Below are 55,497 nucleotides of genomic sequence, written 5' to 3'. Positions count from 1 at the left end.
GGGGGGGAGGGGTGGGGAGGGGGGGGGGGGGTTGGGGGGGCAAAAAAGGGTGGGAGGGCTAGGGAGACGCGGGCGGGGAGAAAAACTCTGGCCCGGGGGGGGGGGGGGGCCCCCCCCCCCCCCCCCCCCCCCACACCCCGGGCGTCAGCCCTCGTCGGAGGCGTCCGAAGCAGCGGCGACCGTGGTGGTCTTCTTCGCCGCCGACTTCGCGGCGGCCGTCTTGGCCGCCTTCTTGGCCGTGGTCTTCTTGGCTGCCGTCTTCTTGGCCGCGGTCTTCTTCACCGCGGTCTTCTTGGCGGCGGCCTTCTTCGCCGTGGCCTTCTTGGCGGTCTTACGAGCCGCCTTCTTGGCCGGAGCGGTCGCCTCGGCCACCTCCTCGGCCGTCACCTCGCCGGCCGGGGCCTCGGCAGCCGCCTCCGCCGCGGCCGACGGGACGACCACGACGGCCGCCTCCTCGGGCGCGGTCGGCGCGGTGGCCTTGCGCACGGCACGACGGCGCGGGCGGGCCGGGGCGGCGGCCTCGGCGGGCGCCTCCTCGACAGCGACCGGGGCCGGGGCCTCCTCGGCGGGCCGGGCCACCGGCTCCTCGGCCGCGGGCTCGGCCTCGGGCACCGTCACCACGGCCGCCTCGGCTCCCGCCGGGGAACCGGCCGGCGCCGAGACCTTCCGGGTCGCACGACGGCGCGTACGGCCCTTGGGCGCGGCCTCCTCGGCAGCCTCGGCCTGCGGCGCCGCGACCACCTGGTCCTCGACGGCCACAGGCTCGGCCAGGGCCTCCACGGCCGGCTCCGGACGCACCGGGCGCGCCGCCGCCTCCTCGGCGGTGACCTCCTGCGCGGTCGGGGCCTCTGCGGCCACGGCGGCCTCGGTCCTCGGGGCCTTCTGGCGAGGAGCCTCCGCCCTGGGTGCGCCCGCCGGAGCCGAGGCCCGGCGGCTCGCCCGGCGGCGCGTACGGCCACGGGTGGCCGCCGCCTCCGCCTCGGCGACGCTGCTGTACAGCTCCTCGTCCGGCGCGAAGTCGGGGGCCGGCAGGGTGACCGGCTCGGCGACCTCGGCGGCCACCTCGGCGGCGGTCTCCACCTCGGGCTCGACGGCCTCACCGGTCTCCACGGCCACGGCGGCGGTCTCGTGCACGTGCTCCGGCACCTCACCACCACGACCGCGCTTCTTGCGCTTGCCGCCACCGCCGCCGGCGGACACCGGCTGCTCCATGTGCACGATGACACCGCGGCCGTTGCAGTGGACACAGGTCTCGGAGAAGGACTCCAGCAGACCCTGGCCGACCCGCTTACGGGTCATCTGCACCAGACCCAGCGAGGTCACCTCGGCCACCTGGTGCTTGGTCCGGTCCCGGCCCAGGCACTCCAGCAGACGGCGCAGCACCAGGTCGCGGTTGGACTCCAGGACCATGTCGATGAAGTCGATGACGACGATGCCGCCGAGGTCGCGCAGCCGCAGCTGGCGCACGATCTCCTCGGCCGCCTCCAGGTTGTTCCTGGTGACCGTCTCCTCCAGGTTGCCGCCCTGGCCGGTGAACTTGCCGGTGTTGACGTCGATGACGACCATCGCCTCGGTCTTGTCGATCACCAGCGAACCGCCGCTGGGCAGCCACACCTTGCGGTCCAGGGCCTTGGCGAGCTGCTCGTCGATCCGGTAGGTGGCGAAGACGTCGACCTCGGAGGTCCACTTCGACAGCCGGCCCGCCAGATCCGGCGCGACGTGCGAGACGTACCCGTGGATGGTGTCCCAGGCGTCGTCACCGCTGACGATGACCTTGGAGAAGTCCTCGTTGAAGATGTCGCGCACGACCCGGACGGTCATGTCCGGCTCGCCGTACAGCAGCGTCGGGGCGTTGCCGTTCTTCGACTTCTTCTGGATGTCCTCCCACTGCGCCTGCAGCCGCTCGACGTCCCGGCGCAGCTCGTCCTCGCTCGCGCCCTCGGCGGCGGTGCGCACGATGACGCCCGCGTCCTCGGGGACGATCTTCTTGAGGATGGTCTTCAGCCGGGCCCGCTCGGTGTCGGGCAGCTTGCGGCTGATGCCGGTCATCGAGCCCTCGGGGACGTACACGAGGTAACGGCCCGGCAGGGAGACCTGGCTGGTCAGACGCGCGCCCTTGTGCCCGATCGGGTCCTTCGTCACCTGGACGAGGACCGACTGCCCGGACTTCAGGGCGGACTCGATGCGGCGCGGGCCGTTGGCCATGCCCAGCGCCTCGAAGTTGACCTCACCGGCGTACAGGACGGCGTTGCGTCCCTTGCCGATGTCGATGAAGGCGGCCTCCATCGACGGCAGCACGTTCTGGACCTTGCCGAGGTAGACATTGCCGACGTACGAGGTCGCCTGCTCCTTGTTGACGTAGTGCTCGACGAGCACGCCGTCCTCCAGGACGCCGATCTGCGTGCGCTCGCCGTGCTGGCGCACGACCATCACGCGCTCGACGGCCTCGCGGCGGGCCAGGAACTCGGCCTCGGTGATGATCGGGACACGGCGACGCCCCTGCTCACGGCCTTCCCGGCGGCGCTGCTTCTTGGCCTCCAGACGGGTCGAGCCCTTGATGGACTGCACCTCGTCCGACGGCTCGGCGGGCTTGCGGGGCTCGCGGACCTTGACGACCGTACGCTCCGGGTCGCCCTCGCCGGGCTCGGTGTCGACGGTGGTGTCACCGGCACGGCGACGACGGCGACGGCGGCGACGGCTGCTGGAGCTGGAGACACCGGCCTCGTCGCGGGCCTCCTCGGCGTCCTCTTCCTCCTGCTCGGCGGTGTCCTCGGCGTCCTGCGCGGCCTGCTCGGCGGCCAGCTCCTCGGCCTCCGCTTCCACGCCCTCGCCGGCCTCACCGCGACGGCGACGCCGGCCGCCACGACGGCGACGGCGGCGCGCACCGGACTCCTCGAAGCCCTCGGCGCCCTCCGTCTCCTCGGCCTCCTCCTCCTCGGCCTCCTCCTCGGCTTCGGCGACGGCCTCGGCGGCCTCCGGCTCCTCCTCGGCGGCGGCCTCGACGGCCGGGGCCTCCTCGGCGGCGCCCCGGCGGCGACGGCGGCGGCGCGTGCCGGTCTCGGCGCGCTCCTCCGTGTACTCCTCGGGCTCCTCCGCCTCGGCGGCCTCGGCGGCGGCCTCGGCGGCGGCGCGCTCCGGGGTCTGGAACTTCGGCTCGGTGAACACCGGAGGCTGGAAGACGGCGACGGCCGGGCGGGCCGGGCGGCGCGGGGCCTCGGCCTCGGGGGTCTCCGCCTCGGGAGTCTCCGCCTCGGCGGCCGGCGCGGGCTGCGCGGGCTCGGAGAACCCGAACACGGGGCGCACGACCCGGCGCCGGGAACGACGCGGGGCGGCCTCCTCGGCGGGGGCCTCCTCGGCAGGGGCCTGCGACGCGGGAGCCTGCGGCGCCTGGGCGGCGGAGGCGGGCTCGGTGGTGTGCGTGGTGACGGGGACCTCCGGGGTCTGGGCACCGGCGCCGGTCTCGTCGGCCTTGGCCTCCGCGGACTCGGTGGTGTCGGTGGCGGGCGCGGACGCCCGGCGGGTGGACCGGCGACGGGTACGGCGCGGGGCCGTCTCCTCGGCGACCGGCTCCTGGACGGCTTCCGCGGTCTCCTCCGCTTCGTGAACGGCCTGGGCGGGGACGGCTCCGGCGGCGGGAGCCTCCTCGGCGGCCTGCGGCGCGCCGACGGGTGCGGAGGCGCGGCGGGCGACCCGGCGACGCGGACGACCGGCAGCGGCGGCCTCCTCGCCGACGCCGCTCACCTCGGCGGCCGCGGCAGCCTCGGGAGTTTCGGCAGCGGGAGCCTCGGGGGCAGCGGACTCGGCCGCCTTCGGCGCACCGGCGGGAGCGGACGCTCGGCGGGTCGCACGACGGCGCGGACGCGCGGCGGGCGCCTCCTCCGCGGCGGCGGGCGCCTCGACGGCGGGCTGCTCAGCGGCCCTGTCGGCCTCGGCGGCAGCGGCCGTACCCGACGCGGCGGTGGCCGGGACGACGGTCTCGGCGGCCTCGGCGGCGGTCGGGGACCCGGCGGGCGCGGACGCACGGCGGGCGACCCGGCGACGCGGACGACCGGCCGGAGCGGCCTCTTCGGCGGCGGGCGCCTCGACGACCGCCGTCTCTTCCTGAGACTTGCCGGCGTCGGACGCGGCAGCGGCCGGAACCACCGTCTCGACGGCCTCGGCGGCCGCCGGGGCACCGGCAGGAGCGGACGCGCGGCGCGCGGCACGGCGGCGCGGACGAGCGGCGGGCGCGGCCTCTTCCGGGGCAGCGGCAGCGGGGGTGGTGGCCTCCGCGGCGAGCGGCGCCTCCAGGGCCTCCTCCGTCGCAGGGGCCTCATCGGCACCGGAAGCGACGGCGGTCGGCGCGGAGACGCTGCGCGTGGCGCGGCGGCGGACGCGGCGGGGCGCGGCCTCCTCGCCGGAGACGACCTCGCCGCCCTCGGCGACGGCGGCCGGGGTCTCGGTCTCGGTGGCGGACGCGGTCGCAACGACCGTCTCTACGGCCTCGGCGGACGCCGGTGCCCCGGCGGGCGCGGACGCGCGACGCGTGGCACGGCGGCGCGGACGGCCCGCAGGCGCGGCCTCCTCGGCAGCGGGTGCCGGGACGGCCTCGACCGCTTCCACCTGCGCCTCAGCGCTCAGCGCACCGGCTTCTTCGGCCTCGATCGCCTCTACGGCTTCTGCCGCTTCTTCAGTTGCAGCAGCCTCGGCGGCCTCAAGGACCTCGGCGACGTCGTCGGACTCGGCGGCCGGTATGGCCGGCACGGTCACCTCGACGGGAGCCTCGGCCGCGGCCGGCGGTCCAGCCGGGCGGGAGGCGGCACGGCGACGCCTGCGCGGCGGCAGGGTGTCGCTGGGAGTGTTCAGTTCAGAACCCTCGTTGGGTTCGGTCGGCTCGAGCATGCGGGCGTTTCTCCCGTCAGGCCCCCGGGCGCCGCGCCTGGTCCGGTGTCGGTCTCGAGGGACCGTCCGCCGTTGACGTCCGCGGCCCGCGTCGTACGCGAAGGCCGCCGTCCGGGGCGCGGGCGCCGCACGGGAGCACTCTGTGTCCTGTCTCGCCGGTTCCGTACGCCTTGTCGGTACGGCCTGGCGAAAGTCTTCTGGTCGGTGCGCTGCCCGACCCAGGTGGCTCCCGAGTACAAGGGCGGCGCTACGACGTCCGTCCCTACGCGGGACCTTCCGGCGCCGTCGCGGCGGCGGCCGGTGCGGCCGTCAGGGCCTCGGCTGCCTCGCGGTCGGGCGCGAGCGGGTCGGTCACCGTGCCGGTCTCTTCATCGAACAGCCCCTGCGCCAGCCTGGTCACCGCTGCGGGGACCGGCGGCGCCAGGTCGGCCACGGCGCGGAGACCGGACAGGACGTCGTCGGGTCGTACGGCAGGCGTCACGTGCCGAACAACCAGCCGCAGTATCGCACAGGGCTGGTCGCTAGGCCTATCGGCCGGTGAACCGTGCGTTTCCAGGCTCACCACGGCCGGGCGGGCGTCGAAGGTGCGGACACCGTTCTTGGTCATCCGCTGGACCTCGACGGTGCCGGCCCGGTTGAACGCGTCGACCGCGCGCTCGGCGTCGGCCGGGTCGACGCCGTCCAGCCGCAGCTCCCAGACGGAGGCCGTCAGCCGGTCGGCGAGGCCCGAAGTCCGCGCCTCGACCGCCTCGATCACGTCGAGCCCGGCGGGCAGCGACTCGTCGAGGAGGACGCGCAGGGTCTCCGGGTCGCGCGCTGCGGTGAGCGCGATCTCCAGGTACTCCGCCTCACTGCCCGTGCCGGTGGGTGCGGCATTGGCGTACGACACCTTCGGGTGCGGCGTGAACCCGGCCGAGTACGCCATGGGCACCTCGGCGCGGCGCAGCGCACGCTCGAAGGCGCGCTGGAAGTCTCGGTGGCTGGTGAACCTCAGGCGGCCGCGCTTGGTGTAGCGCAGTCGGATGCGCTGCACCGCGGGTGCGGGCGGCGGGCCTTCGGGCTGTCGCTTGCCCAGTGTCCTAGTCCTTCGTGAGTGCGGTCGTACTGCTACCAAGAGTACGTGTCGCGGGCCCCTGGGGTTCCCGCCGGTCCACCGCGGCCGGCCGCCGGGGCTCGCCGAACAGCATCCGCCGGAAGTCGGCGCGGGCCTGCCGTACCGTTTCGCGGGCGCTCGTCAGGGCCTCGCGGACGGCCCGGCCCACCACACGCGCGCCCTCGGCGGCGGGGCGCAGGACGGCGTCCCGGACGAGGTGGCCGACCGGGGTGAGGACGGTCCGGTACACCCAGCGCAGGGGCTCCACGAAGCTCCACCGGAAGAGAGTCCCTAGCGCGCGGCCGACGGCCCGCGAGATCCGTCCGGCGATCCGCCAGGCGTGCCCGAGGGCGTCGCCCACCTCGCGCGCCACGACGGCGAGGAACCGGCCGGCCGGCGAGAGAACCCGGCGCCACAGCACGAGGGCGGGCAGGACGAAGAGGACGCGGAGGGTCCAGTACAGGGCCGCCCCGAGGCCGGTGCCGATCACGCCCAGCAGCCACCCCAGCCCTCGTACACACCAGGCGGCGGCACGTCCGACGGGCGTGAGGACCCGGTCGTACAGCCATCGCGCGGGGACGACGAGCAGATACCGGGCCAGCCAGGCGCCGGCCGTGTACACGCCGGCGCCCACGGCGGCCAGGACCGCGCCGATACCCGTCAGCAGCCAGGTGACCGCTTGCCCGGTCGGGCGCAGCACGCGCGCGTACACCCAGGCGAACCCGGCGCCCACCCCGCGCGCCAGCCAGGCGACGGCGTGCCCGACGGGCGTGAGCAGGCACCGGTGGAACCAGACCGCCGGTACGACGACGAGGACCGTGCCGAGCCGGCCGAGCGCCCTGCCGACGGGGAGCACGGCAGAGCGCCACAGGGCCACGAACGGCCAGACGAACAGGGCCTTTCCGGCCCACAGCAACGCCCGGCCCAGCGGCCTGAGCACGGCGTCCCGCAGAAACCCTCCGGTGACGACGAGGGCGTCCCACGCCATCCGCACCGGCACCACCAGCGCCAGGACGACGATCCGCAGGGGCACGCGGATCGCGACGGTGAGGCACCCTTCCGGCTGCCGTGTCGGGGGAGGCGGCTTGTGCGGTTCCATACCGGGGTAGACGCCGAGGCCCCGCGTTCGGATCCGGCGATCCGGCCCGCCCGGCTAGAGAACCCGCGCCTTGTACGACTCCGGATAGCGCTGGGTGATCTCCACCGCCCACACCAACAGGGCGATGGGGACGACCCAGTTGAACCAGTCGTCCTGGGACGGGAAGCGGATGGCCAGCCAGGTCGAGACCGTCATCAGGGCGAAGGCGGTGCCCCACACGGCCGTCAGCACCCGGTTGATGTGCAGGAAGACCGGTGAGTCCCACACCTCACGGGGAGTCGCGGACCGACGATCTGGTCGAAGAGCCACTGGCGGAACGCCCGTAGCTGCGGAAGAGCCGGGAGGATGAGCAGGCTTTCCTGCTGTGCCGCGGCATCGGCCTCATCGAGGACCCTGCCCAAGATCACCACGCCGGGAGCGGCATCCGCCGGGAACGCCACGGGCAGGGAGAGCGTCGCGCTGTCGGGGGTCTCCTGCTCCACCGCCGCCGTCATGGACGCGCAGATCACGTTGCTGACGTCCTGAGCGACATAGCGGTGCTCCGGCCGCACGCCGGTCCGGCAGCCGGTGAATTTCGCGAGAAGCAGCTCGCGAGCAGCCCCTCCCCCTGCTGTTGCGCCGCCCAGTACAGGGCGTACGGCACATCGTTCAGCGTCACGGTCACGGTCCGGCCGGACGGCGCCACGGTCTCCCACGCGGAGGACGGCGGCGCCGGCGCCTCGGGCCACGGTTCGAACCAGACCGTCTTGCGGTCCTCGCCGCTGTGGACACCGTGGCTCGTGGCCAGTTCCTCCACCAGGGACAGGCCCCTTCCGGTGCAGGCGTAGGGATGGCGGTCATGCGGCACCAGCCCGCGGTCCGGTCGCTGGTCACTGATCCGCACATGTGGCCGGCCTTCGACGCCCCAGGCCCGCACCTCGGCCTCGGTGCGCGCGTGGATCAGCGCATTGGTCACCAGCTCACCGGTCAGCAGCTCGGCGGTGTCCACCAGATCGGGTGCGACGCCGTCCAGCACCGAGCGTACGAAGCGCCGGGCCACGGCGACGTTCTCCGGCGCCGGAGACAGGCGTCGCGACGGCACCCCGGGAGGAATGGGGCTGCCCACACCGGCAGGGCGCCCAGAAACACCCACCCGAAAAGGACGGGGCACGTCCCAGGCGTCCACCCGTACCAGCATGGCGCCGGCTCCGCTCTGAGGCGTCTGGCGCAAGATCCGGAAAGTCACTACCATGCGCACGATCCGGCCACCGTCGGGTCGGTCAAGCGATCTTCCCTGGCAGAGCGGGAGCACACTCCACTGCGAGAGCCCCCGTTCACCCCTAGGAGGGAATGATGTCGCAGTCCCATAGGCTCTCAATTGCCCTCACTGGCTTGTTCCCCTCAACTACCCACTACAGTGCGTTGCCGAGCCGGTTGAGCACCGTTGATCCCTCGGAGGGAAGCAGTTCGCACTGCGGCAGGGAGATCCAGTGAAAGACGTCGGGGCGGTGCGCACTGCCACACTCCGGGAAGACGAGTCCAATCCCGGCGCCTTCCAGGCCAGCGCGAGCATCGTGCAAGCGGGATTCTTCTGCTGGGAGATCGCCACAGGCGAGGTGAGCTGCGACCCGCTCACCCTCGCGCTGCACGGCATGCCCGAGAACGGCCCGTCGGACATTTCGAGCTTCCTGGCCGCAGTACACGAGTCCGATCTGGCCGATGTGCGCGATGCCCTGGGACTGATAGCGGAGTCCTGCGGCAACTACCAGATCGAGTACCGCGTCGCTGTCGACGACGGCCGACACAGGTCCCTGGAAGCCCGGGGCCGCGTCCTGCCCGGCCCCGACGGACTGCCGGCCCGCATGGTCGGAGTGGTCATGGACACCACGGCAGTCCATGAACGCCACGAGGCGGAGAGGCGGCGGTTGTACCAGCGCGCCACCCGTGACCGTTGGATGCAGGAGCTGACCGCGGCTCTGGCCGCCGCGGTGACGGTCAAGGACATCATGGCCGCCGCACAGGCAGGACTGCGTACCTTCGGAGCCGACGCGCTGGCGGTGATCGCCCCGGAGGGAAACCGGTTGACCGTCGTCGCCTCGTGCGCCGAAGACGAGCATGGCGAGGACTCCCTGCGAGTCCTCGACGCCACGGCCCGCACCCTCGTGGAGGAGTCACTCGACCGTAGGGCGCCTGTTCTCATCGGCTCCGCGGACGCACTGATCAACGGTTGTCCGCACCTGACACCGCTCGACCAGCCGGCCCCGCGGGCGTGGGCGGCCCTGCCGCTCACGGACTCGCGCGGCCGCGTCAGTTCCTGCCTCGTCAGTTTTCCCGAGCCGCAGGAGTTTCTGCCCGAGGAGCGGGCCCTCCTGGTCGCCGCCATGGGGCTGCTCGCCCAGTCACTGGAGCGAGCCGGCATGTACGAGTCGGAACACGCACTCGCCACCGAGCTCCAGCGTGGCATGCTGCCCCGCGGGCCGCTCACGGTGCCGGGCGTGACCATCGCCGCCCGCTACCAGGCCGCCACCTCCGGCATGTGGATCGGTGGCGACTGGTACGACGCCATCAGCCTGCCCGACGGCAGCGTGGCTCTGGTCATAGGAGACGTGCAGGGACACAGCGTTCACGCCGCGTCTCTCATGGGGCGGCTGCGTACCGCCGTGCATGCCTACGCGAACGAAGGACACCCGCCCGCGGCCGTCCTGGAACGCACCAACCGCTTGCTGACCGAGTTGAACACCGACCCGGACCGGGCCCTGTTCGCCACATGCTGTTACATAGCGCTCAATCCCTTCGACGGAACGCTCCGGGTGTGCCGGGCGGGTCATCCGGCCCCGGCGCTGATCACGCCCCGCAAGCCGCCGCGCCTCCTGGAGGTCCCTGGCGGCCTCCCGCTGGGGATCGACCGGGAGCAGCGGTACCCGACCACCCGCCTGCGCATCGCTCCGGGCAGCGTGCTCGCGCTGACCACCGACGGCCTGCTCGAGGCCGTGAACAAGGACATCGACCAGGGCACCGAGAGGTTTCTCCAGGGTCTGCGCGGCGCTCCCACGGCGGACCTGGAGACCATGGTCGACAACCTCATCGCCGGGACGCAGAAGGCTCAGGGCCTGGGCGACGACGTCGCTCTGCTCCTGGCTCGTCTGAACCGGCCCGATCCCCGCAGCTGACCCGGTCCTGACCCGCCCCGTTCACAACAGGCCTGGATCCCCGGGAACTTGTATCAACGGCCAGCCGAATGCACTCGTCTGTGTGTTGCCGTACGCAGGGCAATGAGTGCCAAAGAAACGATACCTCTGTCGAACACCGCCAACAGGCAGGGTAATTTACGTCGGTGGCTGGGACTGCCTGCTCATGCTCCATGCGGGCATCGGGCGCGCCGCATCGGCAATGTCGCTGGATGTCGCGAATGGCAGAGATTACCGAGAAGCGAGCTGACGTATGGACAATTTCCGGATTCCAGACCTCCACATACCCGTACCGGCAGCGCTCAATCCGGAACTCCAGGAGGCCACGGCGGCCGCTGAGGCATGGCTGGACGAGTTCGGTCTGGTGCCCACCGAGGAGGCACGTCGGCATGTGCAGCGCACTCGTGTGGACCGGCTCACCGCATGGCTGTGCCCGAACGCCTCACCTGAGGCACTGACGCTGATCACCCAGTGGAACGCATGGCTGTTCCAGTTGGACGACCAGTTCGACGACAACCCGGTGCGCGGTTACCAGCCCGAGCGGTGGCGCGAGGCGTTCGGACCGTTGTTCGCCGTCTTCGACGGAACCGTTACGGCTGGGCGACTGGCGCGTTCCCTGGCCGACCTGTGGCGCCGTACGACGGCTGTCCGTTCTTCCGCATGGCAGCGCAGATTTGTCCCGCACCTGCTGTGGTACTTCGACAGCTACCGGACCGACATGATTCATCGGGAGGAAGGGCGCGTACCCGGCCTGCAGCAGTATCTCGCTCACCGCCGCGCCTCGTTCGCGTTCGACGCCGTCCTGGACCTGATGGAAATCGGTGCCGGTGTGGACCTGCCTGACCAACTGCACGCCAACCCGGCCTTTGCGGACATGCGAGAGGCGGTGATCTACGCGAATGCCTGCATCAACGACCTCTATTCGCTGCCCAAAGAACTCGCGCATGATTATGCGTTCAACGCCGTCACGGTGATCTGCCACCATCACCGCTGCAGCCTCCAGGAGGCGGCGGAGCGAGTGGCCGTGATGCAGGCCGGATACGTCCAGCGCATCCTCGATCTCGAACAGGTCCTGCCCGGGCGGCTGACACGTTCCGGCTTCGCCGCCGACGCCGTCGACGACGCATTGCGTTGTGTCAGGGACTTCCACGCGCTCACCGCCGGGAACGTCGCTTGGTCGCAGGAGACCGGGCGCTATGCGGAGATAGAGGCCGAACCGACCTATCTGACAGACCTGTTCATTCCGTAGGAACCCTCGGCCATCACCCGAGCAGGGGATCTCGCAGCAACGCGAGCCGCCTCCATCACCCGATCGAGTGCCTCGCTCGGAATCCTCCGCTCTGGCGCGGCCGACCAGCACACACCCACAGGACCGTGTCTGAGGGCCCGACAAGCAATGCAGCCACGCTCGCCACACACATGAGTACGGATACTCAGTCGCCGTGGCGACTGACGCCGATGCGCTACGGCAATCTCCCGGGCTACCGTGTGAGCCGATCACCGCATTGCGGTACTGCGGACACGGGGGAGGAAACACGCATGGCGTGGGACGAGTGGGAGCAGCTCAAAACAGCCGCGGCCAACAGACACGGCGCCCACATGCAGTTGAACCACGTGCCGTCGGACCCGGGAGGATCCGGCACTCTGGTGTCGAACAAGCCGGCCTGGTCCAAGGCAGGCCAAGCCGTCGGCTCGCTCACCGGCTCCATCACCACGGCGCTGGGAAAGCTGACGGACGGGCAGAAGGGCCTTGGCGCGGAGACCGGCTGCCAGACGTCCGGGGCTCAGAAGGAAGTCCACGACTCGTGGGATCGCTACGTCAAGGCTGTGAGCGGGCGCTGCACAAGGCTCTCGGAACTGCTGGAAAAAGTCGGCAACGACCTGTTGAAGACCGATGAGTCCGTCAAGGCCGAGATCGGCAACCTCAAGGTGGACTACGCGGATACGCCGGCGGTCGGCGGCCAGGACAAGGGGCGGTAACCAGAAGTCATGGACCTCGCAACCCTGAAGGCGCTCGACCCCAAAGAGTTTCTGGACGCGGCCGACGGATACCGCAGCACCAGTGACATGGCCGGCGCGGCCAAGGACCGCATCGAGAACGAGATCGCCGCGGCCATGAGGAAGTCCCTCAACAGCGAGGCCGCGACCGCGGCGATCGGCCAACTGTCTGAGCTGGGGAAGGACTTCCACTACATCCAGATCGAATGCGGACTGGTCAGTACGGCTCTCGAGGCGTTCTCGTACGAGATCGAAGCGGCCAAGAAGAAGCTGCAAGCAGCCATCGACGGCGCGCAGGCGGCGAAGCTCACCGTGAACGCCGACGGCTCGGTCACCTATCCGGCGGGCGGGGAGAAGGGCACGGACGGAAAGGTTCCCGGGGGCGGCACGGTCAGCGGCACAGCGGGCAGCCTGTCCCAGGACATAGCCGCGGCGGTGAGCCGTCAGTCAGCCAACGTCGACCCCAACCCCAACCACCGCCTCGCCCTGGATTACGCGGATGAGATCGCCGGCGCCCTCAAGGAGGCGACGGAGTCCGACGAGAAGTGGGCGCCGAAGCTGCGGGCGCTGAAGGCGGACGACGATCTCACCGTCTCCGACAAGGACCTTGCCGACGCGTCCTCGGACACGAGCGGTGTGCGTGACGCGGGCAAGGAGTACCTCGACTCGCTGCCGCAGCCGCCCAAGGACGGCAAACCGACGGACAACGCGAAGTGGTGGAAGGGGCTCAGCCCGGAGCAGCAGGCCGCGTGGATTTCCATGCGTCCCGACTCGGTCGGCGCGCTCGACGGACTCCCGGCGACGGTTCGGGATGAGGCCAACCGGACAGTGCTCTCCGAGGCGCACGGCGTCGCACAGGTCAAATACGACGCCTGGTTGCAGGATCACCCTGAACCCCCGCGGTACCAGGACCATATCAACCTGCATACCGGGGTGAAGCAGGGCAAGGAGGAAAACCCGGCGTGGAAGGAATGGGAAGCCGAACGGGAGAAGATGCACAAAGGGCTCGACGGCATGAAAGCGATACAGGACCGTTTCGACGCGACGGGCACCAAAGGGCTGCCCGAGGCGTACCTACTGGGCTTCAGCGCCGAAGGAGACGGCCGCGCGATCATCGCCAACGGGAACCCGGACACCGCGGATCACCAGGCGGTCTACGTGCCGGGTACGACCTCCGATTTGGACAACATCAAGGGGAACATGGATCGGATGGTCACTGTCTGGCATGCAGCCCACGGCATACCCGGTGCACAATCTGTCTCCACCATCACCTGGCTCGGCTACGACGCACCTAACGACGTCGTAAAAGACGCGACTTTCACCCACTATGCATACGACGGCGCACCGGCCTTCAATAAATTCCTCGATGGACTCGACGCATCACATTCCGGCGATTCGGCACCGCACCGTACCGTGATCGGCCACTCGTACGGATCGAGCCTCGTGGGCGCCGCGGCCCAGACCGGGGATCTCCACGCCAACGACATCGTCTTCGCGGGCAGTCCCGGCGTGGAGGTTCCCCGCGCCGATCAGCTGGATGTTCCGAAGGGGCACGTGTGGAACGAGTACGCCGACGGGGACCCGGTTCCAGAGCTCGGCCGCATGATCCATGGCGGAGGCTTCGGGCGTGAAATTCCTGCCGATTCGAGCTTCGGCGCCAACCAGATGGCCACCGACACCGAGGGTCATAGTGGCTACTGGGACGATGGCTCCCTGAGCGTAAAAAACCAGGCCATGGTAGTGGTCGGGCAATATGACAACGTGAAGGCGGCGCCGGAGCCGACGAGGCCATATACACCGCACACCGTGTGGGAAAAATAGTACTCCCGATGTGCAGGCGCCGGCATGTAGACGGACGCAATGACCGGCTAATAGTCCAGCCCGACGAAATAAGGCCCCGCCATGAAGGACAAGCTGAGCACCATCGTGCTCGCCGCACCCCTTGCACTCATCACCCTCACGGGATGTGGTATGGAATCCGAAGAAACCCCGGTGGTCGGCACCAGCACGTCATTGGATGCCGCCGACGCCATAGAAAAGATTTCCAGCGGTATTTACGACATGATCGGCGTCAAGGGAAAAGCATCCGACGGTTCCACTGGGGTCCAGGAATGCCCAGGAAAGGATCCAGATAAATACTTCAAGGTCTTTCACCCGTGGAGTTTCGTCCCAGCTTCGGCAAGCGATACCGAAAAGGCGATGAAGAATCTCAAGGCGGAACTCCCGAAGCATGGCTGGAAGATTGTCGAATACGGTCCGGACACCAGCAAGAACAAGAACATCAACCTGACCGCAGACAATGACGAGAAGAAGGTCGGAGTAAACATCGTTCAGATGCTCAAGAACGACCCGCCGGGGCTGAGCCTGACCGTCGTGTCCGGCTGCTACAAGGTCCCGGACGGTCAGAAGGTCCAACACTTCTGAGCGCGGCTGGTACGAGCGCCTCAATGATCCGGTCGGCGCCGGGGACGTCCGGGTTTGCCGGCCACGGACGGGATGCCATCGACCACAGCCAGGGTCTGGGTGACGCCGTTGACGTCGGCAGCGGTGATGACCACCTTGAACGGCGTACCTCTACCGTCGCTTACTGCCCGTCTTCCAGCGGTCGACCGGGGACGGGCCGGTGGCCCCCCGCAGCGTAGAAACCCGCTGTCCAAGATCAAGGGAGAACTTCATGCCAGCTGGCGATCCCGACTCACATCGGATCGCGGCCGGCGGCGACGCGCACGGATCCAAAGGCGGCATGCCCCGCGGGCCTCGGCCTTACTCCAGGGTCTTCGCAGCGTTGCGGATGACCTCGAGGACAGCGTTGGGCTGGGAGAGCATCGGGACGTGGCTGCTGTCGAGGCTGACGGTCGTGGCCTTCATCCGCTCGGCGGAAGCGCGCTCCCGGTCCGGGTTCACCGTGCGGTCCTGGGTGCCCACGATGTACCAGCTCGGCTTCGCTCGCCAGGCATTGCCGGGTACCTGCTGGTCGAAGAGGTCCGCGATCGGCGGGTTAGCGGTCGCCAGCACGAGCTTTTGTTCCTCCAGCGGCAGGTCGCCGCAGAAGTCGCCGATGCCCGACTCCTTGAGGTAGATGCGGTTGTCGGTGACCTCAAGGTGCTCGAAAACCGGCGAGCTGGGAAACGCGGCCAGGTGCTGCTGCGAGGTCTCGTCGTCGTCCGGGGCAAGCGCGCAGATGTACACCAGGGCGCCCACCCGGTCGTGCACGCCCGCCTTGGTGATCAGTGTGCCGCCGTAGGAGTGGCCCACGAGCACGACCGGGCCGGGCACGTGGTTGATCGCGCGGGTTACGCAGTCGACGTCGCCTGCGAGCGAGTCAAGCCCATGCTGCGACGCGAAGACCTCGCGACCCTCGGCCTGTAGTGCGGGGATGAGCTTTGCGAAGCACGAGCCATCGGCCCACAAGCCGTGGGCCAGCACGATGCTGGCTTTTCCGGCCATGAGTGCCTCCTTTGTCGCGACGTCGCTACCTGTAGCGGAGATCCACTTCGTTTGATCCTCTTTGTTCAACCCTAGGTGGGAACTACAGGTGCCGCTCGTCGTTCGTACAGTGGCGCGCTCCACCTGGACGCCAGGAACCACGCCCGCTCCACGGTGTGGGTCGGGCCGCGTCTGCTCGGCTCTGCCTGGGTCGATGGTGTGTGGGATGGGAGCCCCCAGCATCCGCCACAACGGACCCGCAGTCGGCGACGGCGCCCCCTCCATCCCGGTGCCGGCCGATCCCCCGCCGGAGGCACTGAGGTCTTTCAGCGTGGCCACTGATCGAATGTCGTCAATCTCCGCGGCCGTCCTCACTCTGGAGCGGCAGCGCTGAAAGAACTCCCTGGCTTTCACCGCCTGTCCTTCACCGCTCGGCGGCCGTATCCCGTGACTCGGAAAAAGAATCCAAATCGAATTCGTCGCCGTCGGTCGGACGGGGAAACCGAAGGCACCGGGATAAAGTGGCGTCGAGGCCGGCGACCTCGCGGGAATTCGGCGACGAATCTTTGCCCACCACAGCCCACCGCAGTGATGTCGCGAGATTTTGAGTTCACTCGAATGGCCCCTGCGTCAGGACGAGCCGTCAGGTGCCATCGAATATGGAATCCCGGGCGTCGTCCGACGTCCCCGCACCGAAGGACCGGCATGCGAATATCCCGCGAGTCCCTCCGTATCGTGCACACGGCCCGTTGGGCTGCGGCTCTTCTGGCCGTATCGGGAATCACCTCCGCACTGACAGTCGAAACGGCGCAGGCCGGTGGTCCGGGCGGCGATCCCGGCCGGGAGAAGCCCACCATCGTGCTCGTGCACGGCGCCTTCGCCGACGCGTCCAGCTGGAACGAGGTCGTGCAGCGGCTCCAGCAGAACGGCTACACCGTGGACGCGCCGGCCAACCCGCTCCGCGGCATTCCCCAGGACTCGGCCTACCTCGCAAGTTTCCTGAAGTCCGTCAAGGGACCGATCGTCCTGGTCGGCCACTCCTACGGCGGAGAGGTGATCTCCCAGGCCGCCACCGGAAACGACAACGTCAAGGCCCTCGTCTACATCAACGCGATCATGCCGGACACGGGAGAGTCCTTCTCCAGCCTCTCCGCGAAGTTCCCGGCCGCCCCGCTCACCAAGGCCCTAAAGCAGGTGCCCTTCAGCAACGGTGACAGCACCACCGGCACGGACGTCTACGTACAGCCGGACAAACTGCACCAGGTCTTCGCCGCCGACCTGCCCACCAGCCAGACCAACCTCATGGGAGTCACCCAGCGCCCGATCGCGCTGTCGGCGTTCGCGGCCAAGCTCACCGGCGCGGCCTGGCGGAACAAGCCCGTGTACGTCCTCGTCGGCAGACAGGACCAGGCGATCAACCCGGCCTTGGAGCTGTTCGAGGCGAAGCGCGCGAACGCCCGTAAGACAGTGGAGATCAACTCCTCGCACGTGTCCCTCGTTTCCCACCCGCAGGCGGTCAAGAACCTGATCGTCGACGCCGCCGAGGACTATATGCGGAAGAAGTGAAATGACCTCCAGTTCTTCCACGTCGACGGCGTGTACCACAAGGAAGTAGCGGTCCGGACCGTTGCCTGGAGGCGTTGCCGGACCGAGGTACCTTTTGTAGCCGGCGTCGTTGGCCAGTGTCACCGCGCCACCGGGCAGATCCCTGCCGTCCTCCGCCCCGGCCGGAAGGCCGGTCACCGGACCTGCTCGCGGGCCAGCTGCTCGCCGTTGGCCACGGAATCAGAGGTCAACGGGAAGGTCCTGATCGGCGGTATGAAATCGTAGGGGCCATAGGATTTGATCGTGGCAATCCTCCGAAATATTCTGCTGACTGGGCCACGCGCATCCTATTTTTCGGCGCCGGAATTCCATTATCGTTTTGACGCTCACATAAGACACGCGTAAACCAATCGGTCGCAAGTTGCAGTTTCCGAGTTTTCTGCTCACGCTTGTTAGGTAAGTCTCAAACTGGCCATACTGCGCCCTCCCCGGGTGGCATCTTCTAGAGGAGCATCCCATGGCCAAGATCTTGTGCGTGATGACCGGCGCAAGCTATTGGACCTTGAAGGACGGGCATCGGCACCCCACCGGCTACTGGGCCGAGGAGTTCGTGGCGCCTTACACCGTGTTCACCGATGCCGGACACGAGGTCACCGTGGCAACTCCGCGGGGCGTCATTCCCGTTGTGGACACGATGAGCCTGCGCCCCGGTATGGCAGGTGGCGAGGAAAACTCCCTCCGGGAGGAAGCCGTCATCGAGAAGGCCGAGGAGCTGCGGCACCCCATCTCCCTCAAGGACGTGCGTCTCGATGGCTACGACGCGGTCTACTACCCCGGAGGCCACGGCCCGATGGAAGACCTTTCGGTCGACCCGGATTCTGGGGCGCTCCTGCGGGAGGCACTTGCCTCCGGCAAACCCCTCGGCGTCGTGTGTCATGCCCCGGCCGCTTTCCTTGCGACCCGTGACGCGAACGGCGACACGCCCTTCGCGAACTACCGGGTGACGGGTTTCTGCAACGAGGAGGAGGCCGGTGTCGGTTTTGCCGACAAGGCAAAGTGGCTGTTGGAGGACGAGCTGAAGAAGCTGCCTACCGACTATTCGCGGGGCCCTGCCTGGGAGCCCTACACGGTCGCGGACCGCAACCTCATCACGGGCCAGAACCCGGCGTCCTCGGGGCCTCTCGCCAAGGAACTCGTCAAGGCTCTGTCCTCCTGAAAGTACCTGCTGACTCTCGGTCACAGGAGCCGGGTTCCCGCCGGGTTGAGGCCCGGCAGGGCTGACTGTTCTGATCATGGGGCGTCGGCGGGCGCCTGATTCCCGGATGCCGGACCGTGCTCGCGCCACCCGGGTGACTGCTGTCGGCGGCAGGCGAGCGGATCGCCGACGCCTCAGCAGCCGTGCTGGAACAGCTCACTGTCCTGACCGGCCGCGTACGCGGTGATCGACTCATGGCCACCGGCCCTAGCCCGGCGGAGCGGAGCGCAGCCGGGTGCCTTGAACCCAGTAGAGGGAGTTGTAACTCAGCTGGCTCCTCCCATCAGGAAAGGGGGCTCGGGGCCGAGCAGTCAGGCAAGCCGGTAGGTCCCTCAGACCCACTCCACCTCGGAAACGATGTACGAGGTACTTCCAGGTCCCGGCAACGGCGTCCGAGAGGACGCCAGGGGCGCCGACGGACGAGGGGCCGATGCGCCGGCCGCAGCCAGAGCAGCCGCCACCTCCTCCTCGCTCACCCCCGCCAGCGCCTCCATCACCCGATCGAGTGCCTCGCTCACGTCAGTGCGTGTGACCACTCGAAGCCGGCGTCGGACCAGGGTTCTTGACCGTCAGAGGCAGCAACTTCTTGCCCGTCGGGCCGATTTGTATGGCCGTGTCCATCTGCGGGCAGACGCCGCAGTCGAAGCAGGGTGTCCAGCGGCAGTCCTCGACCTCCGTCTCGTCGAGGGCGTCCTGCCAGTCCTCCCAGAGCCAGTCCTTGTCCAGGCCGGAGTCGAGGTGGTCCCAGGGCAGGACCTCCTCGTAGGTGCGCTCACGGGTGGTGTACCAGTCGACGTCGACGCCGAAGGGCGCGAGAGCCTTGTCGGCGCAGGCCATCCAGCGGTCGTAGGAGAAGTGCTCGCGCCAGCCGTCGAAGCGGCCGCCGTCGTCGTACACCGCGCGGATGACGGCGCCGATACGGCGGTCGCCGCGGGAGAGCAGGCCCTCGACGATGCCCGGCTTGCCGTCGTGGTAGCGGAAGCCGATCGAGCGGCCGTACTTCTTGTCGCCTCGGATCTTGTCCCGGAGCTTCGCGAGCCGGGCGTCCGTCTCCTCCGCGCTCAGCTGCGGGGCCCACTGGAAGGGGGTGTGGGGCTTGGGGACGAAGCCGCCGATCGAGACCGTGCAGCGGATGTCGTTCGAGCCCGAGACCTCGCGGCCCTTCTGGATGACGTGCGTCGCCATGTCGGCGATCTGGAGGACGTCGTCGTCGGTCTCCGTCGGCAGACCGCACATGAAGTACAGCTTCACCTGGCGCCAGCCGTTGCCGTAGGCCGTGGCGACCGTGCGGATCAGGTCGTCCTCGGAGACCATCTTGTTGATGACCTTGCGGATGCGCTCCGAGCCGCCCTCCGGGGCGAAGGTGAGGCCCGAGCGGCGGCCGTTCCTCGTCAGCTCGTTCGCCAGGTCGATGTTGAAGGCGTCCACGCGGGTGGAGGGCAGGGAGAGGCCGATCTTGTCGTCCTCGTAGCGGTCGGCCAGGCCCTTGGCGATGTCGCCGATCTCCGAGTGGTCGGCGGAGGAGAGGGAGAGCAGGCCCACCTCCTCGAAGCCCGTCGCCTTCAGGCCCTTGTCGACCATTTCCCCGATGCCCGTGATCGAGCGCTCGCGCACCGGGCGGGTGATCATGCCGGCCTGGCAGAAGCGGCAGCCGCGGGTGCAGCCGCGGAAGATCTCCACCGACATGCGCTCGTGGACCGTCTCGGCCAGGGGGACGAGGGGCTGCTTGGGGTACGGCCACTCGTCCAGGTCCATGACCGTGTGCTTCGACACGCGCCAGGGGACGCCGCTCTTGTTCGGGACCACGCGGGCGATACGGCCGTCCGGCAGGTACTCGACGTCGTAGAACGCCGGGACGTACACCCCGCCCGTCTTCGCCAGGCGGAACAGGGCCTCCTCGCGGCCGCCGGGGCGGCCCTCGGCCTTCCACTCGCGGATGATCCGGGTCATGTCGAGCACGGCCTGCTCGCCGTCGCCGATGACCGCCGCGTCGATGAAGTCGGCGATCGGCTCGGGGTTGAACGCCGCGTGGCCGCCGGCCAGGACGATCGGGTCGTCGTCCGTGCGGTCCTTGGACTCCAGGGGGATCCCGGCCAGGTCCAGGGCGGCGAGCATGTTGGTGTAGCCCAGCTCCGTGGAGAAGCTGAGGCCGAACACGTCGAAGGCCTTCACCGGGCGGTGGCTGTCGACCGTGAACTGCGGGACGCCGTGCTCGCGCATCAGCGCCTCCAGGTCCGGCCACACGCTGTAGGTGCGCTCGGCGAGGACGCCGTCCTGCTCGTTGAGGACCTCGTAGAGGATCTGGACGCCCTGGTTGGGCAGGCCGACCTCGTACGCGTCCGGGTACATGAGCGCCCAGCGGACATCGCACTCGTCCCAGTCCTTGACGGTGGAGTTGAGCTCTCCGCCGACGTACTGGATCGGCTTCTGCACGTGGGGGAGCAGAGCTTCGAGCTGCGGGAAAACCGACTCGACAGGCATCTCGCGAACCTTCATGAGCTGACAGGGGTGACCATCAAGCCTAACCCGCCCGGCGGGCTCCCCCGAACGCTCAGCCGGTCGCCCCGGAACGGATCTCCTTCCACAGTCCCGGCAGCTCCGCCTCCGCCTGGGCCGCCCGTGCCTCCTCGCGGCCGTACAGCACCCCGTAGGTGAAGGTGCTCTCCCCCGCCGCGTGGGCCACCGCGGACAGCTCGCGCAGGGTCAGCCGGGTCATGACGCTGTCCTGGTGGTCGCCGAGGAGAGTGGTCAGGGACTTCATGGCCTTGGTGAGGGAGCGGGCCGGTTTGCCGAGGGCCGGGCCCGCCGCCTCGGCCGCGTACCGGGTGCGCTTGGCCTTCTTGCGGGCCTCGTGCACGGCCACGTCGCGTTCCTCGCCGGGCGGGACGCCGATCGCCCGCTCGACCAGGGCGGACAGGGTCGCCAGGTCCTTGTCCATGGCCTTGGCGAGCACCTTCTCCGGCTCTTTCCCGGCGGCCTTGCGCAGTGGCGGGTCGGCGAGGAGTGCGTCCAGGGTGTCCAGCAGGGTCAGATAGCGGCGGGAGTCCAGCACGCCGGTCAGATGGGCCTGTGCGCCGCCGCGGCGGGCCTCGGCCCAGGAGGCGAGGCGTTCGGGGACCGGGCCGAGGACCAGGTCGGACGGGAGGGCGTCTGTGGCGGCCGTCAGGCGTTCGGCCATCACCTCCTGGTCGCGGCCCACGCCCAGCTCGCCGGCGAGCCACTTCAGCTCGACCGCGACGGGGTCGGTGACGGCGCGGTCGAGGACGGAGCGGAAGCTGCGCAGGGTGCTGCGGGCGCGGCGGGTGGCGACCCGCATACGGTGCACGGAGTCGGGCACGTCCCGGCGGACGGCGGGGTCGAGTTCGACCAGTACGTCCCGCTGGGCGCGCAGATAGGCGAGCACATGGTCGCCGGCCGTCACGGGCGGCGCGGGCTTGTCCTTCCTACGGCGCTTTCCCCCTGTCTGCTCCAGGGCCCGGGCGAGCTTCGACGGCGACTTGGAGGGCCGCACGCCCGCCCTGCGCAGCCGTTTCTCCACCAGGTCCAGGAAGGCGGGGTCGCCGTCGTCGGCGAGTTCCACCTCGATCTCGGTCCACTGGGCGGCTGCGCCCGTCTGCGCGAGCCGCTCGGCGGTCACGGCGTCGACGCTCGCCTCGGCCAGCAGGGTGCCGTCGGCGTCGACCAGGTGGCGTACATCCCGGGCGGAGCGCAGCCGGACCAGTGGGACCAGTTCGGCGTCCCGGACCCGGGAACGGACCAGGGCGGCGATCTCCTCCGGGACGGTGTCGGAGAGCGGGGCCCGGATCTCGTCCCGCACGCCCGGTTCGACCGGGAACTTCAGATGCCAGCCGGCGTCCGAGCCTCCGGTGCGGCGGCGCAGGGTGAGGGATGCGGCGGCCAGGCGCTCGTCGGCGGTGTCGTAGTAGGTGGCGTCGAGCTCCACCAGGCCCTTGTCCAGGACGGCCGCCACTCCGCCGACGCCGGTCAGGTCCGGCAGCCCGCTGTCGTCGGACTCGTACTTGCGCTCGATCTCGCGTTTCGCATCCGCCATGGATCGAATCTAGTTGTCCGCGGGGTGGTGCGGCAGGGGCAGTCCCGGGTGAATGGCCGGAAAACTCCCGTCACCCACCCGGTGAACGACCCTCAGGGCCGGAGGGCTACGCCGACATGGGTCTCTGGACCTTGATCGACTGCAACAGCCCCACGGCCATCCAGACCGCGAACATCGACGAGCCGCCGTACGACACGAACGGCAGCGGCAGACCGGTGACCGGCATGATGCCGAGGGTCATGCCGATGTTCTCGAAGGACTGGAAGGCGAACCAGGCGACGATCCCGGCGGCCACGATCGTCCCGTACAGCTCGGTGGAGTCGCGGGCGATGCGGCAGGCCCGCCACAGCACCACGCCGAGCAGGAAGATGATGAGGCCGGCACCGAGGAAGCCCAGCTCCTCCCCCGCGACCGTGAAGACGAAGTCCGTCTGCTGCTCGGGCACGAACTGGCCGGTGGTCTGCGAGCCGTGGAAGAGGCCGGCACCGGTCAGGCCGCCGGAGCCGATGGCGATGCGGGCCTGGTTGGTGTTGTAGCCGACGCCCGCCGGGTCCAGGTCCGGGTTGGCGAACGCGGCGAAGCGGTTGATCTGGTACTGGTCCAGGATGTGCAGCTGCCAGATGGCGACACAGCCGATCACACCCATGGTGAGCAGGCCGAAGACCCAGCGGTTGGAGGCACCGGAGGCGAGCAGCACGCCCAGGATGATGGCCACCATGGCGAGCACCGAGCCGAGGTCCGGCATCAGCAGCAGGATCAGGCAGGGTACGGCCGCGAGGCCGAGGGACTGCGCCACGGTCCGGTGGTCCGGGTACGGCTTGTCGCCCGCGTCCACCCGGGCCGCGAGCATCATCGCCATGCCCAGGATGATCGCCACCTTGAGGAACTCGGCGGGCTGGAGCGAGAAGCCGCCGATCACGAGCCAGTTGCGCTGGCCGTTGATGGTGGCGCCGAGCGGGGTCAGGACCACCAGGGCCAGCAGGACCGACACGCCGTAGAGGATCGGCACGGCGTTGCGCAGGGCGCGGTGGCCCAGCCAGAGCGTGCCGATCATCAGGGCGAACCCGATGCCGAGGTTGATCAGGTGCCGTTCCAGGAAGAAGTACGGGTCGCCCTGGTTGATCTCGGTGCGGTTGCGGGTCGCCGAGAACACCAGCGCGGACCCGATCAGGGACAGCGCGACGGCGGCCAGCAGTATCGGCCAGTCGAGCCTGCGGGCCAGCGAGTCCCGGGCGAAGATCCTGGTCCAGCCGGCCCGCTCGGGGCCGTACCCGGAGACGGAGAAGCCGTTCGCGCCGGTCATGAGGGCATCCTCCGGCTTCCCCGCCCGGGGATCCTGCGTGGTCGCCTGCGGGTGTTGCGGTTGCCCGTGGTGGGCGAAGGCGAGGTGGCGGGCTGCTGGTCGCTGCCGTTGCTGGGGTTGTCCTGCTGGGAGGCCTCGGCGTCCTTCGCCGGGTCGCCGTTGATCTTCGGGGCGTCGATCGTGCCGTCGGTGCGGACCTTCGGCAGGCCCTTCTGCGGCTGGGGCAGCAGCGCCTTCTTGTTGTCGATGGAGCCGTCGCCCTGGACGCCGTACAGCGCGCTGTAGATGTTGCGCACGGCCTCACCGGAGGAACCGGAACCCGTACCGGCCTGGGAGATCGTCATGATCACCGAGTAGTCCTTGGAGTACGTGGCCAGCCAGCCGGTGGTCTGCTTGCCGTAGACCTCGGCGGTACCGGTCTTGCCGTGCAGCGGGATCTTGTCCTGCGGCCAGCCGTTGAACTTCCACGCGGCCGTACCGCGGGTGATGACGCCCGCGAAGGCGTCGTCCATGCCCTTGAGGGTGGCCTGGCTGACCGGGAGCTTACGCTGCACCTTGGGCTTGATCTCCTGGACGCTCTTGCCGTCGGCGCTGATGATCGCCTTGCCGATGGTCGGGACGTACTCGGTTCCGCCGTTGGCGACGGCGCCGTAGATCATGGCCTCCTGTATCGGCGTGACGAGGGTGTCGCCCTGGCCGATGGAGTAGTTGATCTCGTCACCCTCGCGCATCTTGTTGCCTTCGAGGCAGTTCTCGTAGGCGATCCTCTCGACGTAGGAGCCGTCCTTCTTGCCGCTCTTGCACCAGGCGTCCTTGTTGGCCTTCCAGTAGTCGAGCTTCCACTGGCGGTCGGGGACGCGGCCGGTGACCTCGTTGGGCAGGTCGATGCCGGTCTCCTTGCCGAGGCCGAACTGGTGGGCGGTCTTGAAGAACCAGTCCTTCGGCTGGCCCTTCTTGGGGTTGATGCCGCCGTCCTTCTTCCACTCCCTGTCGGCGAGGCCGTAGAAGACGGTGTCGCAGGAGACCTCGAGGGCGCGCCCGAGGGAGATGTCGCCGAAGTTCTCGCCCTCGAAGTTCTTGAAGACCTGGCCGCCGACCGAGTACGAGCTGGTGCAGGGGTAGCCGCCGTCCCAGGCGTAGCCGGCCTGGACCGCGGCGGCCGTCGAGACCACCTTGAACGTCGAACCGGGGGCCGCCTGCCCCTGGATGGCCCGATTCAGCAACGGGTAGTCGGAGTCCTTGCCGGTGAGGGCCTTGTAGTCCTTGGCGGAGATGCCGCCCACCCACACGTTCGGGTCGTAGCTCGGGGCCGAGGCCATCGCGACGATCCGGCCGGTCTTGGCCTCCATGACGACGACGGCGCCGGAGTCGGCCTTGTAGTTCTCCTGGGTGATCTTGTCGTACTGCTGGCGGGCGGCCTTCATCGCCTGGTCCAGTTCGTACTCCGCGACGCGCTGGACCCGGGAGTCGATGCTGGTGACCAGGTTCGAGCCGGGCTCGGCGGCGTCGGACTTGGCCTTGCCGATGACCCGGCCGAGGTTGTCCACCTCGTAGCGGGTGACGCCGGCCTTGCCGCGCAGCTCCTTGTCGTACTCCCGCTCCAGGCCGGAGCGGCCGACCATGTCGGAGCGCAGATAAGGCGAGTCGGTGTCCTTGGCCTTCTGGATCTCGGCGTCGGTGACGGGCGAGAGATAGCCGAGCAACTGAGCGGAGTTGGAGCCGCCCGGGCCCGGATAGCGGCGCACGGCCTCGGGCTCGGCGGTGATGCCGGGGAAGTCCTCGGTGCGCTCACGGATCTGCAGGGCCTGCTTGGGCGTGGCCTTGTCGGTGATCGGGATGGGCTGGTACGGCGAGCCGTTCCAGCACGGCTTGGGGGTCTTGGCGTCGCACAGCCGGACTTTCTGGATGACCTCCTCGGGCTTCACGCCGAGGACGCCGGCCAGCTTGGTGAGGACGGCCTTGCCGTCGTCCTTCTGCTTGAGCAGGTCGGTGCGGGAGGCGGAGACGACCAGGCGGGTCTCGTTGTCCGCGAGGGGCACCCCGCGGGCGTCCAGGATGTCGCCGCGCACGGCGGGGTCGACGACCTGCTGGACGTGGTTGCCGGACGCCTCCTTCTGGTACTGGGCGCCCTCACGGATCTGCAGGTACCACAAGCGGCCGCCGAGCGTGCCGAGCAGGGAGAGGACGAGGATCTGGATCACGACGAGCCGGATCTGGACCCGTGGGGTCCGACCGGTCTCGGGGATGTTGGTCACTGCGGTTGCCTCCCCCTCTCAGTGCGCATGTGCGAGAACGCGTACGAATGATGAACGACCAGCCTGTGAACCCGCGTTCCACGAAAGCTGACCCGTTCGGGTGAACTCCGCGAAGTCCCCGACTGCCTGACTCGCCCTCACAGCCGCTTGACCCCCTTGATCCGGCCGACCCGCGTGGAGCGGGTGCGGGCCTTGGCCTTCAGCGCGCCGAGGCCGCCGCGCTGGCTGCCGATGCGCAGGCCGGTGCCCGAGGAGAGCCAGCCGGAGGAGATGTCACCGGCCTTGGCGGCGGGGCCGCTCTCGGTCAGCGGGTCGTTGTCCGCGCGGCGGGCCAGCCACATGACCGCGGGGACCACGAACGGGGCGAGCAGCAGGTCGTACAGGGCCGCGGAGAACAGCAGCCCGGGCAGGCCCACATGGCGGGCGGCGGTGTCGCCGACGAGCGCGCCGACGCCCGCGTACAGCAGCGTGGAGCCGATGGCGGCGGCGACCACGACGGCCATCGGGCCGGTCGCCGACTTCAGGCGGCCGTTCTCCGGTTTGATGAGCCCGGCGAAGTAGCCGGTGACGCAGAGCACGAGGGCGTAGCGGCCGGCCGCGTGGTCGGCGGGCGGGGCCAGGTCGGCGAGCAGGCCGGCGCCGAAGCCGACGAGGGCGCCACCCACATGGCCGTACACCATGGCGAGGCCGAGGACGGTGAGCAGCAGCAGGTCCGGGACGGCGCCCGGCAGATGCAGGCGGGCGAGGACGCTCACCTGGACCACCAGGGCCACGACGACCAGCGCGCTGGAGAGCAGGATCCGGTTGAGGCGCATGGGAAGAGTCAGCTCCTACTGCTGCTGGCCGGTCGAGTCGTTCGCGTTGGCCGACGGGGTCACCGTCACGGTCACCGTGGGGACCGGCTTGGGCTTGGCCGGCAGGACCTCGTCGCGCGGGTCCTTCTTCGGGGCCTGGACGACGACGCCGACGATGTCGAGCTTGGTGAAGCCGACGTACGGGGTGACGTAGATGGTGCGGGTGAGGCCGCCGTTGGAGGGCTCGACGTGGGAGACCACGCCGACCGGCACACCGGGCACGAACGGGCGGTCGGCCTGCGAGCCGAAGGTGACGAGGCGGTCGCCCTTCTTCACCTCCGCCTTGGCGTTGAGCAGTTCCACGCGCAGCGGGCGGTCGCCCTGCCCGGAGGCGAAGCCGAGTTCGTCGCTGCCCTCCATGCGGGTGCCGACGGTGAAGTCGGGGTCGTTGGCGAGCAGCACGGTGGAGGTGTCCGGGCCGACGGTGGTGACGCGGCCGACCAGGCCGTCGCCGTTGAGGACGGTCATGTCGCGCTTGATGCCGTCGTTGGCGCCGGCGTCGATGGTGATGGTCCAGGAGAAGCCCTGGGCCGCTCCTATGGCGATGACCTGGGCGCCCTTGATGCCGTACTGGCCCTCGCCGGCGATCTTCAGCATCTTGTCGAGCTGGTGCAGCCGGCTGCGGTTGCGGTCGTCGCTGCCGAGTTTCGCCTTGAGGGCCGCGTTCTCCTTCTCCAGCCGGGCGAGCCGGTCGTGCCGGCTGCCGGAGGCGCGGATCGCGGAGACGGCGTTGCCGACCGGATCGACCGCTGAGGACAGCCCGTTCTCGACGGGGCCGAACACCGCGGCCGCGGCCTGCCGGGCGCCGTCGACCGGGGAGTTCCGGCCTCCGCGGATGTCCACCGTGATCAGCGCGAACGCGATGGCGATCAGCAGGACCAGGAGCAGCCGGCTCTCTTTCGTGTCCCTCACGTGCGGCGGCCGTGCCCTTCCTCAATAGGAATTCGGGAGCCCCTTGGCGGGCGCGTCACGCGACGGGATACGCGAAAAGCAAACCCGAGGGGCCCAATTGTGGGAGCTTATGCCTCTATATCAACGATCCGCCGCACGAGAGGCGAACGGCTCGTACGGCGGAATCGAAGAGTTACGTCACCTGCGCGGCTGGGCGTCCAGGACCTGCTGCAGCGCCTCGAACTCCTCGACGCACTTGCCGGAACCGAGCGCGACGCTGTCCAGCGGGTCCTCGGCGATGTGGATCGGCATGCCGGTCTCCCGGCGCAGCCGCTCGTCGAGCCCGCGCAGCAGGGCTCCGCCGCCGGTCAGAACGATTCCCCGGTCCATGATGTCGCCGGACAGCTCCGGCGGGCACTTGTCGAGGGTCGTCTTGACCGCGTCCACGATCGCGTTGACCGGCTCCTCGATCGCCTTGCGGACCTCGGCGGCCGAGATGACCACGGTCTTGGGCAGCCCGGACACCAGATCCCGGCCGCGGACTTCGGTGTGCTCGTCGGAGTCGAGGTCGTACGCCGAACCGATCGTGATCTTGATCTGCTCGGCCGTGCGCTCACCCAGCAGAAGGCTGTACTCCTTCTTGATGTACTGGATGATCGCGTTGTCCAGCTCGTCGCCCGCGACCCGGATGGACTGGGCGGTGACGATGCCGCCGAGCGAGATGACCGCGACCTCCGTGGTACCGCCGCCGATGTCCACCACCATGTTGCCCGTGGCCTCGTGGACCGGCAGGCCGGAGCCGATGGCGGCGGCCATGGGCTCCTCGATGATGTGCACCTGGCGCGCACCCGCCTGGGAGGACGCCTCGATCACGGCGCGGCGCTCGACGCCCGTGATGCCCGAGGGCACACAGACGACGACCCGCGGGCGGGCGAGATACCGCCGCTTGTGGATCTTCAGGATGAAGTAGCGGAGCATTCGCTCGGTGATCTCGAAGTCGGCGATCACGCCGTCCTTCAGCGGGCGGACGGCCACGATGTTGCCCGGCGTCCGGCCGATCATCTTCTTCGCTTCGGCGCCGACCGCGAGAATCCCACCCGTGTTGGTGTTGATCGCGACGACGGACGGCTCGTTGAGTACGATTCCGCGACCCCTGACGTACACCAGCGTGTTGGCGGTCCCGAGGTCGACAGCCATGTCACGGCCGATGAACGACATTGAGTTCCCCATCCGGATTCATCTGGCCTTCCCGAGCTTTTGAGGGCATATCAGGTCGGCGAGGCGGGTGCGGTGACGCGAAGGCTTCCATCGTAAACGCGCCTTCGCGAACACTGCGCGAGGGTCTCCGCCATTGTCACCATGTGGCGGCCCGCCCCGCTTGTGGAGACGCTCCATCGGTGGCACGCGTTCCCCCGAACGGCAAGGCATATGCCAAGGGACGGCCGGAAATGTACGGCCGTCCCTGGTCGGGCGCAACCGGACGAAGCTGACGCCCACTCAGAAAAATTACCGAAAACTCAATCGACCGCGGCTCACGCCCGACCCGGGAAGAAGATCTTCACCTCACGCTCGGCGGACTCCTCGGAGTCGGAGGCGTGGATCAGGTTCTCGCGGACGATCACACCGAAGTCGCCGCGGATGGAACCGGGCGCGGCGGCGATCGGGTCGGTCGGGCCGGCGAGCGCGCGCACGCCCTCGATGACCCGCTCGCCCTCGACGATCAGCACCACGACCGGGCCGGAGGACATGAACTCGACCAGCGGCTCGTAGAACGGCTTGCCGACGTGCTCGGCGTAGTGCTGCTCCAGCGTGGCACGGTCCAGGGTGCGCAGCTCCAGCGCGGTGATCTGCCAGCCGGCCTTGCGCTCGATTCGGCTGATGATCTCGCCGGTCAGGCCGCGACGGACGGCGTCGGGCTTGAGGAGGACGAGGGTGCGCTGGCTCACGGGGGGACTCCTTCTGACGGTCGTCTGCGGTGGTGGGACGAGGTTACAGGGCGTGTCGGGCCGCCCGTCACACAGCGTCAGGTGTAGAGGAACCGGACTCCGCCTGGGCAGCGAATCCGGCCTTCGCCGCGTCGACCTTTCTGCCGAAGTGCACCGACGCCCACCACAGCGCCGCGAACACCGCGCCCATGAAGTACATGGTCGGGACGAAGACCCCGGAGGCGATCAGCGCGAGCTGCAGGGCCCAGCCGAGGGCCACCCCGCCGGGCCGGGTCACCATGCCGCACAGCAGCACACACAGCAGCATGGCGATGCCGCTGACCAGCCACACCGTGGAGACGGACAGGCCGGGGTCCTTCATGGCGACGAGCCCGGCGAACCCGATGACGAAGAACTCACCGATCAAGGTCGATGCACAGAGCGTACGCATCTTCGAGTCTCAGCCCTTCCCCAGCAGCAGCCGGGCCTCGCCGACAGTGATCACGGAGCCGGTGACCAGCACACCGCCACCGGCGAACTCGCCCTCCTCCTCGGCCAGCGTGATCGCGGCCTCCAGGGCGTCCGGCAGCCGCGGCTCGACCTGCACCCGCTCCTCGCCGAACACCTCGACGGCGATCGCGGCCAGCTCGTCCGCGTCCATCGCCCGATGGCTGGAGTTCTGCGTGACGACGACCTCCGCGAAGATCGGCTCGAAGGCCTCCAGCAGACCCCGCACGTTCTTGTCGCCGCTCGCGCCCACCACGCCGATCAGCCGGCTGAAGTCGAACGCCTCCTGCACCGCCTCCGCGGTCACCCGGGCGCCCGCCGGGTTGTGCGCGGCGTCCAGCACGACGGTCGGGGAGCGCCGTACGACCTCCAGGCGGCCCGGCGAGGACACGGCCGCGAAGGCCTTGCGGACGGTGTCGATGTCCAGCGGCTCGGCGCGCTGCGCGCCGACGCCGAAGAACGCCTCCACGGCGGCCAGGGCGACGGCCGCGTTGTGCGCCTGGTGGGCACCGTGCAGCGGGAGGTACACCTCGGGGTACTCACCGCCGAGGCCGCGCAGCGTCATCAGCTGCCCGCCGACGGCCACCTGCCGGGCGACGACCCCGAACTCCAGGCCCTCACGGGCCACGGTGGCGTCGACCTCGACGGCCTTCTTCAGCAGCACCTGCGCCGCGTCCACCGGCTGCTGGGCCAGGATCACGGTCGCGTCCTGCTTGATGATCCCGCCCTTCTCACCGGCGATCTCCGCCGGTGTCTCGCCGAGGCGGTCGGTGTGGTCCAGGTCTATGGGGGTGATCACGGCGACGTCGCCGTCGATGACGTTGGTGGCGTCCCAGGAGCCGCCCATGCCGACCTCGACGACGGCGACGTCGACGGGCGCGTCCGCGAAGGCGGCGTACGCCATGCCGGTGAGGACCTCGAAGAACGACAGCCGGTACTCCTGCTGCGCGTCCACCATCTCCACGTACGGCTTGATGTCGTGGTACGTCTCGATGAACCGCTCGGCGGAGATCGGGGCGCCGTCCAGGCTGATGCGCTCGGTGATCGACTGCACATGGGGGCTGGTGTAGCGGCCGGTGCGCAGCTCGAAGGCGCCGAGGAGGGCCTCGATCATGCGGGCGGTGGAGGTCTTGCCGTTGGTGCCCGTGATGTGGATCGAGGGGTACGACCGCTGCGGCTCGCCCAGGACGTCCATCAGCGCGGAGATGCGGCTGACCGAGGGCTCCAGCTTGGTCTCGCCCCAGCGGGTGGCCAGCTCGGCCTCGACCTCGCGCAGGGCCTTGTCGACCTCCGGGTCCTCGGGCCGTGCGGGCACGTCGGCGTACGGCTGCCCGCCCTGGGTGCGCAGGGTGCGGCTGCCGGCCTCGATCACGGCGAGGTCGGGGTCGCGGGTGGTCTCGGCCTCGATGATCTCGTCGAAGCTGTCGAGGGAGTCGGGCTGGTCGGTGCCGTTCGGGTCGCTCACGGTGCCAGTCTACGGAGCGGCACCGACATAGGTGGGCGAAGGCCCCCGGAGCTGATGCAGTTCCGGGGGCCTACACCTCACGTCACACGACTTATGCCTGCGGCAGCTTCTCCAGCTGGGCGGTGATGCGGGCGATGTCCTCGTCCGCCTTGGCGAGGCGCGTGCGGATCTTGTCCACCACGTGGTCCGGCGCCTTCGCCAGGAACGCCTCGTTGCCGAGCTTGGCCGTGGCCTGGGCCTTCTCCTTCTCGGCGGCGGCCAGGTCCTTGGCGAGGCGCTTGCGTTCGGCGGCCACGTCGATCGTGCCGGAGAGGTCGAGCGCGACCTCCGCGCCGGCGACCGGCAGGGTGGCCGTGGCCGTGAAGGAGTCGCCCTCCGGCTGCAGGCGCAGCAGCTGACGGATGGCGGCCTCGTGCGGGGCGAGGGCCGTACCGTCGAGCGTCAGGCGGGCCGGGACGCGCTGGCCCGGCTGCAGACCCTGGTCCGCGCGGAAGCGGCGGACCTCGGTGATGACCGACTGGAGGGTCTCGATCTCCCGCTCGGCATCGGCGTCGCGGAAGCCACTGTCCTCGGGCCAGTCAGCGATCACGACGGACTCGCCGCCCGTCAGCGTCGTCCACAGGGTCTCCGTGACGAACGGGACCACCGGGTGCAGCAGCTTGAGGGTGACGTCGAGGACCTCGCCCAGGACCCGCTTGCTGACCTCGGCCGGCTCGCCGCCCGCCTGGAAGACCGTCTTGGACAGCTCGACGTACCAGTCGAAGACCTCGTCCCACGCGAAGTGGAAGAGGGTGTCCGACAGCTTGGCGAACTGGAAGTCGTCGTAGTAGGCGTCGACTTCGGCCACGACCGAGTTCAGGCGGGAGAGGATCCAGCGGTCGGTCGCCGACATCCTCGCCGGCTCGGGCAGCGGGCCCTCGACCGTCGCGCCGTTCATCAGGGCGAACCGGGTGGCGTTCCAGATCTTGTTGGCGAAGTTGCGGGAGCCCTGGACCCAGTCCTCGCCGATCGGGACGTCGACGCCGGGGTTGGCGCCACGGGCCAGGGTGAACCGGAGCGCGTCGCTGCCGTACTTGTCCATCCAGTCCAGCGGGTTGACCGCGTTGCCGAAGGACTTCGACATCTTCTTGCCGAACTGGTCGCGGACCATGCCGTGCAGGGCGATGGTGTGGAACGGCGGGGTGCCGTCCATCGCGTACAGGCCGAACATCATCATCCGGGCGACCCAGAAGAAGAGGATGTCGTAGCCGGTGACCAGGACGGAGTTCGGGTAGAACTTCGCGAGCGACTCGGTCTGTTCGGGCCAGCCGAGGGTGGAGAAGGGCCACAGGCCGGAGGAGAACCAGGTGTCGAGGACGTCGGTGTCCTGGTGCCAGCCCTCGCCGGTCGGGGGCTCCTCGTCCGGGCCGACGCAGACGACCTCGCCCTCCGGGCCGTACCAGACGGGGATCCGGTGACCCCACCACAACTGCCGCGAGATGCACCAGTCGTGGAGGTTGTCGACCCAGTCGAAGTACCGCTTCTCCATCTCCTGCGGATGGATCTTGACGCGGCCGTCCCGGACGGCGTCGCCGGCTGCCTTCGCCAGCGGGCCGACCTTGACCCACCACTGCATCGACAGACGCGGCTCGATGGTGGTCTTGCAGCGCGAGCAGTGGCCCACCGAGTGGACGTACGGCCGCTTCTCGGCGACGATCCGGCCCTCGGCGCGCAGGGCGGCGACGATGGCGGAGCGGGCCTCGAGTCGGTCCAGGCCCTGGAAGGGACCGTGGGCCGTGATGACGGCGTGCTCGTCCATGATTGTGATGGACGGCAGGTCGTGCCGCTGGCCGATCTCGAAGTCGTTCGGGTCGTGGGCCGGGGTGACCTTGACGGCGCCGGTGCCGAACTCGGGATCGACGTGGGTGTCCGCGACGACCGGGATGGAGCGGTCGGTCAGCGGGAGCCTGATGAGCTTGCCGACGAGGTGCTTGTAGCGCTCGTCGTCGGGGTGGACGGCGACCGCGGTGTCGCCGAGCATCGTCTCGGCACGGGTGGTGGCGACGACGATGGTGTCGTCCCCCTCGCCGTACTTCATGGAGACGAGTTCGCCGTCGTCGTCCTGGTACTCGACCTCGATGTCGGAGATCGCGGTGAGGCACCGGGGACACCAGTTGATGATGCGCTCGGCTCGGTAGATCAGCTCGTCGTCGTACAGGCGCTTGAAGATGGTCTGGACGGCCTGGGACAGGCCCTCGTCCATGGTGAACCGCTCACGCGACCAGGCGACACCGTCACCCAGGCGCCGCATCTGGCCGCTGATCTGCCCGCCGGACTCGGCCTTCCACTGCCAGACCCGCTCGACGAACGCCTCACGGCCGAGGTCGTGCCGGGACTTGCCCTCCTTGCCGAGCTCGCGCTCGACGACGTTCTGCGTGGCGATACCGGCGTGGTCCATGCCGGGCTGCCACAGCGTCTCGTAGCCCTGCATGCGCTTACGGCGGGTCAGCGCGTCGATGAGGGTGTGCTCGAAGGCGTGGCCCAGATGCAGGCTGCCCGTGACGTTCGGCGGCGGGATGACGATCGTGTACGGCGGCTTGTCGCTCTTGGCGTCCGCCTCGAAGTAACCGCGCTCTACCCAGCGCTCGTACAGCGCGCCCTCTACATCGGCCGGCGCGTACTGGGTCGGCAGTTCGGAGTCGGGCGCGGGTGGCTGCTGCTGAGCGTTCTCGGTCACGGGGGTCAGTTTAGAGGTGTTACGGGGTGGTCCCGAAACACGTTTGTTCTGTAACGGTGCGGCCCCCGGTGCCGTGCGTTTCCTGTGCCTGGTCCAGGATGTCAGGAACACATAAGCATCTGGAGGGGAACCCAGAGATGAGCAACAACCAGCCGGGCCCGTACGGCGGGCCGCCCCAGCAGCCGGGTCCGTACGGCCAGCCGGGGCAGCCTGGCCCGTACGGCCAGCCGGGGCCCTACGGCCAGCCGGGCCCGTACGGCCAGCAGCCGCAGGCCCCGCAGCCCGGCTACGGCTACCCCCAGCAGGCGCCTCCGGCCGTCCCGCCGCAGCCGGGGTACGGCTACCCGCAGCAGGGCGGCGTGCCGCAGCAGCCGAACCCGTACGGCCAGCAGCCGGGTCACTACGGCCAGCAGCCGCCTTACGGCATGCCCCAGCCCCCGGCCCCGGCCGGCGGCAAGAAGAAGACGGGCCTGATCATCGGCGCGGTGGCCGTGGTGGCGGCCGTGGCGGTGGGCGCGTACTTGGCGATCGGCGGGGGCAGCGGCGGCAGCGGAAGCGTCGCGGACGACGGGCCGCACAAGCTGATCACGCCCGCGACGGTGATCAACGGGACGTACAAGAAGTCGGACCAGGACTCTGCCGATCAGGGCATGAGCCAGGACGATCTGAAGAAAACGGAGGCGCTGGGCGTCAAAGACCCCAAGGACGTGAGCGCCGGCTACAGCTACGGCTCGGGCGTCACCGGGAAGAGTCTCGGTTTCTCCGGGGTGTACGGCACCATCAACGACCCGGAGAAGGTCGTCGACGGCATGTTCGCGATGATGAAGGAGGAGTCCGCCAAGGACACGTCCGCCTCCAAGGGCAAGCTCGTCGGCAGCCCGCAGAAGATGTCGCCTTCCGGCTTCTCGAACGGCGTCATGAAGTGCCAGTCCATCGAGAGCAAAGAGACGGGCAAGACGATCACGACACCGATCTGCGCGTGGGCCGACCACAGCACCGTCGCATACGTCATCTCGTTCGACTTCGCGGGGATCGCCATGGGCAAGAGTCCGTCCATGGAGGACGCCGCCCAGCTGGCCGCAGATCTCCGCAACGACGTACGGGTGAAGGCCTGATAGGTACCTTAGGGCTTGACATGAGGAGGGGCCCCGGTCGGTCGACCGGGGCCCCTCCTCACGTCCAGGGCACTTACGCCGACTTCTGCTCCCCCGACCCCCGCCCCCGCGCATCCCGCGGAATCAGCGTCGGGTTCACGTTGGAGAGGACCACGTCGGCTGTGATGACCACGCGGGCCACGTCCTTGCGGGACGGGACCTCGTACATGACGCCCTGGAGGACTTCCTCCATGATGGCGCGGAGGCCTCGGGCGCCGGTCTGGCGGAGGATGGCCTGGTCGGCGATGGCCTCCAGGGCCTCGCGCTCGAAGTCCAGCTCCACGCCGTCGAGTTCGAAGAGGCGGTGGTACTGCTTGACCAGGGCGTTGCGGGGTTCTACCAGGATCTTGAGCAGGGCCTCGCGGTCGAGGTTGTGGACGCTCGTGATCACCGGGAGACGGCCGATGAACTCCGGGATCATGCCGAACTTGACCAGGTCCTCCGGCATGACGTCCTCGAAGACGTCCTTCGCCTCCAGCTCGCGCTTGGAGAGGATCGTTGCGCCGAAACCGATGCCCTTCGCCCCGGCACGCGACTCGATGATCTTCTCCAGGCCGGCGAAGGCGCCGCCCACGATGAACAGGACGTTCGTCGTGTCGATCTGGATGAACTCCTGGTGCGGGTGCTTGCGGCCGCCCTGGGGCGGGACCGAGGCCGTGGTGCCTTCCAGGATCTTCAGCAGCGCCTGCTGGACGCCCTCGCCCGAGACGTCACGGGTGATCGAGGGGTTTTCGCTCTTCCTCGCCACCTTGTCGATCTCGTCGATGTAGATGATCCCGGTCTCGGCCTTCTTGACGTCGTAGTCCGCCGCCTGGATCAGCTTCAGGAGGATGTTCTCCACGTCCTCGCCGACGTAGCCGGCCTCCGTGAGCGCGGTGGCGTCGGCGATGGCGAACGGCACGTTCAGCATGCGCGCCAGGGTCTGCGCGAGGAGGGTCTTGCCGGAGCCCGTGGGCCCCAGCAGGAGGATGTTGGACTTCGCCAGCTCGATGGCGTCGTCACGGCCGTTCGCGCCGCCGTTCTCGCCCGCCTGGACCCGCTTGTAGTGGTTGTACACCGCGACCGAGAGGGCCTTCTTCGCGGCCTCCTGGCCGACGACGTACCCCTCCAGGAACTCGTAGATCTCGCGGGGCTTGGGCAGCTCCTCCCAGCGCACCTCGCTGGTCTCCGCGAGCTCCTCCTCGATGATCTCGTTGCAGAGATCGATGCACTCGTCGCAGATGTACACACCGGGCCCTGCGATGAGCTTCTTGACCTGCTTCTGGCTCTTGCCGCAGAACGAGCACTTGAGCAGATCGCCGCCGTCACCGATGCGTGCCACGGTGTGCTTCCCCTTCGCCTGGGAGACGCCCGGACACTTTCGAGTCCAGCGGCTCCTGGTGCTGCCTTATGTCGACGGTACCTTGCCGGGCCCCGTGTTCGGGCCCCCCTTGGCAGGGTTCACTTTGACGTGAATCCTGCCAAGAGGGGCAAAGAGTATGCCGCGCCGCGTCAGCGGACGGCGGCGTTGTTCAGCTTGCGGGTGGAGATGATCTGGTCGACGAGGCCGTACTCCAGCGCCTCCTCGGCCGTGAGGATCTTGTCGCGCTCGATGTCCTCGCGGATCTTCTCGATCGGCTGGTTCGAATGCTTGGCCAGCATCTGTTCGAGCTGGTCACGCATCCGGGTGAACTCGTTCGCGATGATCTCCAGGTCGGAGAGCTGGCCGCGGCCGGTGGAGCCCGCCGGCTGGTGGATCAGGACGCGCGAGTTCGGCAGCGCCATGCGCTTGCCCGGCGTACCGGCGGCGAGCAGGATCGCGGCGGCGGAGGCCGCCTGCCCCATGCAGACCGTCTGGATGTCGGGCTTCACGAACTGCATCGTGTCGTAGATCGCCGTGAGGGCGGTCATGTCGCCACCGGGGCTGTTGATGTAGATCGAGATGTCCCGGTCCGGGTCCATCGACTCCAGGCACAGCAGCTGGGCCATGACGTCGTTGGCGGAGGCGTCGTCGATCTGGACGCCCAGGAAGATCACGCGCTCCTCGAAGAGCTTCGCGTACGGGTCGTACTCGCGGATGCCCTGGGAGGTGCGCTCGACGAAGCGCGGGATGACATAGCGGCTGTCGGGGCGGGGCCCTTCGTACATGCCGCTGGCGGCGCCGGGGAAGTTGCTCATGGGGTTCACCGTCCTGGTGGCGTTCGGGGGGCTGGTGTCTTCGCGGTGCGTGGCGTGGCCGGGCCGGTCAGGCACCGGTGCCGCCGCCTCCCGGAACACCCGAGGCGTGCGTGATGATCTCGTCAATGAGACCGTACTCCTTGGCCTCTTCCGGAGTGAACCAGCGGTCGCGGTCACCGTCGCGGATGATCGTCTCGACCGTCTGGCCGGAGTGGAACGCGGTCAGCTCGGACATGCGCTTCTTGGTGCGCAGCAGGTACTCGGCCTGGATCTTGATGTCCGAGACCGTACCGCCGAGGCCGGCGGAGCCCTGGTGCATCATGATGTCGGCGTGGGGCAGGGCGAAGCGCTTGCCCGCGGAACCGCCGGTCAGCAGGAACTGGCCCATCGAGGCCGCCATGCCCATGGCGATGGTGACCACGTCGTTCGGGATGTACTGCATGGTGTCGTAGATCGCCATGCCGGCGGTCACCGAGCCACCCGGGCTGTTGATGTAGAGGTAGATGTCCTTGTCCGGATCGGCGGCAAGGAGCAGCAGCTGCGCAGTGATCTTGTTGGCGATGTCGTCGTCGACTTGCTGGCCGAGGAAGATGATCCGCTCGCCGAGCAGCCGGTTGTAGACCTGGTCGCCGAGGCCACCACCGATGGAAGGCTCGCCGGCGGCGGAGGGCATCAGATTCGTCACGTATCCACCTGCTCGTCTTACGACGGCGCCGGGCCGTCTCATTGTTCTGCCTTTCATGGACCCTAACGCGAGGGTCCCTTCGGAGAATCCCGGGAATGCGGGTGTTCGCCGGGGGCGTAGCGCTCCGCTGGGGGACGAGTGCGGTTCGTAGGGGGTGGTTCGGTTGTCGTCGGGCCGCTGCCCCCCGGGTACCACAAACGGGCCCCGGGGAAAGTCCCCAGGGCCCGCTGTACGTGCCCTTACCGGCGCCGTAGGGCTGCTCAGCCCTCGGCGTTCTCCTCGGAGGTCTCTGACGCCTCGGCGGCCTCGACCGTCTCGATGGCGGCCTCGGTCTCCTCCTCGTCGTCCAGGTCGACGATCTCGCCGTTGGTGTCCTTCACCGTGGCGGACTCGACCACGACGGCCAGGGCCTTGCCGCGGGCGACCTCGCCGACCAGGAGGGGCACCTGGCCGCCCTCGACGACGGCCTGGGCGAACTGGTCGGGGGACATGCCGGAGGACGCCGCACGCCGCATGAGGTGCTCGGTGAGCTCCTCCTGGTTGACGTTGAGCTGCTCCTTCTTGACCAGCTCGTCCAGGACGAACTGGGTCTTGATGCCCTTGACCGCGGCCTCGCGGGTCTCGGCGTCGAACTCCTCGGCGGTCTTGCCCTGGATCTCCAGGTACTTGTCGAGGGTCAGGCCCATCTGGGCGAGCTGGTGGTGCTCCAGGTTGTGCTTGCGGGTGTTGATCTCGTCCTCGAGCAGCTTCTCGGGGACCGGGACCTCGACCAGCTCGAGGAGCTTCTCCAGGACGCGCTCCTGGGCCTGGGTGGCCTGGTCGAACTGCTTCATGTTCGCGAGGCGCTTGCGGCTGTCGGCCTTGAGCTCGTCCAGGGTGTCGAACTCGGAGGCGAGCTGCGCGAACTCGTCGTCCAGCGCGGGCAGTTCACGGGCGGCGACCTGGGTGACCTTGACGGTGACCTCGGCCTCCCGGCCCGCGGCGGAGCCGCCCTTCAGCTCGGAGGTGAAGGTGGCCTCGCCACCGGCCTCCAGGCCCTTCACGGCGTCGTCGATGCCGTCCAGCAGCTCACCGGAGCCGATGGTGTAGGAGACGCCGTTGGCGATGCCGTCCTCCAGCACCTCGCCGTCGACCTTGGCCTCCAGGTCGATGGTGACGACGTCGCCGTCCTCGGCGGCGCGCTCGACCGGGGAGGTGGAGGCGAAGCGCTCGCGCAGCTGCTCGACCGACTTCTCCACGTCCTCGTCGGTGACCTCGACGGCGTCGACCTCGACCTCGATACCGGAGTAGTCCGGGATCTCCAGGGCCGGGCGGACGTCGACCTCGGCGGTGAAGTTCAGCGTCTCGCCGTCCTTCAGCTCGGTGATGTCGACCTCGGGCTGGCCCAGCGGGCTGAGCTCGGCCTCGTTGACCGCCTCGGTGTAGAACTTCGGAAGCGCGTCGTTGACGGCCTCCTCCAGCACGGCGCCACGGCCGAACCGCTGGTCGATGACCCGGGCGGGGATCTTGCCCTTGCGGAAGCCCTTCACCGTGACCTGCTGGTTGATCTTCTTGTACGCCGCGTCGAGGCTGTCCTTGAGCTCCTCGAAGGGCACCTCGACAGTGAGCCGAACCCGGGTCGGGTTCAGGGTCTCCACGGCGCTCTTCACGGTTCGGTCTCCTTGTGGCTGACTTCTTGGTTTCTGCCGGAGCCAGACAGGTCCGGCGGATTCGCCGCCCGGAGGAGTTCGTAGGCCGAGTGGGCCGGGACACACGGGCGCGCAGCTTGCATAGTAACCGCAGCCGGTCAGCGCCCCAAAAGGCGATCATCACGACGTTGTGAGCAGGTGCGTGAGCAGGTGGTCGGGGTGGCGGGATTTGAACCCACGGCCTTCCGCTCCCAAAGCGGACGCGCTACCAAGCTGCGCCACACCCCGTCTGGTGCGACACGTAGGGTACATGCCCCGGCCGGTTACGTCGGCCGCATTCTTCGAGGCGGCGCGCGCGAGGGCTCCGGGGATCAACTCGTTGGCCTCGACGGCGGGCGACCCGCTACGATGCCTCCAGTGCCGCGGTCACCGACCTGCGGCTCGCTCTTGCGGGCGTAGCTCAATGGTAGAGCCCTAGTCTTCCAAACTAGCTACGCGGGTTCGATTCCCGTCGCCCGCTCTGTACGCCGAAGGCCCGGGCAAGAGGTTGGTTTCCTCTCCCCGGGCCTTCAGCCGTTCCGGGGCCGCTCAGCTCTCCGTGTCCCCCGCGTGGAGGAGAGACGGATGAGCGAGACAAAGCAGGAAGCCGGCCCGGTCGTGCAGGCCGCCGATCGCCATGCACAGGACAGCGCACGCGCCCTTACGGGTTCGCTTCCCGGGGGCCGGCCGGCGTCGCAGCACGATCATGTCCGGGCCGGAGGGGAAGCCCGGTCCGTGTCGCGCAGCGCCGTCGTCCCCGCACGCCCCGTTGGGTGAAGTGGTTCAGCGCGTCCCGGTTCGCCGGCCCCGCTCCGGTCAGAACTTGATCGAGCTGATGGAGTCCGCTATCGAGTTCAGGAAGCGGTCGATGGACGGGGCCATGCCGGTCGAGGCGAGGAAGAAGCCGAAGAGCACCGCGACGATCGCGGGTCCGGCCTTGAGGTTCCCCCCTCTCAGGAGCACCACAAGGATGATCGCCAACAGCAGCACCACAGACAGTGAAATGGCCACAACTGATCACACCCTCGGTCGGTCCGCTCTGCCGGCCCGGAGGTACGGCCCACGCACCCCCGCCAGAACCATCGTGCCACCAACCGGGGCCGCCCATGCGGCCCGTGACACAACGTCGGACACCCGGCCGAGGCGGGCGATACGCCGCAGGGTAATTCGACCGGGCCGTCCGCACCTGACTGCCCCGGGAATTACGCGACTTCGTTTCCGCCTCCACACATCCTGTGCGCAGGTAATTCGAATTGATGACACAGAGGCGCTGTATGCCCCATTTAGTCAGTATGAATCGGGACATCAGGGGTGAACGAACGGCCCCTGTGTGCGCACCATCACGTAGACAAAGACGGTGAGTTCGGTAAATCGGCGGGCATCCGGAGGCGTTAACCAGGAATGGCTGCGGGGGTTTTACGAAATCCCACGGACGACGCTAGGGTGCCTGAGATGTTTGACGCCGCCTCCTCCCCCGGCCAGAACCGCAGGCCGCTCCCCCCGGCAATGCCGCCGGCGGACGGAGTGCCCGGTCCGCGTACCCCGCTGAGTGCGCCGGAGCGGCGGGCGAATGAGGGCAGACCCGGCAAAGAGCACGGCGGCAAGCAGCGCGACTCGTTCTTCGACAACGCCAAGTACCTGGCGATCGTGCTCGTCGCGATGGGTCACTCGTGGGAGCCGCTGAAGGGCGACAGCCGGATCCTGGAGGGCGTGTACACGGTCGTGTACTGCTTCCACATGCCGGCGTTCATCATCATCTCCGGCTTCTTCTCGCGCAGTTTCGACATGCGCCCGGACCGGCTGAAGCGGCTGATCACCGGTGTCGTGGTGCCGTACGTCGTCTTCGAGACGGCGTACCCGACGTTCAAGAACCTGGTCACGGGCTCGCACGTGGAGATCAGCCTCCTCGATCCCTGGTATCTGACCTGGTTCCTGGTCGCGCTGTTCATCTGGCGGCTGACGACGCCGATCTGGAAGCTGGTGCGTTCGCCGTTCGCGGTCGCCCTCGGCATCGCCATGCTGGCGTCCGTCACCCCGAACATCGGTGACGACCTCGATCTGCAGCGCGTCCTGCAGTTCCTGCCGTACTTCGTGCTGGGCCTGTGCATGAAGCCCGAGCACTTCCAGCTGGTGCGCCGGCGTTGGCTGCGGATCGCCGCGGTGCCGGTGTTCGCCGCCGCGCTGGCCGTCGGCTGGTGGGCGGTGCCGCGCATGAACACCGCGTGGTTCTACCACCGGGACTCCGCCCAGGAGCTGGGCGCGCCCTGGTGGTGCGGCCCGGTGATGACGCTCGCGCTGATGGGCTGCTCGCTGCTGCTGACGGCCTGCTTCTTCGCCTGGGTGCCGCGCCGGAGGATGTGGTTCACCGCGCTCGGCGCGGGCACCCTGTACGGCTATCTGCTGCACGGCTTCCTGGTGAAGTTCGCCGACTACCGGGGCTGGTTCGACCACCCGTGGCTGCACCGCCCGCTCGGCGAGATCCTGGTGACCCTCGCCTTCGGGGCCGCCGTCACCCTGCTGTGCACCAGGCCCGTGCAGCGCGTCTTCCGGTTCGCGATGGAGCCGAGGATGGAGTGGGCGTTCAAGCAGGACGCGGCGGAACTCGCCCGCGAGCGGCAGCGCGGGGAACGTGAGCGCGAGAAGGCCGGCGCCTAGGACTCCGACGACTCCCCCAGACCGAGAAGTGCGCGCATCCGGGCGTACTTCTCGGTCAGTCGTCTCCGGGTCGGCTCGTCCAGGACCGCCAGCCGCTCCGGGTCGGCGTTGTGCGCCAGGTCGGCCTCCTTGACCAGCCGTGCGCCGTCCGTGGCGAGGATCCGCCCCGCATACGCCTCCGGCCCCTCCCCCGGCCGCTTGGTGAGGGCGTCCACGATGGCCTTGGTACGTGCGCTCAGGGCCGCCTGTTCCAGCCACTGGCGGGTGAGCGCGTCGTCCTCGACGGAGTCGTGCAGCCAGGCCGCCGCGATCTGTTCGGCGTCCCCGCCCCGGGCGCGCACACCGGCGGCGACGGCGGCGAGATGTTCGGCGTACGGCCGTCCCGCCTTGTCGGTCTGGCCGTCGTGGGCACTGCGGGCGACGGCCTCGACCTCGGCGAGCGTGAGCTGTGTCATCGGCCCAGTGTCGCTCAGGGCGTCGCCCGGCAGGTCACCCGGCATGTCGCTCAGCGGGGCGTCGCCGTCGCCTGGCGGCAGATCAACAGCAGGGCCCGGTCGTCGTTGACGTCCTTGGCGACCGCCTCGATGAGGTGCCAGGCCGCGCCGTGGAAGCCGCCGGCGACATAGCGGTCGGCCTCGCCGGTGAGCCGGTCGATGCCCTCGACGATGTCGCGGTCGGAGGTTTCCACCAGACCGTCCGTGAACAGCATCAACACGTCACCGGGGCGCAGCGAGCCCTTCACGGGGTCGAACTGGGCGCCGTCGTACACACCCAGCAGCGGCCCCTCGGCGGCCTTCTCCTCCCAGCGTCCGCTGCCCGCGCTCAGCTGCAGGCCTGGTGGATGGCCGGCGGTGTACAGCTCGTAGTCGCCGGAGTCGAGGTCCAGGACGAGATGGATGGAGGTGGCGAAGCCCTCGTCCCAGTCCTGGCGGAGGAGGTAGCCGTTCGCGGCCGGGAGGAAGGCGTGCGGGGGGAGGGAGCCCAACAGGCCCCCGAAGGCCCCCGACAGCAGCAGGGCGCGCGATCCGGCGTCCATGCCCTTGCCGGACACGTCCGTGAGCACGACCTCCAGCGTGCGGCCGCCGTTGGTGCGGGCCGCGACCACGAAGTCCCCGGAGAAGGACTGGCCGCCCGCCGGCCGCAGCGCCATCTCGTGGTGCCAGCCGTGCGGCAGCTTCGGCAGCTTGCTCTGCACCCGGATCCGCTCGCGCAGGTCGAACAGCATGGTGCCGCCGCGCCGCCACGGCACCCCGACCCGGCTGCGGAACTGGGCGGTGAGCAGCCCGAAGAAACCGCAGGCGGCCACCACCAGCACCACACCCGGGGTGACCCGGCTCGGCCCCTCGGTGTACGGGCCGAGCCGTACCGACTCCACGATCAGCGCGGTGGCGCCCGCCGCGTACAGGCCGAGCAGGCTCGCCGGACGCAGCAGCAGGCCGCCGGCGATGATCGGCAGCACCAGGGTGGCCGGGGAGCACCACACCGAGTCGGCCAGGGTCATGGACATGAGGACCGGGATGGTGAGCAGCAGTCCGGCGAACGCGATCCAGTCGGAGCCGTCGCCGCGGAAGTAGTCCACGGCGCTTCTGCGCAGGCCGGTGCGGGCCCGGTGCCACTGCATCCTCCACCGGGCCGTGAACTTCTCGGCCTTCGCGCGCCGCTCTCGTCCTGCTGCCATTAGTTCGGGACCCTATCCATCGGACCGGCTGCTTGGCACGGGAGGTCCCACTTGTCCCCCGTGCGGGGCTCGACTTCGCGGTTCGTCCTCACAGTGAACGGCACGCGGGGCCATCGCGCCGCCGTCCGGGAGAAATTCGCTGGCTCGTCCCGCAACGCCCTGGTACGCATGGCTCATGGGGACTGACCGGGGAACCGAGTTGAGGGTGCTGCGCGAGTCCGAATGGGACCGGTGGTACGACGTCCTGTACCGCGCCTTCGGCGCCTCGGCGGCACCGCCCGAGGAACGCGAACTGGACAGGTCCCTCACCGAGTTCGACCGCTCCATGGCCGCCTGGGACGGGGACGAGGTCGTCGGTACGACGGGGTCGTTCAGCTTCCGGCTGACGGTGCCGGGCGGGGCCGCGGTCCCGGCGGCCGGCGTGACCATGGTGAGCGTGGCGGCCACCCACCGGCGGCGCGGGGTGCTGACCTCGATGATGCGCCGGCAGCTGGACGACGTACGGGCGCTGGGCGAGCCGCTCGCGGTGCTGACCGCGTCCGAGCCCGCGATCTACGGCCGCTTCGGGTACGGCGCGGCCACCTTCCGGACGACCGCCGAGATCGACACGAGCCGGGTGACGCTGTCCCTGCCGCCGGGCGTGGCGGACGTACGACTGCGCTACGCGGCGCCCGCAGACGTCCTCGACGCCTGCGAGGCGGTCTACGCGGCGCTGGTGCCGCAGCGGCCCGGGATGCTGGCCCGGCAGCCCGGCTGGGAGCGGGCCGGTCTCCTCGACCCGGAGAGCGAGCGCGGCGGGGCGTCGGCGCTGCAGTGCGTGGTCGCCGAGCGGGAGGGCGAGGTGACGGGATACGTCCGCTTCACCACCAAGATCGGCTGGGGCGAGAGCGGGCACGACGGCACGGTGCAGCTGAAGGACCTGGCCGCGCTCGATCCCGTCACCGAGGCGGCGCTGTGGCGCTTCCTGTTCGGCATCGACCTGATGACGACGCTGTCGGTGGGGTCGCGGCCCGTCGACGACGCCTGGCGGTACCTGGTCTCGGACACCCGCCGCTGCCGGCCGCGCCTGAAGGACGACGCGTACGTCCGTCTCGTCGACGTCGGTACGGCACTGTCGGCGCGTACATACCAGGCGCCGGTCGATGTCGTGCTGGAGGTGGAGGACACCTTCTGCCCGTGGAACGCGGGGCGTTGGCGGCTGACGGGCGACACCAAGGGCGCGTCCTGTGAGCGTACGTCCGACCCCGCGGAACTCGCCCTCACCGTGCGGGAGTTGGGCGCGTCCTACCTCGGCGGCGTCACCCTGCTGTCGCTCGCCGCAGCCGGGCGGGTGCGCGAGCTGCGGCCAGGCGCGCTGACGGAGGCGTCGGTGGCCTTCGGCTCACCGGTGGCCCCGTGGCTGCCGCACGGCTTCTAGCGCCCGATCACCTCTGCTGGCAGGTGGGGCACCAGAAGAGGTTGCGGGCGGCGAGGCCGGCGGTGCGGATCTCCGCGCCGCAGATGTGGCAGGGCAGGGTGGCGCGGCGGTAGACGTACACCTCGCCGCCGTGGTCGTCCACGCGGGGTGGCCGGCCCATGGCCTCCGGGGTGTGCTCGGCCCGGACGGTGTCGATCCGGTTCTTCCGGACGCCTTCGTGCATCAGCTCGACGAGGTCGGCCCATATGGCGTCCCACTCGGCCGGGGTGATGTCCTTGCCCGCGCGGTAGGGGTCGATGCCGTGCCGGAACAGAACCTCCGCGCGGTAGACGTTGCCGACGCCGGCGACGATCTTCTGGTCCATGAGCAGCGCGGCGATCGTCGTACGGCTGCGGGAGATCCTGCGGTACGCCGCGTCCGGTTCCGCGTCCACGCGGAGCGGGTCGGGGCCGAGGCGGTCGTGTACGGCCTGCTTCTCGGGGTCGGTGATCAGTGCGCAGGTGGTGGGGCCGCGGAGGTCCACGTACGCCGTGTCGTGCGCGAGCCGGAGCCGGACGGTCTCGGTCGGCGGGGGCGCGGGGGCGTCACCGAAGCCGACCTTGCCGAAGAGGCCGAGGTGGATGTGGACCCAGTCGGTGTCCCGGAAGCGGAGGAAGAGGTGCTTGCCGTGGGCTTCGGTGGCCGTGAGTTCCGCGCGGTCCAGAAGGGCGGCGGCGTCGGAGAACTTGCCCTGGGGGCTGGTGACGCGCGGAGCGGTCCCGAGGAACCGCTCGGCGTAGTCCTGGGCCAGCCGATGGATGGTGTGCCCTTCCGGCACGGCGGGGGTGTCCTTTCCTTCGCCGCAAGACAGGGAGCTGGGCGCAGCACCAGGGAGGCCGGCCTTCCAGCCAACCGGGGGCGTGGCCCTCAGGGGGCCGCTACGGCTGCGGGTGGTGGGCCGGGATCGGCGGCAGGTCGCCCGTCGTCTCGTACGCCGACAGCATGTCGATCCGCCGGATGTGACGCTCGTCACCAGAGAACGGCGTGTTGAGGAAGACCTCGACGAACTTCGTCGCCTCCTCCGTGCTGTGCATACGCGCACCCACCGCCACCACGTTGGCGTTGTTGTGCTGCCGGCCGAGCGTCGCCGTCTCCTCGCTCCAGGCCAGCGCCGCCCGCACACCCTTCACCTTGTTCGCGGCGATCTGCTCACCGTTGCCGGAGCCGCCGATCACGATACCGAGGGCGTCGGGGTCCGCGGCCGTACGCTCTGCGGCACGCAGGCAGAAGGGCGGGTAGTCGTCCTGGGCGTCGTAGATGTGCGGCCCGCAGTCGACGGGCTCGTGACCCGCCGCCTTGAGCCACTCGACGAGGTGGTTCTTGAGTTCGTAGCCAGCATGGTCGGAGCCGAGATACACGCGCATGCCATGAGTGTGACACGCCCCATTCCAGGCAGCAGCCTCGGGTGGCGGCACCCCGCCAGGCCCCCGGGGAACACCCCGACAGACCTCGGAAAATGTGAGCAGCACCATAGAACCTCAAGGGAACCTCAAGTAACGATACGGATTCAGAGGTTCCCGAATCCGTTCGCCTCGGATTCACTGGACCGACTCGTACACCGCTCATACGAGCTGCTCCTCCTGGCGCAAAGGAAATCCGTCCATGACCCCTGGTTCGGGCCTTCAAGCAGGACTCAAGAACCGCCACCTGACGATGATCGCGATCGGTGGTGTCATCGGAGCCGGCCTCTTCGTCGGTTCCAGCTCCGGCATCGCCACCGCGGGACCGGGCATCCTCCTGTCCTACGCGATCGTCGGCACCCTCGTCGTCCTCGTGATGCGGATGCTCGGCGAGATGTCCGCCGCGAATCCGACCTCCGGCTCCTTCTCCGCGCACGCCGACCGTGCCCTCGGCGGCTGGGCCGGGTTCTCCATCGGCTGGCTCTACTGGTTCTTCTGGGTCGTCGTGCTGGCCGTCGAGGCCACCGCCGGCGCCAAGATCCTCTCGGGCTGGGTGCCGGGCATACCGCAGTGGGGCTGGGCGCTCATCGTGATGACCGTGCTGACCGCGACCAACCTGGTCTCCGTCGGCTCCTACGGCGAGTTCGAGTTCTGGTTCGCCGGTATCAAGGTCGTGGCGATCGGCGCGTTCATCGTCATCGGCCTGCTGGCCATCTTCGGCGTACTGCCGGGCGTCCACGCCGACAAGGCCTCCTTCGGCAACCTGACGAACCACGGCGGCTTCCTGCCGCACGGACCCGGCACCATCCTCACCGGTGTGCTGCTGGTCGTCTTCTCCTTCATGGGCAGCGAGATCGCCACGCTCGCGGCCGGCGAGTCGGAGGACCCGCAGCGCGCGGTCACCAAGTCCACCAACAGCATCATCTGGCGTATCGGCGTCTTCTACCTGGGCTCGATCCTGGTCGTGGTCTCGCTGCTGCCGTGGAACGACGCGTCCATCGCCAAGCAGGGCTCCTACGTCGCCGCGCTGAACTCGCTCGGCATCCCCAACGCCGGTCAGATCATGAACGTCATCATCCTGACCTCGGTGCTCTCCTGCCTCAACTCCGGCCTCTACACGGCCTCCCGCATGGCCTTCTCGCTCGGCGAGCGCGGTGACGCCCCGAAGGCGTTCGCCCGCACCACCTCCCGCGGTGTGCCGCTGACGGCGATCCTGGCCTCGGTCGTCTTCGGTTTCGTGGCGGTCTTCTTCAACTACGCCTACCCGGACACCGTCTTCCTCTTCCTGGTCAACTCGTCCGGCGCGGTGGCCCTGTTCGTGTGGCTCGTCATCTGCTTCTCGCAGCTGCGGATGCGGAGGATCATCCAGCGCGAGGCGCCGGAGAAGCTCGTCGTGAAGATGTGGCTGTACCCGTACCTGACCTGGGCGACGGCCGCCTTCATCGTCTTCGTCCTCGGCTACATGCTGACCGACACCAAGGGCGAGAGCAGCGGCCGTACGACCGTGCTGCTGTCGGTGGCGGTGGCGGCGGTCGTGGTGATCATCGCCGTGGTGAAGCAGAGGCTCGCGGCGAACCGCCCGGCCCCCGCGGTGGAGGCCCCGGCCGACAAGGTCTCCGTCGGCTGATCCGCCCTCCGGCTGGACATGGCCGCATAATCTGACGCCACCTGTCAGGTTATGCGGCCATGCTGCATGCCATGCCCTACGTGGACGACCACCTGGACCTGACCCTCCTCCGCCCCGGCGACACCGGCTACGACGGCGAACTCGCCGGCTTCCAGCTCGGCTTCGCCCAGCGGCCCGCCGTGATCGTGCCCGCCCGCTCGCCGGCCGACGTGGTGGCCGCCGTGCGGTACGCGGCTGCCGAGGGCCTGCCCGTCGGGGTGCAGGCGACCGGGCACGGGCTGCCCGGCGGATGCGAGGGCGGGCTGCTCGTCACCACCCGGCGGATGGACGGGATCACCGTCGACCCCGGGGCCCGTACCGTGCGGGTACAGGCCGGGGTGCGCTGGGGGCAGGTGGTCGCGGCGGCCGAGCCCTACGGGCTGGCGCCGTTGAACGGGTCGGCGCCCAGCGTGGGTGCGGTGTCGTACACCCTGGGTGGCGGACTCGGCATCCTCGCCCGGGAGTTCGGCTACACGGCCGACCATGTGCGGTGGCTGGAGCTCGTCACCGCCGACGGGGAGCTGCGGCACGTCACCCCGGACTCCGACCCCGAGCTGTACTGGGCGCTGCTCGGCGCCGGGCAGAACCTCGGGATCGTCACCGAGCTGGAGATCGGGCTCGTGCCGGTGCGGACGCTGTACGGCGGCTCGCTCGCCTTCGACGGGCGTGTGGTGGAACCGGCTGCCGTGCTGCGGGCGTACGAGGCCTGGACCCGGACCGTGCCCGACGGGCTGACCTCGTCCTTCGCCGCCGTACCGTATCCGGACCTGCCCGCGCTGCCCCCACAGTTGCGCGGGAAGTACGTCGTCTCGGTCCGGGTCGCCCACACCGGCGCCGGCGGCGAGCGGATCGTCGCCCCGCTGCGGGAGATCGGGCCGGTGCTCGCGGATTCCCTGCGCGAGATGCCGTACGCCGAGAGCCACACCATCCACAGCGATCCGGACTTCCCGCACGCGTACTACGGCGACAGCGCGGTGCTGCGGGAGCTGGACGTCGAGCTGGTCGGTGCGCTGCTGCGGGCGACCGGGCCAGGGGCGGACCTGATGGGTGTCGTGCAGATCAATCACCTGGGCGGCGCGCTCGCCCGTCCGGCGCCGAACGCGGTGCCGTACCGCGACGGGCGGTTCCTGGTGCGGCTGCTGACGGTCGGGGAGCGGGAGCGCGCCCGGGCGGTGCTCGACCCGGCGTTCGCACTGCTGGCCCGGGACACCCTCGGACGGTCCCTCAACTTCGCCTTCGGCGCCGGGGACCGGGGCGCCGGGCTGTACGACCTCGAAACGCGAAAGAGGCTCACCCGGGTCAAGGAGACCTATGACCCGGCGAACCTCTTCCGCAGGAACTACGGCGTCAGCGCGTGAGTCCTAGCGCTCGTTCGCGAACTTCCAGGCGGTGGGCAGCGCGCCCATCGCCAGGGCGGCCTTGAGGGCGTCGCCGATCAGGAACGGGGTGAGGCCGAGCGCCACGGCCTGGGAGAGGGAGAGGTGGGCCGCGACGGCCAGGTACGGCACGCCGACCGCGTAGATGATCGCCTCGCCGAGGAGCATCGTGCCCGCCATGCGCAGCGGCGAGCGGTCCGCGCCGCGCCGGGCCAGGGCGCCGACGGCCGCCGAGGCGAGCAGCATGCCGAGGATGTAGCCGAAGGAGACCGAGGCGGCGCCGGAGGTGCCGGCCGCGAACCACGGCACGCCCGCGACACCGGCGAGGGCGTACAGGGCGAGGGAGAGGAAGCCGCGGCGGGCGCCGAGCGCGGTGCCGACGAGCAGCGCGGCGAAGGTCTGGCCGGTCACCGGCACCGGGGAGCCGGGCACCGGGATCGCCACCTGGGCCGCGAGGCCGGTGAGCACGGCGCCGCCGACGACGAGGGCCGCGTCGCGGACGCGGGACGCGGGGAGCAGATCGGCGAGGACTGCGCCGGGGCGAGCGGTGGCGGTGGCGGTGCTCATGGGGACTCCGCGGGTGACGGGGACATGCTGGGACACCGTGACGCTATCCCAGCCGACTCGGGCTGATCACCGTCAGCGCTCGACAAAGGGCGGAAGGAGGGCTTGGTGGGCTTCGAACAAAGAGTGCCGGTTACACCGATCAGGGCGTGACCCTGGTCACTGAGGCAGGGACGCGCAGCTCACTCGGTGGGGCGCCGAGCGGACTGTGGGGTCCCGCCAAATGAATCCTGGTGCTCTGGTCGGATTCACCTTTCCTGCCCTACCCTTCCAGCCATGGTTGCCCAGGCCCGGTACTTCACCTCGCGTCGCTATGTCGACCTGCGACGCCAGGGCACGGCCACCTGTCACCGCCCGGGGTAGGGGCGGGCCCTGCGGCACGCCTCGCCTTTCCGAGACGTGTCGGCCCCGTTTCCTTCAGGACGGTCCCCCATGCCCCGTACCGCGGCATCCACCCTTGCCTCGCCCGTTCCGCGCGCCGCCGACAGCGACCGACGGCGCACCAGCGCCAGTGTCGTGCTGCGGTCCGTGCTGGAGCACGGGCCGGTGGCGCGCAGCACCGTCGCCCGGCTGACGGGGCTGTCGCCCGCGTCGGTCACCGAGCACTGTGCCCGGCTCGCCGAGCTCGGCCTGATCCGCGAGTCCGCCGCGCCCCGCCGCTCGAACGGGGTCGGCCGGCCGCATGTCCCCGTCGACCTGGACGACACGGGGTTCCTGGTCGGCGGGGTGCACGTGGCCGTGCCGTACACGACGGTCGCGCTGCTGGATCTGCGCGGCCGGGTGGTGGCCCGGCGTGAGCTGAAGCATGAACGGACCGATCCCGGCTGGGTGCTGGCGCGCGCCGCCGAGGGGCTCGCGGGACTGCTCGCCGGGGTGCCGGGCCGCCGGCCGCTGGGGGTCGGGGTGGCCCTCGGCGGCTGGGTGGACCGGGACACCGGCACCGTGGTCGAGCACGAGCTGCTGGGCTGGCGCGAGGTGCCGGTGCGGGAGCTGCTCGGCGCCCGCACCGGCCTGCCGGTCCATGTGGACGGGCACGCGCGGGCGTTGGTGCACGGGGAGCGGCTGTTCGGGCGGGTCCGGGGCAGCCGGAGCATGCTGCATCTGTTCGTGGGCAATGTGGTCGACGCGGCCTTCGCCACCAACGACGAGGTGCACCACGGGCCACGCTCGGCGGCCGGGGCGATCGCGCATCTGCCGGTGCCGGGCGGCACCGAGCCGTGCCCGTGCGGCCGTACCGGCTGCCTGCAGGTGGAGCTGAGCGAGCGGACGCTCAGCCGGCGGGCCCGCGCGGCCGGGGTGATCGGCTCGGCCAATCCGATGCACGTGGTGGCCGCGGCTGCGGCCGGCGACGAGGTGGCCCGGCGGCTGCTGGTCGAGCGGTCCCGGGCGACCGGCCGGGCGGCCGGGCTGCTGCTCGATGTGCTCAACCCGGAGACGGTCGTCGTCACCGAGGTCGGCGTGCTGCACTTCGAGGAGTGCCTGGGCGCGCTGCGGGAGGCGGCCGGAAATCGCCGTACGGCGGCGGTACTGCCGACGAGTTTCCCGGATTCCGTGCTGGCGATGGCGGGCGGATCCGTGGTGCTCGACGTGCTGTTCCGTGATCCGCTGGGTGCGTCACCTGAGGGTATTTAATTCAGAAACTCGGATTGTTGACAGGGGTCGCCCATGGCCAGGAACATGCTGGTCATGAGCCACCTCACGAGCTGTCGCACCATCTGTTGCTGACATATTGCCGCGCATGAAGCGCGTGTTTCCGCTGCGTGAGTTCTCTTCTCTCGGCTTGTCTTTCCCGGATTTCTTCCTGCCTTTCCAGCCCTTTTCTCCCGGGAGTCCTCCCATGCACCGTCGTGTCTTTCTCACCTCCCTGCTGGGCGCGTCCGCCGCCGCCGTGGGCCTCAGTGGCTGCGCCAAGGGCGATGCCGCCGCCGACACCCGGGGCGCCGCGACCAAGCCGCTCGCGGACAAGGTTCCGGCGGGCACCAGCCTGAGGATCGCCTCGTACCAGGGCCAGCAGCAGCTGCAGTTCCGGCTGGCGAAGCTGCCCGAGCTGCCCTTCACCGTGTCGAGCTGGGTGAACATCGGCGCCGGTCCCGATGTCATCAACGCCTTCCGCGCGGGCTCCCTGGACCTCGCCAACAACGCGGGCATCCCGCCGATCCAGGCGCACTACCAGGGCTTCGCCGCGAAGATCGTGGCGATCGACATCACCCGCAGGCCCAACTACCTCTTCGCCACCAAGCCCGGCAGCGACATCCACTCCATCGACGACTTCAGGGGCAAGCGGCTCGCGTTCTCGCAGGGGCAGGCCCAGGGTGTCGTCCTGCTGCGGGCGCTCAAGAAGGCGGGCCTCGCGTACGACGAGGTGAAGCTGGTCCCGCTGACCAGCAATCAGTTCCTCACCGCCCTGCAGTCCGGGCAGGTCGACGTCGCCCCGCTCGCCAACAGCCAGGCACCGGCCTACCTCAAGCAGTACGAGCCCAAGGGCGCCCGCACCATCCCCACCGACGTCGTCGACCTGCTCAACCTGCTGTGGGCCCCGCAGTCCGTGCTGAACGACCCCGCGAAGGCCGCCGCGATCGCCGCGTACATCCCGCAGTGGGCCCGGGGCCAGGTGTGGCAGTACGAGCACCCGGACGTCTGGAACGAGGAGTTCTACGTCAAGACGCAGAACCTGACCCCGGAGCAGGCGCGGGGCATCAGCAGGCTCGCCAACAAGCCGTTGTTCCCGCCGAGTTGGGACGAGGCGATCAAGTGGGAGCAGGAGACGGCCGATCTGCTCGCCGAGGGCGGGTTCGTGAAGAAGTTCGACGTCTCCTCGCTCTTCGACCACCGCTTCGAGTCCATCGCCGCCGAGGCCGTACCCGAGGAGTACCGGAAATGACCGCCGTGACCACGACGACGACCGCCGTCGCGGCGGCAGAGGCGGGGGAGGTCCCCCAGGTCCGCAGGCGCCGCCGCCTCTCCCCCGGCCGCCGGCTGCCCGCGGCCCCGCTGGCCGGCCCGTTGCTGGTGCTCGTCCTGTGGGCGGCGGCCTCGGCCGCCGGAGCCCTCGACACCGGTGCGATTCCCGCGCCGTGGACGGTGCTGAGGACCGCAGGCCGTCTGTGGACCGACGGCACCCTGCCCACCGACGTCCTGACCTCGCTGAGGCGGGCCGGATACGGCTTCGCGATCGGTCTGGCCGCGGGCGTGCTGCTCGCGCTCGCCTCCGGGCTCAGCCGCGCCGGGGAGGCGCTGATCGACGGGACCGTGCAGCTCAACCGGGCGATCCCGACCCTCGGCCTGATCCCGCTGTTCATCCTCTGGCTGGGCATCGGGGAGACCTTCAAGGTCGCCATCATCGCGATCGTCGTCTACATCCCGATCTATCTGAACACGCATGCCGCGCTGGCCGGCATCGACAGCCGGTACGTCGAACTCGCCGAGGTGCAGGGCCTGTCCCGGCCGGCCTTCATCCGCCAGGTGGTGATCCCCGGCGCGCTGCCCGGGTTCTTCGTGGGACTCCGGCTCGGTGTGACCAGCTCCTGGCTGGCCCTGGTGGTGCTGGAGCAGATCAACGCCACCAGCGGCCTCGGCTATCTGATGTTCCAGGCGCAGAACTACGGCCAGAGCGACGTCATCCTGGTCGGCCTGCTGGTCTACGGCGTCTTCGGCCTGGTCTCCGACAGCGCGGTCCGTCTGATCGAACGGAGGGTGCTGTCGTGGCGCCGCACACTGAACAACTGACCCGGCCCGCCGTCCGGCTCCAGGGCCTGAGCCGCTCCTTCGGCGGCCGTACGGTCCTCGACGGCATCGACCTCGACCTGCCTCCCGGCCAGTTCACGGCCCTGCTCGGGCACAGCGGCTCGGGCAAGAGCACGCTGCTGCGGGCGGTCGCCGGACTCGACCACGGGGTCGCCGGCAGCGGGCGGCTCAGCGCCCCCGAGCGGGTCTCGGTCGTCTTCCAGGACTCCCGGCTGCTGCCCTGGCGCCGGGTGCTGGACAACGTCCTGCTCGGCACCGACGGCAAGGACGCCGAGGAGCGCGGCCGGGCCGCCCTCGCCGAGGTCGGGCTGAAGGGCCGCGAGCGGGCCTGGCCGGGCGAGCTGTCCGGCGGTGAGGCCCAGCGGGCCGCGCTCGCCCGCTCCCTGGTCCGTGAGCCCGAACTCCTGCTGGCCGACGAGCCGTTCGGCGCGCTGGACGCGCTCACCCGGATCAAGATGCACAGCCTGCTGCGCGACCTGTGGCAGCGCCACCGCCCGTCCGTCCTCCTGGTCACCCACGACGTCGACGAGGCGATCGTGCTCGCCGACCGGGTCCTCGTCCTGGACCAGGGCCACATAGCCCTCGACCTCACCATCGACCACCCCCACCCACGCTCCTACCGCGAGCCGGTCCTGGGCGAGTACCGCGAACGACTGCTGACCGCACTCGGCGTCACGGAGGACCACGGATGACCCGCCGCCCCCACCCCAACCCACCCTCCCGGAACACCCGCCACCAGCTCGAACCGCCGCAGCGCCGCAGGCACCACGTCGACGAGGCGATCGTGCTCGCCGACCGGGTCCTCGTCCTGGACCAGGGCCACATAGCCCTCGACCTCACCATCGACCACCCCCACCCACGCTC

General features: G+C 69.6%; 44 protein-coding genes, 2 tRNA genes and 2 pseudogenes. 19 read left to right on the top strand and 29 right to left on the bottom strand.

The genetic code is table 11. The annotated features are described in order from the left end of the window. Window positions 1-144: 144 nt before the first annotated feature. From ACZ418_RS02265 to ACZ418_RS02250, 4 genes are all read right to left on the bottom strand, one after another. Window positions 145-4,881, bottom strand: a complete 4,737-nt coding sequence (locus ACZ418_RS02265) for an Rne/Rng family ribonuclease (protein ID WP_468355593.1) — start codon at window positions 4,879-4,881, stop codon at window positions 145-147. A 262-nt stretch (window positions 4,882-5,143) separates the two neighbouring features. After that, window positions 5,144-5,914: a TIGR03936 family radical SAM-associated protein gene (locus ACZ418_RS02260; RefSeq protein WP_468355590.1), complete on the bottom strand. Its 771-nt coding sequence runs from the start codon at window positions 5,912-5,914 to the stop codon at window positions 5,144-5,146. 46 nt (window positions 5,915-5,960) lie between these two features. Beyond that, window positions 5,961-7,073: a hypothetical protein gene (locus tag ACZ418_RS02255; RefSeq protein WP_468355587.1), complete on the bottom strand. Its 1,113-nt coding sequence runs from the start codon at window positions 7,071-7,073 to the stop codon at window positions 5,961-5,963. A gap of 54 nt (window positions 7,074-7,127) precedes the next feature. Further along, the gene (locus ACZ418_RS02250) at window positions 7,128-7,340 is read right to left on the bottom strand and encodes a hypothetical protein (protein ID WP_468355584.1); all 213 of its coding nucleotides are present in this window, start codon (window positions 7,338-7,340) and stop codon (window positions 7,128-7,130) included. Between the two features lie 78 nt (window positions 7,341-7,418). On the opposite strand from ACZ418_RS02250, the gene ACZ418_RS02245 reads away from it, so the two are divergent. Next, the gene (locus ACZ418_RS02245; RefSeq protein WP_468355581.1) at window positions 7,419-7,598 is read left to right on the top strand and encodes a hypothetical protein; all 180 of its coding nucleotides are present in this window, start codon (window positions 7,419-7,421) and stop codon (window positions 7,596-7,598) included. Here ACZ418_RS02245 and ACZ418_RS02240 read toward each other — a convergent pair. Then, window positions 7,579-8,154, bottom strand: a complete 576-nt coding sequence (locus ACZ418_RS02240; RefSeq protein ID WP_468355578.1) for an ATP-binding protein — start codon at window positions 8,152-8,154, stop codon at window positions 7,579-7,581. The genes ACZ418_RS02245 and ACZ418_RS02240 overlap by 20 nt on opposite strands. 388 nt (window positions 8,155-8,542) lie before the next feature. On the opposite strand from ACZ418_RS02240, the gene ACZ418_RS02235 reads away from it, so the two are divergent. From ACZ418_RS02235 to ACZ418_RS02215, 5 genes are all read left to right on the top strand, one after another. After that, the gene (locus ACZ418_RS02235) at window positions 8,543-10,222 is read left to right on the top strand and encodes a PP2C family protein-serine/threonine phosphatase (RefSeq protein WP_468355575.1); all 1,680 of its coding nucleotides are present in this window, start codon (window positions 8,543-8,545) and stop codon (window positions 10,220-10,222) included. Window positions 10,223-10,493: 271 nt separating this feature from the next. Next, window positions 10,494-11,489, top strand: a complete 996-nt coding sequence (locus tag ACZ418_RS02230) for a terpene synthase family protein (RefSeq protein ID WP_468355572.1) — start codon at window positions 10,494-10,496, stop codon at window positions 11,487-11,489. A gap of 290 nt (window positions 11,490-11,779) precedes the next feature. Further along, on the top strand, window positions 11,780-12,220 hold the full coding sequence (locus ACZ418_RS02225) for a hypothetical protein (RefSeq protein ID WP_468355569.1): 441 nt from the start codon (window positions 11,780-11,782) through the stop codon (window positions 12,218-12,220). 9 nt (window positions 12,221-12,229) lie between these two features. Beyond that, entirely contained in the window at window positions 12,230-14,059 is a 1,830-nt protein-coding gene (locus tag ACZ418_RS02220; protein ID WP_468355566.1) for an alpha/beta hydrolase, read from the top strand. An 81-nt stretch (window positions 14,060-14,140) separates the two neighbouring features. After that, window positions 14,141-14,662 (top strand): hypothetical protein, encoded by a 522-nt coding sequence (locus ACZ418_RS02215; RefSeq protein WP_468355563.1) that lies wholly within the window; start codon window positions 14,141-14,143, stop codon window positions 14,660-14,662. Between the two features lie 339 nt (window positions 14,663-15,001). On the opposite strand, the gene ACZ418_RS02210 is transcribed toward ACZ418_RS02215, so the two are convergent. Further along, window positions 15,002-15,685, bottom strand: a complete 684-nt coding sequence (locus ACZ418_RS02210) for an alpha/beta fold hydrolase (protein ID WP_361300724.1) — start codon at window positions 15,683-15,685, stop codon at window positions 15,002-15,004. 684 nt (window positions 15,686-16,369) lie between these two features. On the opposite strand from ACZ418_RS02210, the gene ACZ418_RS02205 reads away from it, so the two are divergent. After that, entirely contained in the window at window positions 16,370-17,230 is an 861-nt protein-coding gene (locus ACZ418_RS02205) for an alpha/beta fold hydrolase (RefSeq protein ID WP_468355560.1), read from the top strand. A gap of 66 nt (window positions 17,231-17,296) precedes the next feature. On the opposite strand, the pseudogene ACZ418_RS02200 reads toward ACZ418_RS02205, so the two are convergent. After that, window positions 17,297-17,353, bottom strand: a pseudogene (locus ACZ418_RS02200) (YbhB/YbcL family Raf kinase inhibitor-like protein); the annotation flags it as partial. A 373-nt stretch (window positions 17,354-17,726) separates the two neighbouring features. On the opposite strand from ACZ418_RS02200, the gene ACZ418_RS02195 reads away from it, so the two are divergent. Continuing rightward, complete coding sequence (locus tag ACZ418_RS02195; RefSeq protein ID WP_468355557.1) at window positions 17,727-18,425, top strand: type 1 glutamine amidotransferase domain-containing protein; 699 nt, start codon at window positions 17,727-17,729, stop codon at window positions 18,423-18,425. A 558-nt stretch (window positions 18,426-18,983) separates the two neighbouring features. Here ACZ418_RS02195 and ACZ418_RS02190 read toward each other — a convergent pair. From ACZ418_RS02190 to ACZ418_RS02140, 11 genes are all read right to left on the bottom strand, one after another. Then, the gene (locus ACZ418_RS02190; RefSeq protein ID WP_468355554.1) at window positions 18,984-20,945 is read right to left on the bottom strand and encodes a TIGR03960 family B12-binding radical SAM protein; all 1,962 of its coding nucleotides are present in this window, start codon (window positions 20,943-20,945) and stop codon (window positions 18,984-18,986) included. A gap of 70 nt (window positions 20,946-21,015) precedes the next feature. Further along, window positions 21,016-22,515 (bottom strand): CYTH and CHAD domain-containing protein, encoded by a 1,500-nt coding sequence (locus ACZ418_RS02185; protein ID WP_468355551.1) that lies wholly within the window; start codon window positions 22,513-22,515, stop codon window positions 21,016-21,018. A gap of 106 nt (window positions 22,516-22,621) precedes the next feature. Next, window positions 22,622-23,818: a rod shape-determining protein RodA gene (gene rodA / locus ACZ418_RS02180; RefSeq protein ID WP_468355548.1), complete on the bottom strand. Its 1,197-nt coding sequence runs from the start codon at window positions 23,816-23,818 to the stop codon at window positions 22,622-22,624. Further along, window positions 23,815-26,073: a penicillin-binding protein 2 gene (gene mrdA, locus ACZ418_RS02175; protein ID WP_468355545.1), complete on the bottom strand. Its 2,259-nt coding sequence runs from the start codon at window positions 26,071-26,073 to the stop codon at window positions 23,815-23,817. Before mrdA ends, rodA begins: the two co-directional genes overlap by 4 nt. 137 nt (window positions 26,074-26,210) lie before the next feature. After that, window positions 26,211-26,888, bottom strand: coding sequence for a rod shape-determining protein MreD (mreD, locus tag ACZ418_RS02170; protein WP_468355542.1), 678 nt, complete (start codon window positions 26,886-26,888; stop codon window positions 26,211-26,213). Between the two features lie 15 nt (window positions 26,889-26,903). Continuing rightward, on the bottom strand, window positions 26,904-27,839 hold the full coding sequence (mreC, locus tag ACZ418_RS02165) for a rod shape-determining protein MreC (RefSeq protein ID WP_468355539.1): 936 nt from the start codon (window positions 27,837-27,839) through the stop codon (window positions 26,904-26,906). 177 nt (window positions 27,840-28,016) lie between these two features. Further along, complete coding sequence (locus ACZ418_RS02160; RefSeq protein WP_020940056.1) at window positions 28,017-29,036, bottom strand: rod shape-determining protein; 1,020 nt, start codon at window positions 29,034-29,036, stop codon at window positions 28,017-28,019. A 314-nt stretch (window positions 29,037-29,350) separates the two neighbouring features. Continuing rightward, window positions 29,351-29,764, bottom strand: coding sequence for a nucleoside-diphosphate kinase (gene ndk / locus ACZ418_RS02155; RefSeq protein WP_228625078.1), 414 nt, complete (start codon window positions 29,762-29,764; stop codon window positions 29,351-29,353). A 67-nt stretch (window positions 29,765-29,831) separates the two neighbouring features. Further along, window positions 29,832-30,194, bottom strand: a complete 363-nt coding sequence (locus tag ACZ418_RS02150) for a DUF4233 domain-containing protein (protein ID WP_468355535.1) — start codon at window positions 30,192-30,194, stop codon at window positions 29,832-29,834. 9 nt (window positions 30,195-30,203) lie between these two features. After that, complete coding sequence (gene folC, locus ACZ418_RS02145; RefSeq protein ID WP_468355532.1) at window positions 30,204-31,715, bottom strand: bifunctional tetrahydrofolate synthase/dihydrofolate synthase; 1,512 nt, start codon at window positions 31,713-31,715, stop codon at window positions 30,204-30,206. Between the two features lie 91 nt (window positions 31,716-31,806). Next, window positions 31,807-34,431: a valine--tRNA ligase gene (locus ACZ418_RS02140; protein WP_468355529.1), complete on the bottom strand. Its 2,625-nt coding sequence runs from the start codon at window positions 34,429-34,431 to the stop codon at window positions 31,807-31,809. 137 nt (window positions 34,432-34,568) lie between these two features. Between ACZ418_RS02140 and ACZ418_RS02135 the strand changes: the two genes are divergently transcribed. Beyond that, the gene (locus ACZ418_RS02135) at window positions 34,569-35,546 is read left to right on the top strand and encodes a hypothetical protein (RefSeq protein WP_468355526.1); all 978 of its coding nucleotides are present in this window, start codon (window positions 34,569-34,571) and stop codon (window positions 35,544-35,546) included. Between the two features lie 73 nt (window positions 35,547-35,619). Here ACZ418_RS02135 and clpX read toward each other — a convergent pair whose 3' ends face one another. The 5 genes from clpX to ACZ418_RS02110 all read right to left on the bottom strand — a co-directional run bounded on the left by clpX (window position 35,620) and on the right by ACZ418_RS02110 (window position 40,343). Beyond that, entirely contained in the window at window positions 35,620-36,906 is a 1,287-nt protein-coding gene (clpX, locus tag ACZ418_RS02130; protein WP_468355523.1) for an ATP-dependent Clp protease ATP-binding subunit ClpX, read from the bottom strand. Between the two features lie 170 nt (window positions 36,907-37,076). After that, window positions 37,077-37,742, bottom strand: coding sequence for an ATP-dependent Clp protease proteolytic subunit (locus ACZ418_RS02125; RefSeq protein WP_468355520.1), 666 nt, complete (start codon window positions 37,740-37,742; stop codon window positions 37,077-37,079). Between the two features lie 67 nt (window positions 37,743-37,809). Beyond that, on the bottom strand, window positions 37,810-38,415 hold the full coding sequence (locus tag ACZ418_RS02120; RefSeq protein ID WP_468356854.1) for an ATP-dependent Clp protease proteolytic subunit: 606 nt from the start codon (window positions 38,413-38,415) through the stop codon (window positions 37,810-37,812). A 272-nt stretch (window positions 38,416-38,687) separates the two neighbouring features. After that, window positions 38,688-40,076: a trigger factor gene (tig, locus tag ACZ418_RS02115; protein ID WP_468355517.1), complete on the bottom strand. Its 1,389-nt coding sequence runs from the start codon at window positions 40,074-40,076 to the stop codon at window positions 38,688-38,690. Window positions 40,077-40,266: 190 nt separating this feature from the next. Then, a tRNA-Pro gene (locus tag ACZ418_RS02110) sits at window positions 40,267-40,343 on the bottom strand. Window positions 40,344-40,504: 161 nt separating this feature from the next. Here ACZ418_RS02110 and ACZ418_RS02105 point away from each other — a divergent pair. Continuing rightward, window positions 40,505-40,575: transfer RNA gene (locus tag ACZ418_RS02105), tRNA-Gly, on the top strand. A 335-nt stretch (window positions 40,576-40,910) separates the two neighbouring features. Here ACZ418_RS02105 and ACZ418_RS02100 read toward each other — a convergent pair. Next, window positions 40,911-41,105: a hypothetical protein gene (locus tag ACZ418_RS02100; protein ID WP_450985869.1), complete on the bottom strand. Its 195-nt coding sequence runs from the start codon at window positions 41,103-41,105 to the stop codon at window positions 40,911-40,913. 495 nt (window positions 41,106-41,600) lie between these two features. Between ACZ418_RS02100 and ACZ418_RS02095 the strand changes: the two genes are divergently transcribed. Next, window positions 41,601-42,749 carry an acyltransferase family protein gene (locus tag ACZ418_RS02095; RefSeq protein ID WP_468356851.1) on the top strand — a complete coding sequence of 383 codons (1,149 nt, stop codon included), beginning with the start codon at window positions 41,601-41,603 and terminating at the stop codon, window positions 42,747-42,749. On the opposite strand, the gene ACZ418_RS02090 is transcribed toward ACZ418_RS02095, so the two are convergent. Both ACZ418_RS02090 and ACZ418_RS02085 read right to left on the bottom strand, forming a co-directional pair. After that, window positions 42,746-43,204, bottom strand: a complete 459-nt coding sequence (locus ACZ418_RS02090; protein WP_468355514.1) for an HD domain-containing protein — start codon at window positions 43,202-43,204, stop codon at window positions 42,746-42,748. The two genes, ACZ418_RS02095 and ACZ418_RS02090, sit on opposite strands and share 4 nt — an antisense overlap. Window positions 43,205-43,254: 50 nt before the next feature. Further along, the gene (locus ACZ418_RS02085; RefSeq protein WP_468355511.1) at window positions 43,255-44,427 is read right to left on the bottom strand and encodes a SpoIIE family protein phosphatase; all 1,173 of its coding nucleotides are present in this window, start codon (window positions 44,425-44,427) and stop codon (window positions 43,255-43,257) included. A gap of 175 nt (window positions 44,428-44,602) precedes the next feature. Between ACZ418_RS02085 and ACZ418_RS02080 the strand changes: the two genes are divergently transcribed. Then, window positions 44,603-45,844 carry a GNAT family N-acetyltransferase gene (locus ACZ418_RS02080; RefSeq protein WP_468355508.1) on the top strand — a complete coding sequence of 414 codons (1,242 nt, stop codon included), beginning with the start codon at window positions 44,603-44,605 and terminating at the stop codon, window positions 45,842-45,844. Window positions 45,845-45,851: 7 nt separating this feature from the next. On the opposite strand, the gene ACZ418_RS02075 is transcribed toward ACZ418_RS02080, so the two are convergent. Then, a complete protein-coding gene (locus ACZ418_RS02075) occupies window positions 45,852-46,661 on the bottom strand; it encodes an Fpg/Nei family DNA glycosylase (RefSeq protein ID WP_468355505.1) in 810 nt (269 codons plus the stop codon). A gap of 100 nt (window positions 46,662-46,761) precedes the next feature. Next, the gene (locus ACZ418_RS02070; RefSeq protein ID WP_468355502.1) at window positions 46,762-47,247 is read right to left on the bottom strand and encodes a ribose-5-phosphate isomerase; all 486 of its coding nucleotides are present in this window, start codon (window positions 47,245-47,247) and stop codon (window positions 46,762-46,764) included. A gap of 238 nt (window positions 47,248-47,485) precedes the next feature. Between ACZ418_RS02070 and ACZ418_RS02065 the strand changes: the two genes are divergently transcribed. Then, window positions 47,486-48,910, top strand: coding sequence for an amino acid permease (locus ACZ418_RS02065; RefSeq protein WP_468355499.1), 1,425 nt, complete (start codon window positions 47,486-47,488; stop codon window positions 48,908-48,910). Window positions 48,911-48,981: 71 nt separating this feature from the next. Next, window positions 48,982-50,307: an FAD-binding oxidoreductase gene (locus ACZ418_RS02060; protein ID WP_468355496.1), complete on the top strand. Its 1,326-nt coding sequence runs from the start codon at window positions 48,982-48,984 to the stop codon at window positions 50,305-50,307. Between the two features lie 3 nt (window positions 50,308-50,310). Here ACZ418_RS02060 and ACZ418_RS02055 read toward each other — a convergent pair whose 3' ends face one another. Beyond that, window positions 50,311-50,892, bottom strand: a complete 582-nt coding sequence (locus tag ACZ418_RS02055; protein ID WP_468355493.1) for a biotin transporter BioY — start codon at window positions 50,890-50,892, stop codon at window positions 50,311-50,313. A 429-nt stretch (window positions 50,893-51,321) separates the two neighbouring features. Here ACZ418_RS02055 and ACZ418_RS02050 point away from each other — a divergent pair, with 429 nt between their 5' ends. From ACZ418_RS02050 to ACZ418_RS02030, 5 genes and pseudogenes are all read left to right on the top strand, one after another. After that, window positions 51,322-52,521: an ROK family protein gene (locus tag ACZ418_RS02050; protein ID WP_468355490.1), complete on the top strand. Its 1,200-nt coding sequence runs from the start codon at window positions 51,322-51,324 to the stop codon at window positions 52,519-52,521. Between the two features lie 205 nt (window positions 52,522-52,726). After that, the gene (locus ACZ418_RS02045) at window positions 52,727-53,770 is read left to right on the top strand and encodes an ABC transporter substrate-binding protein (protein ID WP_468355487.1); all 1,044 of its coding nucleotides are present in this window, start codon (window positions 52,727-52,729) and stop codon (window positions 53,768-53,770) included. Next, window positions 53,767-54,615, top strand: a complete 849-nt coding sequence (locus ACZ418_RS02040) for an ABC transporter permease (RefSeq protein ID WP_468355484.1) — start codon at window positions 53,767-53,769, stop codon at window positions 54,613-54,615. Before ACZ418_RS02045 ends, ACZ418_RS02040 begins: the two co-directional genes overlap by 4 nt. Further along, the gene (locus ACZ418_RS02035) at window positions 54,591-55,325 is read left to right on the top strand and encodes an ABC transporter ATP-binding protein (protein WP_468355481.1); all 735 of its coding nucleotides are present in this window, start codon (window positions 54,591-54,593) and stop codon (window positions 55,323-55,325) included. Before ACZ418_RS02040 ends, ACZ418_RS02035 begins: the two co-directional genes overlap by 25 nt. Before the next feature lie 71 nt (window positions 55,326-55,396). Then, a pseudogene (locus ACZ418_RS02030) lies at window positions 55,397-55,497 on the top strand (sulfonate ABC transporter ATP-binding protein); the annotation flags it as partial.

The organism is Streptomyces sp. NPDC030820 (assembly GCF_055572075.1).
Note: the sequence above shows the minus strand (reverse complement) of the source record. Positions and strands in the feature narration are given on the sequence as shown.

Bases quoted from the DNA above. Each gene is read 5' to 3' on its own strand.
- ACZ418_RS02255 (WP_468355587.1), bottom strand. From the start codon at position 7,073: ATGGAACCGCACAAGCCGCCTCCCCCGACACGGCAGCCGGAAGGGTGC.
- ACZ418_RS02120 (WP_468356854.1), bottom strand. From the start codon at position 38,415: ATGCCCTCCGCCGCCGGCGAGCCTTCCATCGGTGGTGGCCTCGGCGAC.
- ACZ418_RS02225 (WP_468355569.1), top strand. From the start codon at position 11,780: ATGGCGTGGGACGAGTGGGAGCAGCTCAAAACAGCCGCGGCCAACAGA.
- ACZ418_RS02185 (WP_468355551.1), bottom strand. From the start codon at position 22,515: ATGGCGGATGCGAAACGCGAGATCGAGCGCAAGTACGAGTCCGACGAC.
- ACZ418_RS02150 (WP_468355535.1), bottom strand. From the start codon at position 30,194: ATGCGTACGCTCTGTGCATCGACCTTGATCGGTGAGTTCTTCGTCATC.
- ACZ418_RS02190 (WP_468355554.1), bottom strand. From the start codon at position 20,945: ATGCCTGTCGAGTCGGTTTTCCCGCAGCTCGAAGCTCTGCTCCCCCAC.
- ACZ418_RS02065 (WP_468355499.1), top strand. From the start codon at position 47,486: ATGACCCCTGGTTCGGGCCTTCAAGCAGGACTCAAGAACCGCCACCTG.
- ACZ418_RS02070 (WP_468355502.1), bottom strand. From the start codon at position 47,247: ATGCGCGTGTATCTCGGCTCCGACCATGCTGGCTACGAACTCAAGAAC.
- ACZ418_RS02095 (WP_468356851.1), top strand. From the start codon at position 41,601: ATGCCGCCGGCGGACGGAGTGCCCGGTCCGCGTACCCCGCTGAGTGCG.
- ACZ418_RS02205 (WP_468355560.1), top strand. From the start codon at position 16,370: ATGCGAATATCCCGCGAGTCCCTCCGTATCGTGCACACGGCCCGTTGG.
- ACZ418_RS02040 (WP_468355484.1), top strand. From the start codon at position 53,767: ATGACCGCCGTGACCACGACGACGACCGCCGTCGCGGCGGCAGAGGCG.
- ACZ418_RS02050 (WP_468355490.1), top strand. From the start codon at position 51,322: ATGCCCCGTACCGCGGCATCCACCCTTGCCTCGCCCGTTCCGCGCGCC.
- ACZ418_RS02090 (WP_468355514.1), bottom strand. From the start codon at position 43,204: ATGACACAGCTCACGCTCGCCGAGGTCGAGGCCGTCGCCCGCAGTGCC.
- ACZ418_RS02160 (WP_020940056.1), bottom strand. From the start codon at position 29,036: ATGTCGTTCATCGGCCGTGACATGGCTGTCGACCTCGGGACCGCCAAC.
- ACZ418_RS02080 (WP_468355508.1), top strand. From the start codon at position 44,603: ATGGGGACTGACCGGGGAACCGAGTTGAGGGTGCTGCGCGAGTCCGAA.
- ACZ418_RS02135 (WP_468355526.1), top strand. From the start codon at position 34,569: ATGAGCAACAACCAGCCGGGCCCGTACGGCGGGCCGCCCCAGCAGCCG.
- ACZ418_RS02210 (WP_361300724.1), bottom strand. From the start codon at position 15,685: ATGGCCGGAAAAGCCAGCATCGTGCTGGCCCACGGCTTGTGGGCCGAT.
- ACZ418_RS02045 (WP_468355487.1), top strand. From the start codon at position 52,727: ATGCACCGTCGTGTCTTTCTCACCTCCCTGCTGGGCGCGTCCGCCGCC.
- ACZ418_RS02230 (WP_468355572.1), top strand. From the start codon at position 10,494: ATGGACAATTTCCGGATTCCAGACCTCCACATACCCGTACCGGCAGCG.
- rodA (WP_468355548.1), bottom strand. From the start codon at position 23,818: ATGACCGGCGCGAACGGCTTCTCCGTCTCCGGGTACGGCCCCGAGCGG.
- ACZ418_RS02195 (WP_468355557.1), top strand. From the start codon at position 17,727: ATGGCCAAGATCTTGTGCGTGATGACCGGCGCAAGCTATTGGACCTTG.
- mreD (WP_468355542.1), bottom strand. From the start codon at position 26,888: ATGCGCCTCAACCGGATCCTGCTCTCCAGCGCGCTGGTCGTCGTGGCC.
- ACZ418_RS02220 (WP_468355566.1), top strand. From the start codon at position 12,230: ATGGACCTCGCAACCCTGAAGGCGCTCGACCCCAAAGAGTTTCTGGAC.
- ACZ418_RS02055 (WP_468355493.1), bottom strand. From the start codon at position 50,892: ATGAGCACCGCCACCGCCACCGCTCGCCCCGGCGCAGTCCTCGCCGAT.
- ACZ418_RS02060 (WP_468355496.1), top strand. From the start codon at position 48,982: ATGCCCTACGTGGACGACCACCTGGACCTGACCCTCCTCCGCCCCGGC.
- ACZ418_RS02245 (WP_468355581.1), top strand. From the start codon at position 7,419: ATGAGCAGGCTTTCCTGCTGTGCCGCGGCATCGGCCTCATCGAGGACC.
- ACZ418_RS02265 (WP_468355593.1), bottom strand. From the start codon at position 4,881: ATGCTCGAGCCGACCGAACCCAACGAGGGTTCTGAACTGAACACTCCC.
- ACZ418_RS02125 (WP_468355520.1), bottom strand. From the start codon at position 37,742: ATGAGCAACTTCCCCGGCGCCGCCAGCGGCATGTACGAAGGGCCCCGC.
- ACZ418_RS02085 (WP_468355511.1), bottom strand. From the start codon at position 44,427: ATGGCAGCAGGACGAGAGCGGCGCGCGAAGGCCGAGAAGTTCACGGCC.
- ACZ418_RS02215 (WP_468355563.1), top strand. From the start codon at position 14,141: ATGAAGGACAAGCTGAGCACCATCGTGCTCGCCGCACCCCTTGCACTC.